Below are 56,548 nucleotides of genomic sequence, written 5' to 3' on the forward strand. Positions count from 1 at the left end.
CGATTAACGTCGCACGACGGGTTCGGGAGGAGGCCGCTGGGAAAAGGACCAAGCCCACGGGCTGGTACCTCGCCCGGCGGCCCACCTCACGTGCGCCTCGGACCAGATGGCGACCGGCGACGTGCGGCTGTCCGTGCTGGTGCGGGCTGCGCACACCGATGCCCTCGCCCGGGAACGGTCGCCCGCGGCATAGCCGTACGGCTGCTGCGCGACGCCCCGTGACCGTCCGCGCGCCCGACGGCCTTCGAAGACTCCACCCGGTCCCCTGGGAAATCGGACCGGGTGGACCACGGCGCCAGTCGCCACGCCCCCCACGGCCGGCTGGCGCCACCCAAAGTCTTCCCGCCGGAACCCCGGCGGGAGTTCCCCCAAGTAGAAGGGAAGAAGCACATGGTGCAGAACACCCCGGCGGCTCCGGCCGCTGACGGTGGTCTCCTGGTCGCTGCCAGGAAGATCACCGCTGCTCGTACCCGTGCCGAGCAGCCGTCCGACAACACCGGCGGCAAGTCCGACCAGAACGACACCTGAGTCGGAAGCCCACGATGCTTGATGCTGCTTCGTGGGCGGTGCGTCTGGGCGGGGAGTCCTTCCTCGCCCAGACGCTCCACCGCTCCTATGCCGTCTTCCCGGGCAAGGCCGCCGATGTCGCCGGCCTTCTGTCCTGGGACGACCTGAACAGGCTCCTCGCCAATCAGCGGCTGGAGCCACCGCGGCTTCGTCTGTCCCTGGACGGTGAGGCTGTGCCTCACGGCCGCTACACGGTGCCGATGACCAACCGGCGGGCCGTGACCTGGCATCGAACCCAACCGGCCGACCTGCACGCCCAGTTGTCCAAGGGCGCCTCGCTCGTCGTGGACTCCATCGACACGATGCACCCGCCGATCGGGGCCGCCGCTGAGGGGCTGGAACGCTTCACTGGCACGCCGGTCCAGGTGAACGCCTACGCGTCGTGGACCGAGCGGGAGGGCTTCGGTACCCACTGGGACGACCACGACGTGGTGGTGGTCCAGTTGTACGGGTCGAAGCGCTGGAAGCTGTACGGGCTCACTCGGACCGCTCCGACCTTCCGCGACGTGGAGTCGCCGGAAGAACCGCAGGGCGATCCTGTGGCTGACGTAGTCCTGACCGCTGGGGATGTTCTCTACCTGCCGCGCGGCTGGTGGCACGCAGTCAGTGCGGACCAGGGAACGGAGTCCCTCCACCTGACCTTCGGCATGGTCACCCACACCGGGGCGGAGCTGCTGACCTGGGTCGTGGATCAGCTTCGTTCCCGCCTCGCGCTGCGGCTGGACATTCCGCGTCACGGCTCACCACGTGAACAGGTGGCGTTCGTTCGGGAGTTGCGTGAGGTGGTGGCGGTCGAGCTGGCGGATCCGGACCTGGTCATCCGTTGGGCTGATTCGGTGGACACCACCCACTTCGGCCGCGCGGTGCCCTCGCTGCCTTACGTCTCCGGCCTGCCTGCTCGCCCGGAGGTGTCGGTTCGCCTGACCGCTCCTCGGGCACGGCTGACGGAGAACAGGAACGAGGGCACGGTGACGCTTGCAGCGGCGGGGACCGAGTGGGATTTCGCGAGTCAGGCCGGCCCGCTGCTGCGGGTGCTGCTGACCGGGCAGCCGGTCACGCTTGGCTCGCTGGCTGCGACGGCCGACCTGGAGGTCAAGGATGTGGCCTCGCTGGTGTCCGTCCTGATCGAGGGACAGGCGGTCTCTGTGGTGGGGACAGCGCTGTGACCGCCGTTCTCGCGTTGGGAACGTACCGTGTGCGCGCCGTTGAGCAGGCGGCGCGCACCGCCCTCGCCTCCGTGGCTGCGTGGGTGGACACGGCCCCCAACTACGCCCACGGCCAGGCACACCAGGAACTGGCGCCGGTCCTGGCTGACCACCCGGAAGCCGGGGTCAGCACGAAGACGGGGTTCTACACGGCCGCGCAGGGGCGTGCGGCGGTCGCGGCCGGGGTGCTCGGCCAGGAACAGGCGGCCATCGGGCATTGCCTCGACCCCGCGTTCGTCCGCTGGCAGACCGAGCAATCCCTGAACGTGCTGGGCCGCGCCAGCATGGTCTTCGTTCACAACCCCGAACGAGCCATACGGGGCCGCGACCGGGCCCAACTGCACGGTGAGCTACGGACGGCGTTCGCCGTTCTGGAGGACTTCGCCCATGCCGGCCGGATCGGCGGGTATGGCGTCGCCACCTGGTCGGGCCTGGAATCGGGTGTGTTCACGGTGCCCGAACCCGACCGCCTCGCAGGGGAGGCCGCTGGCTCTGACACGCACAACTTCACCGGGCTGCAACTGCCGGTGAGCCTGGTGATGGCCGAGCCGTTCGCCCAAGGGCTCGTGCGCGATGGACCGCTCATGGAGACGCGGCATTTGGGAGTGACCACCTTTGGCTCGGCACCGCTGCACGGCGGTGAGTTGCCCGAGCTGATGACACCCGAACTGGTGGAGTTGATCCGCCCCGGCCGGTCGGCCCCGGCCGCTGCGGTGCTGGTGGCGGCCTCCTGCCCCGCGCTGGACGTGGTCCTGCTTTCGGCCAGCAGCCCGGAGCACTGGGACGATGCTGCCAAGGCGCTGGCCGAACCACTGGACGTTGACCGACTCGGGAGGGTGATTGATGTACTCGCCACCGGATGAAGCGATCAGGCTGCGGATGGAGGCCGCACACCGGGACGCGGCCTGCCGGTTGGGGGTGCACTGTGACGGCTCCCCGGTCTGGGGAGTCCTCGGTCTCACCCTGAGCCAGCGGGCCGGAGACCGGTGGCTCCGCGTCTTCTCGACCAAGAGGACCGAAGGCGCCCGGCCTGGGGGTGAGGGGATCGTGGGTGCGGAAGCGCTGGTGCCCGACGACGTGCCGCGCCCCCGGCTGCACGGCTCCCTCGACTGGGTCACGGACGGCTTCGGCTACGGGGCAGACCTCTTCGACTTCGTGCCCCACCCGGTCATCTCGCCCCACCGCCCCGACCTGGACCATGACCCCGACCTGCCCGACGAATGGTGGAGCACCCTGCGCCGTGCTGCCGCGAGCCTCGGTCAGGCTCAGGGCGTGCGCACTACGGTGCGAGACAGCTGGATCGAGAAGGCGTTCCCCCAGTTCCTCGGCATCCCCGCACCGGACAAGGTCGAGCGTGCCACCGGCCACGGTGACCTGCACTGGGGCAACCTCACCGCACCGCTGAACATCCTCGACTGGGAACGCTGGGGCATGCTCCCCGTCGGCTACGACGCGGGCAACCTGTACGTGAACAGCCTCCTGGTCCCCGAGGTGGCCGCTCGCATCCGGTCAGAGTTCACCGATGTGCTCGACACCCCCGCCGGCCGAATCGGCGAACTCGTCGCCCTGGCCGAGATGCTGCAAGCCGTCGCGCGCGGCTACTACCCCGAACTGGCCCCGCTCCTCGTGGCCCGTGCCACCGAGCTCACGGGCGTTCAGCCACCCGTCCCGGTGAGTTCGGAGATCCCGGCCTGACGGCTCAGCGAACCTCTGTCTGTCAGTTATGCCCCGCGCCCTCCCGGTGTCGGGGCACTTGGCGTTTCCGGCTTCGGCGCCACCCAGGGCGGGGAGCCCGACCGAACGGCGCTCAGCCATCGGCCGTGACCTGTCCCCCGGGGCCGGCTGAACCTGTCCGGACTTCTACCGGCCCCGCGCTGCCTTCCAAATCGTTCTTGCGCCGCCAGCGGGGCCGTCCATAGCGGGGCGCGAGACAGGAGCGGCGGGCGGCAACGCGGCGGCGCGCGGCCCGCCGCCGGCGGGCCGTCCCTTGATCCAGTAATGAAACTCTGAACACGGCCTCCGGCTTCACGCCTGTCCTGCTCCGGCCGCGCACCTCCGCCGTTGTATCCCAGCGCAGCGCCTCTGTGCATTAGGATATTCAAGGGAAATATGGACCTTATATAGAGGAGTCAAGCATGAGCGTGACGACGATCGACTTGGACGATGACGCCCTCGCGAAGGCCCTGCGCGTCTCCGGTGGTGCGACCAAGAAGGACGTGGTCAACGCAGCCCTCCGTGAGTACGCCGAGCGCCACGAGCGGGCCGCCCAGCGCGCCCGGCACATGCAGGCCGCCCAGCAGTGGGACTACGAGGGATGGCAGCAGCTCCGTGACGCCGAGAAGCGGGGCGAGGAGTGATCCAGTACCTCGCGGACTCCACCGCCGTGTGGCGGCTGGCACGCGAACCGCACCTGAACGACGCATGGGGAGAGGACATCGACCTTCGCGTCATCGGATCCTGTGCTCCGCAACGCACCGAGTTCCGTCGCTCCGCCCGCCACCTCGTCCACTACGAGCAGATGGGCGAGATGTTTGCGGACCTGTACCCGGACGTGCCCCTGCCGAAGAACATCTGGGGCTGGATCGAGTCCGCGCAGTTCCAGCTCGCCCGGGCCGGGGGAGCCGTCCGGGCGCTGTCCACTGTCGACCTGATGATCTGCGCGACCGCGGCTCACCACGGGCTGATCGTGCTGCACGACGACAACGACTTCGTCACCGCGTCGGGCATCCTGCCCGACGTCCACCAGCGCAGCGTCCGCGACATTCCGGCACAGGCGGGTAGCGGCACGCCGTGAGGTGGTGCTCTTACTGATGTTCTGCTCGACGAAGATCTCGCAAGAGATCCGGTACGTCGCCCTGGCGGAAGCCCTCGGCGGCCGGTGTCAACGCGGTTGAGATTCACCTGCCGGGCGCGGAAGGCTGGGGGCGTTGGGCACGGGCGGCAGGGTGGGGAGAATCGTGACAGGCGGGTGGGGCGGGGAGCTGGTGCTGGCCGGGGTGGTGCTGGTGGGGGCCTCGGTGCAGCGGATGGCGGGGATCGGGTTCGCGTTGGTGGCGGCGCCGGTGCTGGTGGTGCTGCTGGGGGCGGGGCAGGGGGTAGGGCTGGCGAACTGTGCGGCGGGGGTGATCAGCGCGGTCGGGCTGGTCGGCGGGTGGCGGCAGGTGCGGCTGGGCGCGATGGTTCCGATGGTGGTGGCGGCGGGCTGCACGGTGCCGGTCGGGGTCTGGGTGGCCGCGCGGCTGTCGGGCCCGGCGCTGCTGGTGGGCATGGGGGTGCTGGTGACCGCCGCTGTCCTGCTGGTGATGAGTGGGGCCCGGGTGCCCGCACTGCGCGGGGTGCCCGGGGCGTTCGCGGCGGGGGCGGCGAGCGGGTTCATGAACTCGGCGGCGGGGGTGGGCGGTCCGGCGGTCTCGCTGTACGCGGTGAACGCGGGGTGGACCGCGCGGGAGTTCGTGCCCAGCGCGCAGTTCTACGGGGTGCTGGTGAACGCCTTCTCCATCGCCGCCAAGGGGACTCCGCACCTGAGCACCGCGGCCTGGCTGCTGGTGGCGGCGGGGATCGCGGCGGGCGCGGTGATCGGGAAGTGGCTGGCGGAGCGGGTGCCGGAGGGCCCGGCGCGTCGGATCGTGCTGCTGCTGGCGCTGGCCGGCGGGGTCAGCACGCTGCTGAAGGGCCTGCTCGGCGCCTAGGGCCTGCTCGGCGCCTAGGGCGTGTTCGACGCCAGGTCCTGGGGCGGGTCGCCGGACACGCCCTAGGCTGGGCGCATGTCAGATGTGAAGCTCACGCCCCGCCGGATCGCCGATGCCTATGTCGAGCAGGTGGCCGCTCAGGACCCCTCGATCGCTGCGGAGTTGGGGGAGCGGGTCGGGATGGACCGGCAGCCGGACCTGTCGCCGGAGGGCTTCGCGGCCAAGGCCGAGCTGGACCGCACCACGCTGGCGCTGCTGGACGCGGCGCCCGCCGGTGACGGACCCGTCGACGAGGCGTGCGGGCGGCTGCTGCGTGAGCGGCTGACGGCGGAGCTGGCCTGCCACGACGCGGGCGACCACTTCTTCGGGCTGCGGTCGCTCAACTCGCCGCTGCACTCGCTGCGGCGGATCTTCACGCTCATGAGCACCGAGACCGAGGACGACTGGGCGAACGTGACGAGCCGGCTGCGCGCGCTGCCCGGCGCGTTGGACGGCTACCGGTCCACCCTGCGCGAGGGCATCTCGCGGGGCATGGTGTCGGCGCCTCGGCAGGTCGCGGCGGTGACAGGGCAGTTGACCGCCTGGACCGGTGAAGAGGGCGGCACGGCGAGCTGGTTCAGCGGCTTCGTGGCGGAGGGTCCCGAGCGGCAGCGCGCCGAACTGGACGACGCGGCGCTGCGGGCCACCGCCGCCATCGCGGAGTTCCGCGACTGGCTGCGATCCGACTACGCCCCGGCGGCGGTCGGGGTGCCGGACGCGGTCGGCCCGGAGCGCTACCTGCGCTTCGCCCGGCGGTCGACCGGGGCCGACGTGGACGTCACCGAGGCGTACGCGTGGGGCTGGAGCGAGTTCCACCGGACGCTGGCCGAGATGACGGACGCGGCCCGCCGGGTGCTGCCCGGGGCGAGCCTGGCCGAGGCCGTGACCCACCTGAACGAGCACGGCCACCGGATCGAGGGCGAGGAGGGGATCCGCTCCTGGCTCCAGGAGTTGATCGAGGAGGCGATCGAGGCGCTGGACGGCACCCACTTCGACATCGCGGGCCCGTTGCGCCGGGTGGAGACCCTGATCGCACCGCCGGGCAGCTCGGTGGCGCCGCACTACTCCAGCCCGAGCCTGGACTTCAGCCGTCCGGGCCGCACCTTCCTTCCGACGCTGGGCCAGCACTCCTTCCCGACCTGGCGGCTGGTCAGCACCTGGTACCACGAGGGCGTGCCGGGCCATCACCTCCAGCTCGCCCAGTGGGTGACCCGGCAGGACGAACTCAGCCGCTACCAGGTCACCCTGGGCAAGGTCAGCGCCAACGTGGAGGGCTGGGCCCTGTACGCCGAGCGGCTGATGCAGGAGCTGGGCTTCCTCACCGATCCGGGCCGCTACCTCGGTTACCTGGGCAAGCAGATGCTGCGGATCATCCGGGTGATCATCGACATCGGCATGCACCTGCGGCTGACGATCCCGGCCGACTCGCCCTTCCACCCGGGCGAGCGCTGGACGCCGGAGCTGGGCCTGGAGTTCATGGCCGCCTACGAGGGCAGCACGCCCGCCCGCCAGTTGGGCGAGGTCACCCGCTACCTCGGCCTGCCGGGCCAGGCGATCGGCTACAAGCTGGGCGAGCGCGCCTGGCTGGCCGGGCGGGCGGCCGCCCAGCACAAGCGCGGCGCGGCGTTCGACCTCAAGTCCTGGCACATGGCGGCCATTTCGCAGGGGTCGTTCGGCCTGGACGACCTGGCGGACAACCTCGCGGGGCTGTAGCTCCCGGTGCCCTCCGCCGCGGCGCGTCAGCGCAGCGCGTCCTCGGTCTGCGCGAGGTAGTGCTCCAGCCGCTGCTGGTTCTCCACCACCCGCAGGCACAGGTGGCGCAGCTGGGTGAGGTCGGCGGGGGTGAAGCCGCGGAACACCCCCGCCATGGCGCGCTGGACCGGTTCGCGGAAGGTGTCCAGCCAGCCGCGCCCGGCCGGGGTGATCCGGGTGAGCACCGAGCGGCGGTCGTGCGGGTCGGGCACCCGCTCGGCCAGGCCCTCGCGCTCCAGGGTGTCGACCAGCCCGGTGACGTTGCGCGAGCTGACGTCGGCGGACCGGGCCAGGTCGCCGATGCTCAGCGCCTCGCCGCTGGTGGCGCCGAGCCGGATCAGGATGTCCAGCGCGCCGGAGCTCAGGCCCCGGCCCTGGGCGCCGCGGCTGCGCAGCCGCTCCACGGAGTGCGAGGCGGCCCGCACGGCGGCCGCGGCCTCCAGGGTCAGGGTGTCGTTGCCGAGGGTGAACTCGGAGAGAACGGTCCGGATCCGGGGATCGTAGAGGCAGTCGTCGGCGTCCTGGGCCAGGCCGTGGGTGGGCTGCTCGGTTGCGTTGTGTACCTGCTTCATAATGAATCAGTACTCTATCCGGCCGATATGACGATCAGTCAAACCCGCAGGCTGTCGGCCTGGCAACCGGTGCCACCAGGAGGTTGACGGACCGTCAGCCTGCCGCGCCGGGCAGACTGAACGCAGTGCGCCCCGTGCACTCCAGCGCCAGCTTCAGCCGCTCGCGGTTGGAGGCGTCCAGCTCGGGCAGCGCGTCCTGCGCGAACCAGGCCACCTCCAGCGACTCCTCGTCGTTGACCCGGGCCTCGCCGCCCACCGCGCGGCAGCGGAAGGTGATCTCCAGGTACTGGGTCCGGTCGCCGTTGGGGTAGGTGACCTGCGGTGACACGGTGACCGAGGTGAGCAGCTCGGGGACCACGTGCACGCCGGTCTCCTCGTAGCACTCGCGCACCGCCGCGTCGGCGGGCTGCTCACCCGGGTCGATGATGCCGCCGACCAGCGCCCAGGCGCCGCTGTCCGCGCGCCGGCCGAGCAGTACCTGGTCCTGGTCGTCCAGGACGACGGTGCAGACGGAGGAGAGCCAGAGCGGACCGGTGCCGACCAGGGCACGCAGCTCCGCGAGGAAGGGAGGAATAGCCATGCCGCGAGCCTAACGGGGAGGTCAGGCCGGACGGTGGGCCCGGCGACGTGGAGACGGAGCGGCCTGCCCTCCCGTGCGGCCGGCTCGGCCCCTGCCGTCAACGTGCGGGCGAAATGGTCTCCAACGGGTGAGTTGCCGTCAATTGAAGGCAAGTGCGGCCAAATCTGCGCAATGCTGGCACCGTTGCTTCGCGATCGAAGCGCCGCGTATCCACGTCAGCCGCCCCCCGAGCCGCTCAGGCGGGGCGGCTCCATGCTGCCCGAGGAGTGCAGATGTCCCTGTCCCGTGCCGTGTCCCGATCCCGGTCCCGCGTGCTGGCCCTGTTGAGCGCCGCTGCGGTCGCGAGCGGGCTGGCGGTCGCCGCTCCGGCGGTGCCCGCCTCCGCCGCCGGGTCCTTCGTGGTCAGCGAGGCGCAGTTCAACCAGATGTTCCCGGGCCGGAACTCCTTCTACACCTACCAGGGCCTGGTCAACGCGCTGAGCGCCTACCCGGGTTTCACCACCACCGGCAGCGATGCGGTGCGCAAGCGCGAGGCGGCGGCCTTCCTGGCCAACGTGGGCCACGAGACCGTCGGGCTGAAGTACGTCGTCGAGCAGAACAAGGCCAACTACAGCCACTACTGCGACCAGAGCCGGCCCTACGGATGTCCGGCCGGCAACGACAAGTACTACGGGCGCGGCCCGCTCCAGCTGAGCTGGAACTTCAACTACAAGGCAGCCGGTGACGCCCTGGGCATCGACCTGCTGCACAACCCGTACCAGGTGGAGAAGGACGCCGCCGTGTCCTGGAAGACCGGCCTGTGGTTCTGGAACAGCCAGCGGGGCGCCGGGTCGATGACCGGGCACGACGCGATGGTCAACGGCAAGGGCTTCGGCGAGACGATCCGCAGCATCAACGGCGATCTGGAGTGCAACGGCAAGAACCCGGACGAGCGCAACGACCGGATCAACCTCTACAAGAAGTTCGTCGGCGTGCTCGGCACCGACGTCGGCGGCGGCAACATCTCCTGCTGATCCGCGCCTGACGCGGGCGGCCCGGGCCGATGTGCTGCTCATCGGCCCGGGCCTTGGCGTCACACCCCGCGATGATGCCCGCGGCACCAGGACGATCTTCATCGCAGGGCGGGAAGAAAACGAGCGGACCGGTGTCCGAGCGCTCTGTTACGGTCGACCCGACGGTCCGGCCGCGGGACTCCGGTGCGACTTCCGGAACCCGCCTTTACCGCGACGACTCGCAGCTCGTGCCCCCATTCCCCGGCCGGCCGTCGCTCAACAGGCAGCGGGGGAGGCACAGATGGAGCAGCTGGACGAGTACGGCGACCTGATCGCCGCCGACGACGTGCTGCTCTTCGTCAACGCCGCGATCACCGCCACCGGCCAGCGCGAGTTCCACTCCGGCGCGGCCGAGCAGCGGCTCTCGCTGGACTTCCTGCACGAGTACCTGCGCGTCAACTACCGCGAGCTGTACGCCGCCACCCTCGCGCTGGGCATCAACGACCACAACGCGGCGCTGATCGTCCGCGAGCTGCTGGTCCACGCCGGCGAGGCGACGGCCGAGGAGCGCCGCACCGAGGGCCGGCTGATCGCCCGGCGTCTGCGCCTGCTGCCGCCACAGCGGGTCTACCGCCTGTTCGGGCAGCTGCGCCGGGCCAAGGTGAACAACCGTCGCACCCGCGCGATCATGCGCGACTGGCTGGCCGCCCGGCCCGATCCGGCCTTCGACGCGGTCAAGTACCGCAGCGGCCTCAAGGCGGCCATGCGGCACGGCCGCTTCGCACCGCCGGGCGATGAGCTGGGCGACTTCCTGTTCGCCCCGCGCCGCCGCGGCCACTACCGGGCCCCGCTGCTGGACGCCTGGCGCCGGGCGCACTACGAGCAGTCGGCGCTCTACGAGCTGCCGTTCACCGTCGCCGAGGGCTTCGCGGTCAAGCACGGCATACCGCGCGGCGCCTTCCTGGAGCGGATCCGGCCCCGGCTCACCGAGCTGGAGCAGCTGCGCCTGGCGGCCTCCGCGCAGCGCCACGGCGTGGCGCTGGTCCGCGGTGACCAGCGCCGGCTGACGCTGACCCGCCGGGTGACCGCCGTGCTGGCCACCCCGGTGGCGGAGCGCCGCGAGCAGCGCGCCGCGCTGACCGAGGAGCTGACGGCCGCCGCCGCGCGGGCCGCCGGTGCCCAGCGCGGCAGTTGGGGCCGGGTCGCGGCCGTGCTGGACGACAGCTTCTCCAGCTTCACCTCGCCCACCAAGCGCCAGCGCTCGCTGGCCACCGCGCTGGCCTGCCACTTCCTGCTGGCCGAGCTGGCCGGGAGCTACACCGCCTGCTGGACCTCAGGCCGCACCGACGCGCTGCTCGCCCGCCCCACCGGACCGACCCCGCTCGGCCACCGGATCCTGGACGCCCTGGAGGGCGAGCCCGACCGGCTGGTCATCGTCTCCGACGGCTGGGACAACGCCCCGCCCGGGCTGGCCGGCGAGGTGCTCAGGGTCTACCGCACCCGGCTGGACCCGGAGCACCGCACCAGCATCGTCCACCTCAACCCGGTCTATGACGCGGCCGACTTCGACGTGCGCCGGCTCGCCCCCGGCGTGCCGACCGCCGGCCTGCGCGACGCCGAGGACCTGCCCGCGCTGGTGGAGCTCGCGCAGTTCGCCGAGGGCCGCACCGGCGTGGCCGAGCTGCGCGCGCACCTGGCCGAGCGGGTGGCGGCGTTCCTGAGCGAGGAGCACCCGTGAACCACCCCGACCCGAGCAGCCCCGACCCGAGCAGCCCCGCCCCCACCGTGCCCGCCCCCACCGTGCCCGACCCCACCGCGCTCGACCTCACCGGTCTGACCACCCGCCCCGCGCAGAGCTGGGGTGCGATCAGGCTGGTCCCGCTGGTGCGCGAGCAGCCGATCACCGACCTGCGCCTGCACCGCCGGATCTACGAGTGCGCCGAAGCCGAGCCCGCCCCCGCGGTGGTGCGGCTCGGCGGCCGCACGGACTACCTCTCGTACATCCCGCACGGCCTGGTGGCCGACTGGAGCCGCGACGGCACCCCGGTGGCCGCCTACGGCACCCAGCTCGGTGCGGACACCCCGCGGGCGATGCCGCTGCAGCCGCGGGTGCACCACCGGATGGCCCGCCGCGAGGACCGCACCCGGCTGCGCTTCCTGCCGCTGCACCTGGCGCTGGAGGGCTATCTCGCGCTGCACTTCGGCGGCCCGCTGATCGCCTGGCAGGAGTGGTCGCAGCGGGCGATCCGGCACGGCCTGTCGCCGCGCGCCGAGGAGGCCTACCTGGGCCGCCAGGTTCAGGGCCTGGCGGACGCGCTGCGGCTGTTCGAGATCCACCCGGGCCAGTGCGGCCTGCTGCTGTACGCGGCCGACGCGCTCGCGGCCGCCTTCGTCGTGCCGCACCCCGAGGACTACCGCGCGCTGCACCCCAGCCTGCTGCACGACCTGTTCGGCGAACTGGTGCACCACTACACGGCCCTGATGCTCCCGCTGCCCGCCTTCGCGGCCTCGATCCCGGGCCCGGGCATCCGTACGCTGGCCGACCTGCGGGCCGCGGCCGAGCAGCAGGAGCGCGACTGGGCGGCCTTCCACGACGGCACCATGGCCGCGGGCCTGTTCGGCGCCGAGTACACGGCGCAGCGGGCCTACCGGATGGGCCGCTACGAACTGCGCCGTCTGCTGCCCGCCTTCCGGCTCAAGCAGGAGAACCACCTGGCGGAGGCGATCACCGACGAGCACGGCCGGCTCGCCTACCTCAAGTCCTTCCGGCTCTCCGAGAACCAGACCAGGCGCGGCCACCTGCTCGGCCGGCTGGCCGCCCACGACTGGCACCTGCCGACGGCGGCGCGGGCGCTCGGCCTGACCGAGGCGGCGCTCGGACTGCGGCTGGAGGCGGCCGGTTTCGGGCTGCTGCTGCGCCAGGACGTGCTCGATGGCTACCGCAGCCGGGCGCGTGCGTAGGCTGGTGTGCCATGGAGTTGATCGTCTGTGATGTGGCGCCCGGTCAGGTGGAGCTGGAGCGCGATGTCGCGCCGCTGATCCGGATGCTGCGGCCGGGCCTGGGGCGCGGCGAGTTCGCCGCCTTCGCCGCCGAGGCGCACGCCCAGGGCCTGGTCTTCACGGCCGCCTACGACCCGCGCGGGCGCTGTCTGGCGGTGGCGGCGCACCGGGTGCTGGCCACCAGCCGGGGCCGGCTGCTCTTCGTGGACGACCTGGTCACCGACCCGGACGCGCGCTCCAGCGGCGTCGGTTCGCACCTGCTGGAGCAGCTGGCCGAACGCGCCCGCCAGGTCGGCTGCGTGCGCCTGGAGCTGGACTCGGGTGTCGCCAACCACGGCGCGCACCGCTTCTACCACGGGCGCCGGATGTCGATCGTGGCCTTCCACTTCGCCCACGAGCTCTGACCGCGGGCCACCGGCGGTCAGGCCCTGGTGCGGCCCCCCGGTTGTGCGCAGGCAGCTGCCCACCCCGGTACGGGCCGCCAACGAGACCCTGGCGGTGGTGGCGGGCCGGCCGTGGGGCCTGGCCTTCGTCCTGCTCGCGCTGGCGAACACGGCGCCGGCCACGGCCGACCGGCGCGGCTGCGACTGGATCGGGAAGCTGGGCGGGGGGAACTGAAACGGGGTCAGTCGACCGGCAGGCGGGCCACCAGCAGCCGGCCCTCCATGGTCACCCCGCCGTCCATCGCCACGGCCAGCTCGTCCGCGTAGATGTAGGGCCCGGGCACGTACGGCCGCTCGCCGCTGTCCGAGTTCGCCTCGCCGGTCAGGTACGGGATCGGACTGTGCCCGTGCACCACCCGGTGGCCGCCGTAGGTGCCCAGCAGCTCGCCGGCCGCCATCGGGCCGTCCGGCCCGCGGAAGGCGAACCGCTTGGTGAACCGGCGGAAGGCGTCCCACCACTCGTCCGCGCCCTCGTCCGCGAGCAGGTCGTGGACGGCGTCGTTCACCTCGTCGATCGAGTTGCCGAACTCCAGGTACGCGGTGGTGTCCGAGTGCAGCAGCAGGTGGCCGTCCTCCAGCGCGATCGCCGGCAGCCGGGAGAGCCAGCTGATGTGGTGGCCCTCCAGCCGCTCCAGGTCGTGCTGCTGGCCGCCGTTGAGCAGCCAGGCGGCGCGGAAGGAGGCGGTGCCGGCGGTGGACTGCACCGGCTCGTCGCCGTACCGGTGGGCGCCCAGGAAGAGCAGTTCGTGATTGCCCATCAGGGCCCGGCAGTAGCCGCCGGCCGCGGCCGCCTCGGCGGCCAGCTGCATCACCAGGTCGATCACGCCGATGCCGTCGGGGCCGCGGTCGGTGAAGTCGCCCAGGAACCAGACCCGCGAGCGTCCGGCCGACCAGTGGCCCTCGGCGTCCACCAGGCCCTGCTGGTGCAGCGCGGCGAGCAGCTCGTCCAGGTAGCCGTGTACGTCGCCGACCACGTAGAGCGGGCCGATCGGGCCCGGGTCGGCGGCCGGGGGCTGGTACGGCGTCGCGTACGGGTTCTCCTCGGTGATCGGCGGACCCAGCTCGATGGTCGGCGGGTCGTCCTGGGCGGGCGCCTGCCCCGCGGCGGGGTCGCGCTCGGCGGCCATGAAGGCGGCGTAGGCCGGCCCCTGCCCGCCGCTGTGGCCCGACACCGGCCAGTGCTGCTCCAGGTAGCGGGCGCCGCCGTACCCGCTGTAGGTGGCGTCCGGCCCGTCCGCGGTCGGTTCGCCGGGCGAATCCTGGTGCTCCGCAGGGGGATTGGGCTCGTAGTACGAGCCGTATGGCAGCACGTCGAGGTCCTGCTGCGGGTGGGGGCCTGACTGGGGCAGCTCAGGCCCGGGGTAGCGGTCCTCGGGTGTCATCCGCCCATCATAGGAAGAGCCCTCTCCCGTCGTCCTCACCCGGTCGGTATCCAATCCTCGCGCAGGCGGGTGCCGTCGCCGCCATCGGGGTGCCGGGACCGCTCGCGCGCGGTCCGGGGCCCCGAGGCTCACACCTCGCCGGGAGTGCGCGGCGCGCTGACGGTGGTTCGGGGACTGCGCCGCTGCGAGGAGGCCCGCACGATCAACTCGGTGGGCATCAGGGTGCCGGGCGGCGGGCCGGTGCCGGCGGTGCGGTAGCGGGGCGGGAAGAGCCGGGCGATGTCCACCCCGGTGCCCGAGTCGACCCCCTCGATCGCGTCGATCAGCAGGTTGACGACGGTGGTGCCGATCCGGCGCGGCTTGAGCGACAGGGTGGTGATCGGCGGTTCGGTGCCCGCGTAGACGTCGCTCTCGCTGCAGCAGACCAGCAGCAGGTCCTCGGGCACCCGCAGGCCGTAGCGGCGGGCGGCGGCCAGCAGGTCGGTGCCGTTGGGGTCGAAGAGCCCGTAGACGGCGTCCGGGCGGTCCGGGCGGGCCAGCAGCCGGTCGGCGGCCACCGCCCCGGCGGCCGGGTCGTGCGCGGGGTAGGCCTCGTAGACCGGCTCCTGGCCGACCCGGTCGCACCAGCCGAGGTAGGCGTCGGTGGAGAGCCGGGTGTAGGTGTCGGTGCTGGTGCCGGTGAGCAGGCCGATCCGGCGCGCGCCGGCCTCGCTGAGGTGGTCGAGGATGCCCAGCACGGCGGCCTCGTGGTCGTTGTCCACCCAGGCGGTGACCGGGCAGTTGCCCGGCTTGCCGTCGCTGACCACCGGGACGCCGGACCGGTAGAGCTCGCTGACCAGTGGGTCCTGGTCGGCGGGGTCGATCACCACGGTGCCGTCCAGCGCCACGTTGCTCCACACGTCGTGGCGCGAGGAGGCGGGCAGCACGACCAGCGCGTAGCCGCGGCCCAGGGCGGCGCTGGTGGCGGCTCTGGCCATCTCGGCGAAGTAGGCGAACTCGGTGAAGGTGAAGGGTTCCTCGCCGTAGGTGGTGACGGTCAGGCCGATCAGGCCGGACCGGCCGGTGCGCAGCGTGCGGGCGGCGGCGGACGGCCGGTAGCCGAGGCGCTCGGCGACCTCGCGCACCCGGCTGCGGGTTTCGTCGGGCAGACGGCCCTTTCCGTTCAGGGCGTCCGAGACGGTGGTGATCGACACTCCGGCGGCTGCTGCCACATCCCGGATGCCGGCCCGTTCCAGACGTCGTGAGGTAGGGGGTCGCCGACCGCTCTGATTGGCTGCTGCTGTCATGGCGGACCGATCGTATGGTGCGTCAGCTCGTTGCTGAACCACGGCGAAAAGCCGCACGGGAGCGGTCAGAAGATACGTTTCTCCACGTCCGCCGCTCGTCTCACTCCTTGGATCAGTGGTCTGATTTCGGCCGATTACCTCTGACATGTGCCATAGGAACGAGGCACAATGGCTGATCCGCAGTGGTGACCTGGCCGGACATCTCACCCGCACGGGTGAGCGCGCTCGGTATCGTTCTGGGCACCCGACCGGGGACAGGAGTCCGCGCACGCGACCGGCGCGCAACCGAGCGCCGGGGCGCGCGGACGGCGACGGGCGTGCCCCACCAGGCAGTCCCGGACAGTGACGAAGGAGAGCACCACCGTGAGCGGTACGGCAGCGCAGGGCCCGCGGCTTCGGCCGAGCCTCGACGGTATCCCGACCTACAAGCCCGGCAAGCCCGCCGGCGCCGACGCGTTCAAGCTGTCCTCCAACGAGAACCCCTACGAGCCGCTGCCCGGCGTGCTGGAGGCCGCGCTGGCCGCCGCCGGCTCGTTCAACCGCTACCCCGACATGGCCGTCACCGAGCTGACCGCCGAGCTGGCGCAGCGCTTCGGCGTGCCCGCCGAGCACATCTCGACCGGTCCCGGCTCGGTCGGCGTGGCCCAGTCGCTGGTCAGCGCCACGGCCGGCCCGGGCGACGAGGTGATCTTCGCCTGGCGCTCCTTCGAGGCCTACCCGATCATCGTCCAGGTGGCCGGGGCCACCCCGGTGCCGGTCCCGCTGACCGCCACCGAGGAGCACGACCTCGACGCGATGCTCGCCGCGATCACCCCGCGCACCCGGCTGATCTTCGTCTGCAACCCGAACAACCCGACCGGCGCCGCGATCCACCGCGCCGAGCTGGAGCGGTTCCTGGACGCGGTGCCGAGCGACATCCTGGTCGTGGTCGACGAGGCCTACCGCGAGTTCATCCGCGACGAGCGGGTGCCGGACGGCGTCGAGCTCTACCGGGAGCGGCCCAACGTCGCCGTGCTGCGCACCTTCTCCAAGGCCTACGGCCTGGCCGGCCTGCGGGTCGGCTTCGCCATCGCGCACGAGGAGGTGGCCACCGCGCTGCGCAAGACCGCGCTGCCGTTCGGCGTCAGCCAGCTCGCCCAGGACGCGGCGGTCGCCTCGCTGCGCGCCGAGGACGCGCTGATGGTGCGGGTGGAGGCGCTGGTCACCGAGCGCACCCGGGTGCTGGCGGCGCTCGGGGCCCAGGGCTGGACGGTGGTGGACTCGCAGGCCAACTTCGTCTGGCTGCGCCTGGGCGAGCGGACGCTGGACTTCGCGGCGGTCTGTGCGGCGGCCGGTGTGATCGTGCGGCCGTTCGCGGGCGAGGGCGTGCGGGTGTCGATCGGCGAGGTGGCGGGCAACGACCTGTTCCTCGCGGCGGCGGAGTCGTTCCGCAAGGAGCTGCTCGCGGGCTGAGGCGTCCCACTGCGGGCCCGGCCGGGGCGGCCGGGCCCGCCAGGCCCTCAGCGTTCGGTGGCCGCCCGCTCGGCCGCGCTGCGTTCGACGCACAGCTCGTTGCCCTCGGGGTCGCCCAGCACCACCCAACCGGTGCCGTCGGGGCGGCGCTGGTCGTCGAGCAGGGTGGCGCCGAGGGCGAGCAGCCGGGCGACCTCCTCGTCGCGGCTGCGGTCGGTGGGCTGCAGGTCCAGGTGGATCCGGTTCTTCACGCTCTTGCCCTCGGGGACGGGGAGGAAGAGCAGGTTGGCCGCGCCCGTCCCCTCGCCGGGTGCCAGCAGGTACTCCGGCTCGCTCTCGGTGCCGTCGTTGACCACCGTCCGCCCGGTCACCTGCTGCCAGAAACCGGCCAGGGACGCGGGGTCGGCACAGTCGAAAGTGATGCTGCGGACGAGAGATGACAACGCGGGGCTCCTGTTCGCTCGCTGGACCGGCTGCCCGTCATCATGGCAGACCGTCAACTCGCCGCACGGGCCACGGACGTTCGAGGTCTGCTAGCGTCCTGTCATCGGTCCGCTGCGGACCGCAGTGGGCCGGGTCCGGATCGCAGTGGTCAGGGGTCGGACCGCAGTGGTCAGGGGTCGGACCGCAGTGGTCGGGGTTGGATTGCCGGGCCGGGGTTTGGACCAGAGCCGGCGTGAACGCGCAGCCCGAGATGACTGGGAAGATCCTGGGGATTGCGTTGAGGGTGATCTGAGAGAGCCCTGCGTTATGCCCTTTTTGTCGCTGTTTGACGTGGTCACCGGGGGCAGCTGCCCCAGCGTTCCCCCAGGTGGCGCCCAGTCCTTCGCAAGAGCACCCGGCAACTCTTGTGCGCCATGAAGGTCCTCCCGCGACGGCGTGGCGCCGTCCTCGTCAACTCAGTGCTCGGCGTGGCCCTCCTGGCGGGGGGCGCCCTGGCGTACACCACCGTGAACAGCTCCAGCAGTGCCGCGGCCGGCAAGCCCGCCGCCAGGACGGCCACCGTGACCAAGGGGACGGTCCTGGCCACGGTGTCCGGATCCGGCAGCCTCTCCTCACCCACCGACGCCGGCGAGAACTTCGTCACCGGGGGCAAGCTGACCGCGGTCAAGGTCTCGGTCGGTGACACGGTGACCGCGGGCGAGGTGCTGGCCACCGTCGACACCACGGCCGCCCAGCAGGCGGTGGCCGCCGCGAACGGCGCGCTGACCGAGGCGCAGGCCTCGCTGACCTCGGCCCAGGCCAACCTGACGAAGGCTCAGGCGGGGACGACCACGACCACCACCGTGCCGGTCGGCAGCTCCGGCGCCGTCCAGTCGGCCTGGATCCAGTCGGTCCCGAGCCCCTCGGCCTCCGGCACCCCGACGGCGACCGCGTCCCCCGGCACCGCGCCCAGCACCGGCGCCTCGCACGGCAGCGGCCACAGCGGCGGCGGCTCGACCGCGGTCCCGGCCTCGCCGATCAGCAGCACGGACAACTCCGGCTCGGGCAGCACGGACAGCTCCGGCAGCACCGGCTCCGGCAGCTCCGGGAGCACCGGCTCCGGCTCCGGCAGCTCCGGCAGCACCGGCTCCGACACCAGCGGCGGCAACGCCCGCTCCCAGGTCCCGGCCCCGCAGACCACCACCATCACCACCACCAAGGTCGACCCGGCCGCGGTCGCCCAGGCCCAGCAGCAGGTCACCCAGGCCCAGCAGCAGGTGGACACCGCGCAGACCAACGTCACCAACGCGCAGACGGCGCTGTCCGGCACCACGCTGACCGCCTCGGTCGGCGGCACGGTCGCCTCGATCTCCAACAAGGTCGGCGACACCGTCTCGGGCACCGGGTCGAGCACCGACGCCAGCGGCGGCGGCGCGTCGAGCGCCGGATCGAGCAGCAGCAGCAAGACCAGCTCCTCCTCGACCTCCACCACGCCCAGCGGCTTCATCGTCATCACCAACCCGACCGGCATGCAGGTCACCGCCGACTTCTCGGAGCTCGACTCGCTGAAGCTGAAGAAGGGCGAGGGGGCCACGGTCACGCTCAACGCGCAGTCCTCCACCACGCTCAACGCCTCGGTGCTGTCGGTCAGTTCGCTCCCGGTGTCGAGCGGCAGCAGCTCCGGCGCGGCCGGCAGCGCGGTCCAGTACGCCGCGGTGCTGCAGATCGCCGGCGACACCAGCACGCTGCGCACCGGCATGAGCGCCACCGTCGCGGTGGTCACCGGTGAGGCCGACAACGCGCTCTCGGTGCCGGCGACGGCGCTCTCCGGCACCGGCACCTCGCGCACCGCGACGGTGGTCAAGCCGGACGGCACCACCTCGCGGGTGACCGTGACGGTCGGCGTGGTCGGTGACGCCACCGTGCAGGTGGTGTCCGGCCTCAACGAGGGTGACAAGGTCCAGCTGGCCTCCGCGACCAGCGGCGGCAGCAACGGCTTCCCGAGCGGCTCCTTCCCGGGCGGCTTCGGTGGCGGCGGCGCCGGTGGCACCCGCGGTGGCGGTGGCGGTGCCGGTGGTGGCTTCGGCGGCGGCGGTGGCGGCGGCGCCCGGGGCGGTGCCTGATGGCCCGCGGTTCCCGTGCCCGCTCGGCCGCAGAGGCACCGGCCGGGCCGGAGGCCGACGCGGCCCAGCAGGCGCCGCCCCCGGTCATCCAGGTCCGTCACCTCACCAAGTCCTACGGCCACGGTGACGCGACGGTGCACGCCCTGCGTGGCCCCGACGACCCGCAGACCGGGCAGCCGGCCGGGGTCAGCCTGGACATCGAGCAGGGTGACTTCGTCGCGGTGATGGGCAGTTCGGGCTCCGGCAAGTCGACCCTGATGAACATCCTCGGCTGCCTGGACGTGCCGACCGCCGGCCGCTACCTGCTGGACGGCACCGACGTCGGTCACCTGGACGAGAACCAGCTCTCGCTGGTCCGCAACCGCAAGATCGGCTTCATCTTCCAGTCGTTCAACCTGGTGCCGCGCACCACCGCACTGGCTCAGGTCGAGCTCCCGCTCGCCTACGCGGGTGTGAAGGCCTCCGAGCGCCGCAAGCGGGCGCTGGCCGCACTGGCCCTGGTGGGTCTGTCCGGCCGGGCCGACCACAAGCCCAACCAGCTGTCCGGTGGCCAGCAGCAGCGTGTGGCCGTGGCCCGCGCGCTGGTCACCGCGCCGGCGATGCTGCTGGCCGACGAGCCCACCGGCAACCTGGACAGCCGCTCCACCGAAGAGGTACTGACCATCATCGACGGACTGAACACCACCGGACGAACGGTCGTGCTGATCACCCACGAGGACGAGGTGGCCGCACACGCCAAGCGCGTCCTGCGCCTGGTGGACGGCCAGATCATCTCCGACGTGCGGCAGGGCCCGGTGGCCGGCCCGCCGCCGGTGCTGGCCCGCCAGCTCGCCGCGCGCTCCGGTGCGGGGCACCCCGGCGGCGGGCACCCCGGCGCGGGGCACTCCGGCGCGGCCGCGCTGATCGGAGGCCGGCCGTGATCCTCTGGCAGATGATCCGCTTCGCCTGCGCGGGCCTGGCCGCCAACAAGGTGCGCTCCGCGCTCACCATGCTCGGCGTGCTGATCGGTGTCGCCTCGGTGATCCTGCTGCTGGCGGTCGGCAACGGCTCCTCGGCCGCGGTGAAGAACTCGATCACCTCGCTCGGCACCAACTCGCTGACCGTCACCTCGGGCACCAGCGGCGGCGCGCGCACCGCGGGCACCGTCAAGAAGCTCACCGTGGACGACGCCCGCGCGCTGGCCGACCCGAGCGCGGCCCCCGACATCAAGTCGGTCGCCCCGGTGGTCACCACCACCGCCGCCGCGGACTACGGCGACATCTCGTACACCCCGGGCTCGGTGATCGGCACCTACCCGGCGTACTTCGAGACCGCCAACGAGAAGATCGCCTCCGGCGACTACTTCAGCAACGACGACGTGCTCAATTCGAGCAAGGTCGCGGTGATCGGCTCGACCACCGCGCAGCAGCTGTTCGACAACGTGAACCCGGTCGGCAAGACGATCACCCTGGGCGGCACCCCGCTGACCGTGGTCGGCGTGCTGCAGACCAAGGGCGCCACCGGGTTCACCGACCCGGACGACGTGGTGATCGCGCCGCTGCCGACCGTGCAGAACGCCTTCACCGGCTTCAGCTCGGTCAGCCAGATCCTGGTGCAGGCCACCTCGGCCGACACCACCACACAGGCGCAGAGCGAGATCACCCAGATCCTGATGGGGACGCACTCGCTGACCGACCCCACCAAGCTCGACTTCCGGGTGAGCAACCAGACCTCGCTGCTCACCGCCCGGGAGAGCACCAGCCAGACCTTCACCGTGCTGCTCGGTGCGGTGGCCGCGATCTCGCTGCTGGTCGGCGGGATCGGGATCACCAACATCATGCTGGTCACGGTGACCGAGCGGACCCGGGAGATCGGGATCCGCAAGGCCCTGGGCGCGCCCAAGGCCGTGATCCTGGGCCAGTTCCTTGCCGAGTCGACCCTGCTCTCGGTGCTGGGTGCCGGGCTCGGGGTGGCGGTGGGCCTGTTCGGCTCGCACTTCAGCGTGGTCGGGATCAAGCCGGTGGTGATCCCCTCCTCGGTGCTGGGCGCCTTCGGCATCGCCGTCGCGATCGGCCTGTTCTTCGGCAGCTACCCGGCCAACCGGGCCGCCTCGCTGCGTCCCATCGACGCCCTGCGGCACGAGTGAGCCCGCGATGGACATCGGTCCAGGCGGATCCGTCATGATCACCCAGCGACACGACCGGGAGCAGTCAGAGCCCATGCCTACCAACAACAGTGACCTGGTCCGGGCCACCGGCCCGGGTGCCGCAGATACCGTCCGGCTGCCCGCGGCGGTGGCCCCCGCCGGCCCGGCCCCCTCGGCCGGTGGCGCCCTCGCGGGCGAGGCCGCGGCGCACGCCGAGCTGCTCGCCACCGCGCCCGACGCGCGCGACATCACGGCGGAGCTGGCGGCCCCGCCGCGGCGCAAGCTGCCCTGGGTGACCCTGCTGCTGGCCGGCGGGGTGCTCGCGGCGGCGGCCTTCACCGGTGGCGCCTGGTACCAGAAGAACCACGGCAACAACACCACCAGCGCCAGCCGCGCGATCAGCGCGGCCATCCAGAAGGCCGGCCAGAACGGTGCGGCCGGCCGCCGGGGCGGTGGCGCGGGCGGCGCGGGCGGGGCGAGTGGCGGCGGGGCCGGTGGCGGCGGTGCGGCCGGTGGGGCCGGCTTCACCCGGGGCACGGTCAAGCTGGTGGACGGCAGCACCGTCTACCTGACCGACGCCGGCGGCAACATCGTGAAGGTCACCACCGGCAGCTCCACCAAGGTCTCGGTGACCCAGGACGGCCAGGTCGGCCAGCTGCAGCCGGGCCAGAGCGTGACCGTGGTCGGCACCCCGGACGGCAGCGGCGGCTACGCGGCCACCCAGCTGACCGAGGGCGGCGCGGCGGGCGGTGGCGGCTTCGGTGGCGGCGGCGCGGGTGGCGCGGGTGGCGGCACCGGCGGCGGTGCGGCCCAGGGCGGGTGAGCTGCGCGCGGGTGACCTGCGCGGCTGAGCTGCGCGCGGCTGACCACAGCGGCGAACGGTCCGGCCGGGAGAGTGCTCCCGGCCGGGCCGTCGGCGTCCCGGCGCCCGCTGGGGGATAGGCACGGACCCCGGTGATCAGCCAGAATGTCCGACGGTCCGGATGTTGATCATCGGGCCGTCTCAGCTCGTATCCCGGGGGAACACACGTGTCCAGTACCACTTCGCCGCCCGCCCCTGCCCGGAAGCGGAAGGCCGCGGCCATCGGCTGGCTGCTCAGCATCGGCCTCAACGTCGTGGCGCCGATCCTCATCTACAACCAGGCGCACGCCCACGGCGCCAGTGACTTCACCGCGATCCTGCTCTCCGGCCTGGGCCCGGTCCTCGACATCGCCGTCTACCTCGCCTGGCACCGCCGGGCCGACGAGTTCGCGATCGTCTCGCTGATCTTCCTGGCGCTCAGTGGCATCGCCGCCCTGGTCGGCCCGCACGACGCCAAGCTGCTGCTGGCCAAGGACTCGCTGGTGACCGGCCTGTTCGGCCTGGTCTGCCTGGCCTCGCTGGCCGCCGCCCGGCCGCTGATGTTCTACTTCGGCCGCAAGTTCGCCACCGACGGCACCAAGGAGCAGGTGGCCTGGTGGAACGGCCTGTGGCAGTTCGAGGGCTTCCGCCGGGTGCAGCGCAACCTGACCATCGGCTGGGGCACCGGCTACCTGGTCGAGGCCGCGCTGCGGGTGGTCTGCGTCTACTCGCTCTCCAACGGGCAGGCCGTCACCGTCAACAACATCCTTCCGTACGCGTTCACCGGCGGGCTGATCTTCTGGACGATGACCTACGCCCGCCGCGCCCAGGCCCGCGGCCGCGCGGCCGGGGCGCCCGGTGCTCCGGAGGCCGCCGGGGCGGTCTGAGGCTGCTTGCATCACTGCCTCACAGAGCCGTGTGCCCTGCGAATGCGGGGGGCACACGGCCTTCATACGTCTCTCATCTAGCGCGCGTAGCCTCCCGGGACCATCATCTGATCGGCCGACAAACCCAGAACCCGGGAGGCGGACCCCGTGACGATTACAGGGACTGTGACCACAGGCGCGGTGCCCAGCTCGATGGCCCCTTCGATGGCTCCCCCGACGGCTCCGCCCGGCGCCGGCGCGATGACCCAGCTCAGCGGCGCCGGCTCCATGCCGGTCGGCCGCACCTCCGGTGAGGCCTTCCTGCTCGTCGTGGACGACGAGCCCAACATCCGCGAGCTGCTCTCCGCCTCGCTGCGCTTCTCCGGCTTCCGGGTGGAGTCGGCGGCCACCGGCGAGGAGGCACTGGCCGCGATCGCCGTCGAGTGCCCCGACCTGGTGGTGCTCGACGTGATGCTCCCGGACCTGGACGGCTTCACCGTGGTCGAGCGGCTGCGCGAGCAGACCCGCCGCCAGCAGATCGCCAACCCCGCGGGCCTGGCCGCCCGCCCGGGCCGCCCGCGCCCCGCCGACCACCTGCCGGTGCTCTTCCTCACCGCCAAGGACGGCACCGAGGACAAGGTGCACGGCCTGGCCTCCGGCGCCGACGACTACGTGACCAAGCCCTTCAGCCTGGAGGAGCTGATCGCCCGGATCCGGGCGATCCTGCGCCGGGCCGGCGGTCCGGCCGAGGACGGCCGGCTCACCGTGGCCGACCTCACCCTCGACCCGCTGGCCCACGAGGTCACCCGGGACGGCCGCCCGATCTCGCTCTCGCCGACCGAGTTCAAGCTGCTGCACTACCTGATGGCCAACGTCGGCCGGGTGGTCTCCAAGGCGCAGATCCTGGACCACGTCTGGGCCTACGACTTCGGCGGCGACCTGAGCATCGTCGAGTCCTACATCTCCTACCTGCGCCGCAAGCTCGACTCCGGCCCCGACCACGGGCCGAAGCTGATCCACACCGTGCGCGGCATCGGCTACGCCCTGCGCCGTCCGCCGCAGCAGTCGCAGGACTGACCGGCGGTGCGGGGCCGGCGGCTGCGGGAAAGGGTGCTGACGAAGCGTCAGTTCCCTTCGCCGCGCCGCCTGCTGGAGCGCGCTCGGGCGCTGCGCCCGCTCGCGCTGCTGCGTGGCACCGGGCGACTCTCGCTGCGGGCGCGGCTGTTGGCGCTCACCCTGGTGCTGGTCACCACGGGGCTGGTGGCCAGCGACCTGATGGTGCTGGGCCTGGTGCGCTCGCAGCTGACCAGCCGACTCGACCAGCAGCTCCAGGAGTTCGGCAACGCTCAGGCGCACCGCAACGGGCAGCGCCGGCCCGGTACCGGCTCCACCTCCGGAACCGGATCCACCTCCGGTACCGGTTCCACCTCCGGTACCGGTTCCAGCTCCGGCACCGGCTCCAGCTCCGACGCTCCCGGCGCGGAGAAGCAGACCCGGCCGCCGAGCCAGTCCGAGCTGCCCAGCATGTACGAGATGCGGATGCTGAACGCCGACGGGAGCGTGCGGCGCACCGTCCGGCAGCCGATCGTGCCCAGCGACCCGGAGCCGGTGCTGCCCTCACTGACCGGTTCGGCGCTGGCCGCCCATCTGAACCGGGCCTTCGTCGTCCCCGGCGCGGAGGGTGGCCGTTGGCTGGTCCGGATCATGCCGATCCAACGCACCGGAGGCCCGGACCAGAACCAGTCCGCGCAGAACCAGCCCGCGCAGAACCAGCCCGCGCAGGGCCAGTCGACCCAGGGCGCCGGTGCGGACCCGAACGCCGGCCCCTCCTCCTACGTCCTGGTCTCCGTCTCGCTCGACGAGGTCGACACCAGCGTCGGCAAGCTCGCGCACGCCTTCCTCGCGATCGGCGGCGCCGTGGTGCTGCTGATCGCCGGTCTGGGCGCCTTCGCGGTGCGGGCCGGGCTGCTGCCGCTGCGCCGGATCGAGCGCGGCACCGAGCTGATCGCGGCCGGCGAACTCTCCTACCGGATGCCCGCCCTGCCGCCGAGCACCGAGGTGGGCCGCCTCTCGCTCGCGCTGAACGGGATGCTGGACCAGATCGAGTCCGCGTTCGCCGCCCAGGCCGCCTCCGAGGCCCGGATGCGCCGCTTCGTCGCGGACGCCTCGCACGAGCTGCGCACGCCGCTGGCCGGCATCCGCGGTTTCGCCGAGCTCTACCGGATGGGCGCGCTGGCCTCCGACTCCGACGTCAAGCGCACCATGGACCGGATAGAGAGCGAGGCCGTGCGGATGGGCGGCCTGGTCGAGGACCTGCTGACACTGGCCCGCCTGGACGAGGAGCGCCCGCTCGACCTGGCCCCGATGGACCTGCGCACGCTGGCCGCCGACGCGCTGCACGACCTCACCGCGCTGGATCCCACCCGCCCCGTCGCACTGACCGGCCCCGGCGGCAGCGGTCCGCCCGGCGCGGCCGCCGTCCTGGGCGACGAGGCCCGGCTGCGCCAGGTGGTGACCAACCTGGTCGGCAACGCCGTCAAGCACACCCCGCCCGGCACCGCCGTGCGGATCGGCGTGGGCACCCGGCCCGACGGCTGCGTTCTCGAAGTCGCCGACTCCGGACCGGGATTGACGGTCGATCAGGCCGAGCGGGTGTTCGAGCGCTTCTACCGCACCGACGCCTCGCGCAGCCGCCACGACGGCGGCGGCGCGGGCCTGGGCCTGGCCATCGCCACCGCGTTCGCCCGCGCCCACGGCGGCACCCTCGCCCTGGACACCGCCCCCGGCAGCGGCGCCACCTTCCGCCTCACCCTCCCGCGTTCGAGCGGCGACTAGGGCTTGTCGGACAATTCGCGCGCCCGGCGGGAGTTGTCGGACAAGTCCTGAGGCCCGTCGGCCGGATTCCGCCGGACGGGCCCGACCCCGTCCTTACGCCGTCTTCACCTGCACTTTCGTACCCACCCCCCGGCTGTCCACCACCGCACAGGTGTGCGGCATACTGTCCTCAGAGCAGAGCTTGTGAAAGTGTTCACGTTCACAAGCTCGCAAGCTTGACCGGCATTGGTGCGGTTCGCGCTGAATAGCACCTTTGTCCGTTAAGTGAGGCAAGATCCTGGGTGAAACCAGGGCAGACCGGACAACGGATCGAAGGAAGAGGGCGAAGTGCAGCTAGCGATCGCTCACGAGACCATCGCGCGATGGCAGTTCGGCGTCACCACCGTCTACCACTTCCTCTTCGTCCCGCTGACGATCAGTCTGGCGGCGATGGTCGCCGGACTGGAGACGGCCTGGGTGCGCACGGGGAAGGACAAGTACTTCCACGCCACCAAGTTCTGGGGCAAGCTCTTCCTGATCAACATCGCCATGGGCGTGGTGACCGGGATCGTCCAGGAGTTCCAGTTCGGGATGAACTGGTCGGACTACTCGCGCTTCGTCGGTGACGTCTTCGGGGCGCCGCTGGCGATGGAGGCGCTGATCGCCTTCTTCTTCGAGTCCACCTTCATCGGGCTGTGGATCTTCGGCTGGGACAAGCTGCCCAAGAAGATCCACTGCGCCTGCATCTGGCTGGTGGCGCTGGGCACCGTGCTCTCCGCGTACTTCATCCTGGCGGCCAACTCCTGGATGCAGCACCCGGCCGGCTACACGATCGACCCGGTGACCCACAAGGCCCAGCTCACCGACATCACCAAGGTGCTCTTCCAGGACACCTCGCTGGTGGTGGCCTTCCACACGCTCACCGCCGCCTTCCTGACCGGCGCCGCCTTCATGGTCGGCATCGCCTCGTACCACCTGTGGAAGGCCAAGCAGTCGGCCGTGGGCGCCCCAGGGAGTACGGATGCCCGCAAGACCGCCTCGATGCGCCTGTCGCTGCGGCTCGGCCTGGTGATGGCGGTGGTCGCGGGCCTGGGCACCGCGATCAGCGGCGACACCCTGGCCAAGGTGATGTTCGAGCAGCAGCCGATGAAGATGGCCTCCGCCGAGGCGCTCTGGGACACCCAGGCGCCCGCACCGTTCTCCATCTTCGCGGTCGGCAACGTCAACGCGGGCCACAACTCGGTGGAGTTGGAGGTCCCGGGGATACTCTCCTTCCTGGCCAAGAGCGACTTCAGCTCGCCGGTGCCCGGCATCAACGACACCGCCGCCGCCGAAGCCGCCAAGTACGGCGGCAAGCCCACCGACTACATCCCCAACATCTTCGTCACCTACTGGGGCTTCCGCCTCATGATGGGCTTCGGGATGACCTCCTTCGTGGCCGGCGCGATCGGGCTCTGGACCACCCGCAAGAAGCTCTTCCTGGTGCCCGAGTTCCGCACCGGCGAGGACGAGCCGCCGCGCCTGATGCTCACGAGGAACCGCGAGCTCGGCCCGCAGCTGACCAAGTGGAGCTGGCGGATCGGCATCCTGACCATGGGCTTCCCGCTCATCGCCAACAGCTTCGGCTGGATCTTCACCGAGATGGGCCGTCAGCCCTGGGCGGTCTTCGGCCTGATGACCACCGCCGACGCGGTCTCCCCCAACGTCAGCGTGACCACCCAGGTGATCGCGTTCAGCACCTTCACCGCGCTCTACGCGGTCCTCGCCGTGATCGAGGTCCGGCTGCTGCACAAGTACGCCAAGGCCGGCCCCGACGTCGACGAGCGCCCGCCCGCCAAGGACCCCACGCTGCGCGGCCCCGCCTCGGACGAGGACGCCGACAAGCCGCTCGCCTTCGCCTACTGAGCCGGGGAGAGAAGAGACCATGCACCTGCACGACGTCTGGTTCGTCCTGATCGCGGTCCTGTGGACCGGCTACTTCTTCCTCGAAGGCTTCGACTTCGGCATCGGCGTGCTGACCCGGCTGCTCGCCCGGGACCGGGCCGAGCGGCGGGTCCTGATCAACACCATCGGCCCGGTCTGGGACGGCAACGAGGTCTGGCTGCTCACCGCGGCCGGCGGCACCTTCGCGGCCTTCCCCGACTGGTACGCCACCCTGTTCAGCGGGTTCTACCTGCCGCTGCTGGCGATCCTGGTCTGCCTGATCGTGCGCGGTGTGGCCTTCGAGTACCGGCACAAGCGCGGCGAGGAGCGCTGGCAGCGCGGCTGGGAGCTGGCGATCTTCTGGACCTCGCTGCTGCCCGCCTTCCTGTGGGGCGTGGTCTTCGCCAACATCGTGCACGGCGTGGCCATCGACCAGCAGAAGAACTACGTCGGTTCGGTCGGCGACCTGTTCAAGCCCTACGCGCTGCTCGGCGGCCTGGTCACCCTGGCGCTGTTCACCTTCCACGGCGCGGTGTTCGCCGCGCTCAAGACGGTCGGCGAGATCCGCGGCCGGGCCCGTGCCATGGCGCTGTGGCTGGGCCTGGCGACGGCGGTGCTGGCGGTGGCCTTCCTGGGCTGGACCCAGGCCCACCAGGGCACCGGCTGGAGCCTGTTGGCCCTCACCGTCGCGGTGCTGGCTCTGGTCGGCGCCCTGGTCGCCAACCAACTGGCCCGCGAGGGCTGGGCGTTCAGCCTCTCCGGGCTGACCGTGGTGGCCGCGGTGGCGATGCTCTTCCTGGCGCTCTTCCCGAACGTGATGCCCTCCACGCTCAACCCGGCCTACAGCCTGACGGTCACCACCGCCTCCTCCTCGGCCTACACCCTCAAGGTGATGAGTGTGGTGGCCGCGGTCTTCACCCCGCTGGTGCTGCTCTACCAGGGCTGGACGTACTGGGTGTTCCGCAAGCGGATCGGCGTCCAGCACATCCCGGCGACCGACCACGCGCTGCCGGCTGCCGAGGCCTGATCATGAAGCCCGTCGACCCCCGGCTGCTCGCCCAGGCCCGTACCACCCGGGCCTTCCTGGCCGGCTCGGTGCTTCTCGGCGGCATCGGCGCGCTGCTGGTGCTCTGCCAGGCCACCCTGATCGCCGAGATCGTCGTCCGCTGCTTCCAACGAGGCCAGGGCCTGGGCCAGTTGGCCACCCCGCTGATCCTGCTGGGCGCCGTCGCGGTGGGCCGGGCACTGGTCGCCTGGCTCACCGAGCTGACCGCCCACCGCTCGGTGGCCCGGGTCAAGTCGCAGCTGCGCGGCCGCCTGCTGGAGCACGCCACCGCGCTGGGCCCCGGTTACCTGGCGGGCCGGCGCACCGGCGAGCTGACCACACTGGCCACCCGGGGCGTCGACGCACTGGACGACTACTTCGCCCGCTACCTGCCGCAGCTCGCCCTGGCCGTCGTGGTGCCGGTGGTGCTGCTGGCCCGGATCGCCGGCGCCGACTGGGAGAGCGCGGCGGTCATCGCCGGCACGCTCCCGCTGATCCCGCTCTTCATGGTGCTGATCGGCTGGGCCACCAAGGACCGGATGGACCGCCAGTGGCGCGCGCTGTCCCGGCTCTCGCACCACTTCCTGGACGTGGTCGGCGGACTGCCCACCCTCAAGATCTTCAACCGGGCCAAGGCCCAGGCCGAGGCGATCCGGCGGATCACCGACGAATACCGCCGGGCCACCCTGCGCACGCTGCGGATCGCCTTCGTCTCCTCCTTCGCGCTGGAGCTGCTGAGCACCATCTCGGTCGCGCTGGTCGCCGTCTCGATCGGCTTCCGGCTGGTGGACGGCAGCCTCGGGCTGGAGACCGGCCTGCTGGTGCTGATCCTGGCCCCCGAGGTCTACCTCCCGCTGCGCCAGGTCGGTGCGCTCTACCACTCCAGCGCCGAGGGCCTGGCGGCGGCCGAGGAGGTTTTCGCCGTGCTGGAGACCCCGCTGCCGGCCGCCGGCGCCCTGCCCGCCCCCGCCCTCGCGGGCGCCACCCTGTCCCTCGGCCCGCTCACCGTCACCCACCCGGGCCGCACCGCGCCCGCACTCGACGGGGCCCGCCTGGACCTCGCCCCCGGCACCACCACCGCGCTCACCGGGCCGAGCGGCGCGGGCAAGAGCACCCTGCTCGCCGTGCTGCTCGGCTTCGTCCGCCCCGATGCGGGCGGTGTCACGGTCACCGCCGCCGACGGACGCTCGTACGACCTGGCGGAGTTGGCGCCCGACTCCTGGCGCGCGCAGATCGCCTGGGTGCCGCAGCACCCGCACCTGTTCGCCGGCACGGTCGCCGAGAACGTCCGCCTGGCCCGACCGGACGCTCCCAAGGACGCGGTCCGGGCCGCCCTTGCCGCCGCACACGCGCTGGACTTCGTGGAGCGGCTGCCCCAGGGCCTGGACACCCCCCTCGGCGAGGGCGGCACCGGCCTGTCCGCCGGGCAGCGGCAGCGGCTGGCCCTGGCCCGCGCACTGCTGACCGACCGTCCGCTGCTGCTGCTCGACGAGCCGACCGCCAACCTGGACGCGGACAGCGAGGCGGCGATCGTAGCCGCCGTCCGGACGCTGGCCGACGACCCGGCGCGCACCGTGCTGCTGGTGGCGCACCGGCCGGCGCTGCTGGCGGTGGCCGACCGGCGGGTGGCGCTGGCGGGGGCGGTGGCCGCGACTGCCACGGTGACCACCGCGGAGCTCACGCCGGCCGCGTCCACCAGCACCGCGCCCGCCCTGGCCGCACCCGCTCCTGTGTCCATCCCCGCCACCGGGACCCCGCTGCGCCGGGTCGCCGCGCTCTTCGCCGCCGCCGAGGCCGGCCGCCCGCGCCGCCGGTTCGCGCTCGCCGTGCTGCTCGGCAGCCTCGCGCTCGGCTGCGCCGTCGCGCTGCTGGCCACCTCGGGGTGGCTGATCTCCAAGGCCTCGCAACAGCCGCCGGTGCTCTACCTGATGATGGCCGTCACCTCGGTGCGCGCCTTCGGCGTCGGCCGCAGCTTCTTCCGCTACTGCGAGCGGCTGGTCTCGCACGACGCCGTGCTGCGCACCCTGGGCAGCCTGCGGGTCACCGTCTACCGCCGCCTGGAGCGGCTGGCGCCCACCGCGCTGCCCGCCTTCCGGCGCGGCGACCTGCTGTCGCGCCTGGTCGCGGACGTCGACGCGGTGCAGGACTGGTACCTGCGCTGGCGGCTGCCCGCCGCCGTCGGGGTCACCGTCTCGCTGCTCGCCTCGGCCGGGCTCGGGCTGCTGCTGCCCGGCGCCGGGCTGGCGCTGGCGCTGGGACTGCTGCTCGCGGGCCTTGCCCTGCCCGTGCTGACGGCCCGGCTCTCCGGCCGTACCGAGCGTCAACAGGCTCCGGCACGTGGCGAGTTGGCCGCCGCCGTGGTCGACACCTGCACCGGCGCCGCCGAGCTGACGGTGGCCGGCGCGCTGCCCGCCCGCCTCGGCGCGGTGCGGGCCGCCGACGCCCGGCTGACCACGCTCGCCGCCCGCTCGGCCGCCACCACCGCGCTCGGCGCCGGGCTGATGGCCCTGCTCACCGGGCTCACCGTGGTCGGCTGCGCGGCGCTGGGCGTGCTCGGGGTGCGCTCCGGCAGCCTCTCGGGCCTCTGCCTCGCGGTCGTCATCCTCACCCCGCTCGCCGCCTTCGAGGCGGTGGTCGGGCTGCCCGGTGCCGTCCAGGTCCGCGAACGCAGCCGGGCCGCGGCCGGGCGGCTCACCGAGGTCTTCGACACCCCGGACCCGGTGCGCGAGCCCGCCGACCCCGCGCCGCTGCCGGCCGTCCCGTTCCCGCTCGCCGTCCGCGGCCTGCGGGCCCGCTGGCCCGGTCAGGAGGCCTACGCGCTGGACGGCCTGGACCTGGACCTGGCGGCCGGGCGGCGCATCGCCGTGGTCGGCCCGTCCGGCTCGGGCAAGACCACGCTGGCGCAGGTGCTGCTGCGGCTGCTCGACCCGTGCGACGGCTCGGTCGTGCTCGGCGCGAGCTGTCCACAGGCTGTGGACAGCCGCGCGCTGGACGGCGACGCGGTGCGTACGGCGATCGGCCTCTGCGCCCAGGACGCCCACGTCTTCGACAGCTCGCTGCGCGAGAACCTGCGCCTGGCACGGCCCGATGCCCTTGAATCCGACCTGCGTGACGCCCTGGCCGCCGCCCGCCTGCTCGACTGGGTGGACACCCTCCCCGAGGGCCTGGACACCATGGTCGGCGAACACGGCGCCCGCCTTTCCGGCGGCCAGCGCCAGCGCCTGGCCCTGGCCCGCGCCTTGCTCGCCGACTTCCCCCTGCTGATCCTCGACGAGCCCGCCGAACACCTCGACCTGCCGACGGCGGACGCCCTCACCGCCGACCTGCTGACCGCCACCTCGGGCCGCGCGACCCTCCTGATCACCCACCGCCTGGCCGGCCTGGCGACGGCGGACGTGGACGAGATCCTGGTCCTGGACGCGGGCCGGGCCGTCGAGCGCGGGAGCTGGGCGGAGCTCGCGGGACGCGAGGGCGGCCGACTGCGCGCCCTGTGGGAGTTGGAGCGTGCGGCGGACGAACTGGTGGGGGCGTAGGCGGGGGCGGATGCGCGGCCCGGTCCGCGATCACTCGGGTGGGGCAACGAGCTCGACTTCGGAATACATTCCGAAGTATCGTCCAGGGTATGTCCACGATGACCGTGTCGTTCTCTGATCTGTCGAAGAACTCCAAGCGGGTCGCTGACACTGTTGAGCGAGCTCAGCGGGTGCACGTCACGCGTCGCGACGGCGAAGATCTCTACCTCACCACGGCCCGGCACGACCAGCAGCGGGAGGAGACCGCGGCGGTCACCGCGCGGCTGTTCGCCGCGCTGCTCCGCAGCGACGCAGGGGTCGGGGCCGTACTCCGGGCATTGCCCGAGGTCTTCCCGTGGGTTCGGCACCTCTCGGGCGAGGAAGCGCGGGAGTTCGTCACCGACCTCATTGACGCCACGCGCGACGTGGTCGAGTTGGATGTCCACACCAATCTGCACCGCGTGATAGTCGAGTGGCGGGCCACGGCCAGAATCCTGGCCGACCCGGAGCTGACCGCACAGCTGACCAGGCCGCTGCCTGACGACGACTTCGGCGAGGTGATCGCGCCGTGAGCCCGAAGCGGGGCGACGACGTGCCGGCTCCGTCGATCGGCACCGAGTGGCGGCTGCGGTTCGCCACGAACGAGGCCGCCAAGGGCTGGGGCGAGTTGTGCAACGAAGCCGCAGGCAACGCCCGGCGGTGCTACGAGGCTTTGCGCTCCGACCCGTTGTCGCCGCGCGAGCCCGACCGGCAGCATCGCCTGCGCGGTCGGCTGGCCACTGCCGTCCTGGGCGGCATCACTTACCCGCAGTGGGAGTACGAAGTGACGGCAGGCGGCCGGGTGCGCTACCTCGTGGACGAGCCACGCCGCACCGTGCACTTCGTCTACGCCGGGACGCGACACCCGAAGGACACGGACGCCTGAACGCGCCCGCGCCGCTCACCCCTCCCCCGAGCCCCCGCGGAAGTAGCTCCCCGGCGTGAGCCCCGTCTCCCGGACGAACGCCGCGACGAAGGCGCTCGGCGTCGCGTAGCCGACCTGCCCCGCCACCCGGCTCACGGACTCGCCCCGGGCCAGCCGGCCCAGTGCCGCGCGCAGCCGGACCGCCGTGCGCCAGCGGGCGAACGGGATGCCGGTGTCGGCGGCGAACGCCCGCGCCAGGGTCCGGGCGCCGGCGCCGACGTGGCGGCCCCACTGGGTGAGGGTGCGCGGGTCGGCCGGGTCGGCGATCAACGCCCGGGCCACGTCGAGGGCTCGGGGGTCCACGGGCATCGGCACGTCGATCGACCGGGCGGTGACGGGGTCGAGATTGTCGATCAGGACGGCCTGCGCCCGGGCCCGGCGTTGCGGATCGAGAGCGGCCTGCGCCAGGTGGTCGATCAGGCCGGCGACCAGCGGGCCGACGGCCACCGGCTGCGGGGCCGTCCACCCGGGCAGACCAGGCCCCGGCGCGACGTTCAGGCTGTGCATGGCGGTGGCGGTGCTGCCCAGGGTCGCGGTCCGGTGCGCGGTGCCCGCCGGGATCCACAGGGCCCGGGTCGGCGGCAGGATCCACTCGCCGTCCCCGGTCGGCCCGCTCTCGGTCGGCCCGTTCTCGGTCGGCCCGTTCTCGGTCGATACGGTCAGGATTCCGCTGCGCGCCCACACCAGTTGGTGGGTCTCGTGCTGGTGGGTGTCGAAGTAACTGCCGGGCGCCAGGCTGTAGGCGCGCACCACGATGGCGGCCGCGCCGTCCGCACTCTGTCCGTTTCGCGACATGATGTGGAAGCGTACGTGCTGGCGGCCGCTCCTCGCCCTTCCTAGCCTCGAAGACATGAACTCTCACCACGCGAAGGTGTGCACCAGCCCCGAATGGGCCGAGCAGTTGCAGACCCTGGTCCTGCCCAAGGTGACCGCGGGAATCGAGTTGGGCGAGGTGATGCTGGAGATCGGCCCGGGCCCCGGCGCGGCCACCGACTGGCTCCGGCACCGCGTCGCCCGACTCGTGGCGATCGAACACGAGCAGGCCGCCGCCGAGGCGCTCGCGCTCCGCTACGCCGACAGCAATGTCGAGGCCGTCCACGGCGACGCCACCGAACTCCCCTTTGCCGACGCCACGTTCGACTCGGTCGCCTCCTTCACGATGCTGCACCACGTCCCCACGGCGGCGCTGCAGAACAGGCTGCTCGCCGAGGCCCTGCGGGTGCTGCGCCCGGGCGGCGCCCTCGTGGGGTCGGACAGCCTGCCCGGGGATGCGCTGCACCATTTCCACGAGGACGACACCTACAACCCGGTGGAGCCGTCGGCCTTTCTGGTGCGCCTGCAGACGTTGGGCTTCGAGGAGATCACCCTCGGCGTGGGACGGGTGCTGACCTTCGTCGCCCACAAGCCCTCACCCGAATAGCCGAATGCGCGCGAACCCGAGCTTCGGGCCTCGGGATTCGAGCGCTCTCTCTGAGGAACGGTGGGCAACTCAATCCCACCCACCCACCCAATGTCCTTACCGGTCAATGAATATGACTTATCGTCACGACTTGACCACGCCGGGCGATTGCGGTGTACGGTTCGCGCAAAGAAACAACCCCCGCTGGTGCTGAGAACACCGAACGGGGGTCTGACCAACGTTGATCGAGATCGAGGTCGATCCAGTGGCTATCTGTCACCCTACCGCCGCGCCCGGATACGGCAAGCGCTCCGCGCCGTCCCAAGACCCGAGCAGCTCCCAGGACTTCGCTCACTTGCCCGAACGCGAGGCCTATCTCGCCGCCTACATCGACCGTCTGCCCGACGGCGCGGCGATCGACACCAAGACCCTCGCCCGCGAGCAGCCCCGCTACGGCCAGCAGGCCGTCCGCTCCGCCCTGCGCAAACTCGCCGACCTCGGCCACCTGCTCCGCATCCGCGAGAAGGCCGGCGAAGGCCTCACCCGCTGGGTCTCCCGCACCTACTTCTCCCGCACACCACGCCCCACCGCCTGGTGGAGCCTCTTCCTCGCCGACCGCCGCACCAGCGGTAGCGCGGACTCCACCCCCACGCCCCCCACGCACTCCATCGCCTACCGCGCCCTTGCCTCCCTCGGCGCGGCGGACAAGCGGATGATGCTCTCCGCCCGCGAGTGCGAGGAGCTGGAGCCATTGGCCGCTGCCTGGTTCGCCCGCAACGTGACGGTCGAACAGTTCCGCTACGCGATGACGAACGGCCTCCCCACCACCATCCAGTGCCCGGGCGCGTTCGCCCGCAAGCGATTGATCGACCGCATCCCCCCAGAACCCGCCCCCGTTCCGGAATGCCGGGATTGCCGAACTTCCCTTGCTGACAAGGGCAGCTGCACATGCCGAGAACCGGCCAGAGTCCCCACCACACGCACCAGCTACTGGGCCGGCCGGGCCCGCACTCTCGTCCGCGAGACCAAAGAACGCATTCGCTGAATACGGCGTGTTCTTCCCATAAAGTCTGGCCGTGCCTCACGACCCGGCTTCGAGCAATCGCGTGACGCGTCCGGGTCGCGCACGATGGCCTTCAGCTCGGCCTCGATCGCCACTTGATCTCCTCGCACCGGCTGGCCTGTGCCGGGCGGCTACTGGCCACGGCTACTCACTGGCCGACGGTGCGAAGTAGTCGCGGAGCATGACCGTGGTCCAGTCGGCCTGGCGGTGGTCTCCTCGCGGGGCCATCTCGGCGAACCACGGCTTCACGTCCAGGACCGGGGTGCCGTCCACGGCGTCCAGGTCCTCGACGTGAAGGTCCAGGCCGTCGACTTTGAGCAGGCGGCAGCGTGACACCCCGAGCCAGTTCAGGCGGCGCATGTTGCGGTGCCCGAAGATCCCGACCTCGGGCCAGTCGGGGTTGTCCCGGGGGCGGCGGGCGCCAAGGTTCAGGTCGGTCGGGTCGGTGAGGTGGAACCGGAAGACGATCTCCAGGTGTGAGAAGTCCTCCAGTCCCTTGGTCGCATCGGGCGTGAAGAGGGATCCGTCCAGCCGGATGATCGCCCGGGTGCCGCCCCAGAAGTCGTCCGTGGGCTCGACCCGCCCGCCGACCACGTGGCCAAGGGCCTCGACCTCGAACGTTTCGCGCTCTGCCATGAGTGACTCCTCGTCAGACTGTTTCGGACAGGTACGCGGCGGCACGTGCGTCGATCTCGCCGACAGCCGAGCTGCCGCGTCGCCGGTAGGGGGAGAGCAGGGTGCGCATGCTGGTGGCGGCCTGCCGGGTGCGGCCCGACCGGACTCCGTCCATGGCATCGAGCGCCTGCGACCAACTGGCACAGGCCTGGTCGATGTTGTTCATCTGCGCGTACACGGAACCGAGGTACCCCAGGGTCACCGCGTGGGTGCGGGTGAAACTCGTTGCCCTGCGGGTGCGGACGCTGTGGTGGAACTCGCGCACGGAGCCGTCCAGATCCCCTATGTCGCGCAGAGCACATGCGGTCTCGTGAGCCAGGCTGGCCTCGCCGAAGAAGAACACCCGGTCCGGTTCCATGATGCCTTCGTCGGCGGCGGACAGGTCGGCCTCTGCCCTCAGCAGCGCTTTGGTGGCGGCGTTCTTGCGCCCGGCTGCGGCCAGGCTCCGGGCGTGGACGACACCAAGGAGGGCACGCTCACGAGGCGAGGCGAGCGTGTACCGGTCGCCGTCGACGGACGCGGCGGCCAGATCCAGGGCTTGCCGGTGATGCCCGAGGTCGATCGCCTGGTGCGCCATCGCGCGCAGCACGTGGCCGGCCATTGGTGGATCACCGGCCTCGGCCGCGAGTTTCAGGGCCTCGGTGAAGTACCGTTGTGCGGTCGCGTGCCGACCACTGTCGAAAGCCATCCAGCCGGCCAGGTAGGTGAGTTCGCCGGCCGATGAGAAGAGGGCACGCCGCAGCCGTTCATCAGTGAAGCTGCCCCGCAGGTAGGCGGTGACATCGGTCGACAGGTACTGCACCACGGACGTCCAGGCGTGGTCACCGCCACGGCGCTGGTCGACCTGGGAGAACAGGGTGGTCATGTCACGGACGGCTGCGAGGTCGCCTGGGCCGATCCGTACCGACGAGGCTGAGCCGCGTGTGCTGCCCCGTTCGGACATCCGACGCCACCAGTCATCGCCAGGTAGCGAGAGGGCGGCCACCGAGTAGACCGCCGTCCCCAGCGCCCGCCTGCGTTCCACGTCCACGTCGGCTCTCCCGAGTTCGGCCAGCGCGCTCAGCGTATCGGCGTCCCAGACGGGAGTTCGGGTTGAGGTGGCGACCAGTCCGATCTCTTCCGGCGTGACGACCCGGCCTCCCAGTGCGCGGCCCAGCGCTTCGGCCAGGAAGAGGCCGACGTTCCCGGCCGGCTGGCCACCGTTCTTCCAATGGGTGATGCTCGACTTGTTCGTTTCCGGGAACTCGCCGTGCTCGGCGGCCACGCGCTTGATCAGACGCGCGATCGCATCGCCGGAGAGCCTGGTCTCGTCAATGACCGCGCGCAGCTTCTCGTTCGGTTCTCTCGCCGACGCCAACGCCCACCTGCCTGACTGGCCGTTAAACCGCTTAAACCGCATTGCGTGGCCAATACGGTACTCCTGGTAGCCGTCGGGCGGTTCACTATCTGACATGCCCACTCGGCGCGTGTGGGAGCCGGCGCAGGGTCATCCAGATTGTGAAGCGGCCGGCTGCGGGGGACCGCGTCAATTCGTGAAGCCGGAGAGACCGATGACCACTGCCGATCGAACCCCGCACCCGTGGAGCCGCAACGGCGCCTCCACACTGCGGGAACCCGAGCCGCCCGTGCCGCAGCCCGCCGCTGGGCCGATGCCCGTGAACTCCCACCTCTCCTATGCACAGCTCCATGAGCGTGCCTGTGTCCGGTGCGGCTCCGCTGAGCCGCCCCTGCTGTCGGCCGGGCACTTGGCGGTCGACGGTCTGGTGTGGGCTGTGTCGGCGTGCCCTGAGCATGTCGGGGGGCTGGCCTGATGGGGACCGATGCCCGCCACACCGACCTCTACGTCTCAGCCGCCACTTTCCTCACGCAGTACGGCCTCCATCCCGACCCGGCTGGCTACCTCGCGCACGGGTACGTTGACCTCTGCCTGGCCGGGTGGCCGACCGCCTCCGGGGCCGAGCTGGACCTCGCTACCCGGTGGGCGTTGTGGACGTGGATCGTCGACGATGCCTTCGATGGGGAGCTGCTGGACGAATCCCCGCAGGTGGTGGGTGAGTTCACGCTCACCCTGCTCCTGGTCGCCGGTGGCAGTGCCCGGCCCGGGGCTGGCGATCACCCCGCTGTGCATGCGCTCGCCGATCTGGCGGCGGACACCCGCGCGGTGATGCCCGCCCTCTGGTGGCAGCGGTATCTGACGCACCTGGAGGAGTGGGTCCACGCGGCCTCCGCCAAGCTGCTCGATTTCGTCCAGCCGCACCGCACGCCCACCCTGCGCCAGTACCTGACGATCCGTCCGACCGACGGCGGGATGCTGCTCGCCGCCATGTGGTGCGAACTCGCCGGGCGGTGCGTCACGCCCGACTGGAACGATGCCCTGGTGCAGTCCCTGCTGCACAGCTTCTCGACCATCGGCTGCCTGGCCAACGACCTCGCCGCCGACAGCACCGACACCTTCACCGCCGTCGACGCCCTGCGCGCCAGCCACCCACTGCCCCCGACCCAGGCCCACGAACACGTACGGGCGCTGCTCGACGCCGAGGAGCGCCGCTTCTGGTGGCTCTGCACCGCCGTCCGCGACGACGAACTCGCCACCGCCACCCGCCACTTCGCCCGCGCCCTCGACCGCTTCCGCCACGCCCTGACCACCTGGACCACCACCAGCACCCGCTACGCGCTCGCCGCCCCGCAGGCCCTGCAGGCCCTGGGATGAACACGCCGCTCACCCAGCCCGACACGCCGCACGCCGAGCTGCGCACCCTCGGCCGACGGCTCGACCCGGCAGCCGGCTTCGGCGCTTCGCTCAGTCGCCGACGTACATCCAACCAATGAAGATCCAGAGTCCCGAGACCCCGAGCAGCACGGCGCCTGCCAGTAGGGCGCCGAGGGCGGCCGCGGCTGCCCAGAGGGCCGTTCGCCCGACGGGCAGCCACCAGCGAGGCGGGAGCGACAGGTGTGAGGCCGCGGTCGTCATGCGGGCTCGGCGGCCGGCGAGGGTGCCCTGGCCCCAGGGGTGGTTGTCCATGGGTCAAGGGTGCTCGCGAATCGGGCGGCGGGCCTGAGTACTCCTACTCAACTCCGGGCGGCAGCAGTGGGGTGATCACGGAGGGGCCGGTGAAGTCGGCGGGCAGGGCGTCCATGACGACCTCGTCGCAGATCTGGCCGAGCCAGTAGCCGGCCTCGCGGAGGGTGCCGGCGGCGCGAAAGCCGGCGTTCTGGTAGGCGCGGATGGCGGGCCTGTTCGGGGCGAGGACCTTGAGCCAGACCATGCGCAGGTTGGTGATGTGGAAGGCGTAGTCGAGGGTGAGGCGGGTGGCCTGGGTGCCGAGGCCGTGGCCGCGGGCTTCGGGGGCGAGCATGACCACGTACTCGGCGGTCCGCACGGCGTGGTCGGGCAGCAGGGTGGTGACGCCGACGGGGACGGGCTCGCCGGTGCTCAGGTCGTAGACGGTGAAGCGGAGGTTCCCGCCCCGGAGTTGGTGCGCCATGCCCTCGGTGCGCGCCTCCAGGGATTCCGGGCTCTGGCGGCCGTAGCCGACCAGTAGGGCCGGGTCCTGCTCCCAGCGCCAGTAGGTCTCGACGAGGTCGGCGCGGTAGGGGCCGAGCGCGCAGGTGTCGGTGCCGATCCAGAGGACCGGGTCAGGGCTGCTGATGACGGGCTCCGATGGTGAGGGCAATGGTGAGGGCAATGGTGAGGGCAATGGTGAGGGCAATGGTGAAGGCGAGCCATGACGCGTGGTCGTGGCTCGCCGGTGCGAGGGGCCCTTCGAGCGGTGGCGCCTACGCGGTCACCACCGATCGATGCCCATGGCCTTCGCGGCGGAGTGGACGGCGTTGTAGTGCGGGATCGACATGTCGGACTTCTTGTCCTTGGCCGGCAGGCCCCGGTCGGCCTGGCGGAACTCGTCGCGGGCCGCGGTGAGCAGGTTCGTTCCGTAGTTGACCGGTACGTCGTCCTTGCCGTGGACGGGGTGTGACTTGGCTGCCGTCTGGCTTCCGGCGTTGGCCAGGATGCTCCGGGCCTGGTTGTAGTCGGCGGGCTTGATCGTCTTCGGGTTCCGGGTCTCTGCCAGGGCGCGGGTGCCGGCGGTGGCCGCCGGGGTCGAGCCGGCCACCGCGGCGTAGCCGGCCGTGGGTACGGCCGCCGAGAGGAGGGCGGCGCCGACCAGGGTGGCCAGGGCGGTCGTGATGCGTCGAGTGTTCATGATCTGCTTAACGGCACCGGGAGGGGCGAGTCACGCTCTGTGGTGGCCCGTGGTGACGCTGAGTTCCTCCCGTCGCTTCCGCTGCCCACCGCCTACGCTCGAAGCATGCCGAGCACCCCCGAGCCCGACGCCACCGCCGTCCCCGTCACCGAAGCGACCCCCCATCGCGTGCCCGAGATCTCCTCGCTCGGCCTGGATGCGCTGGTGACCGAGGTGGCCGAGCGGTTGCAGGTGGCGGCGGACCGGATGCAGCGGCTGCTGGAGGCGGTGGTCTCGGTCGGGGCGGGCCTGGATCTGCATGCGACGCTGGAGCGGATCGCGGCGGGGGCCGCCGAGCTGGTGGACGCGCGGTATGCGGCGCTCGGCGTGATCTCGCCGCTCGGGCAGGGGCTGAGCGACTTCATCCACGTGGGCATCGACGACGCGACGGCTGCCGAGATCGGTGACCTGCCGCAGGGGCGGGGGATCCTCGGGGTGCTGATCGACCATCCCGAGCCGCTGCTGCTCGACGATCTGAGCCAGGACCCGCGGTCGGCCGGGTTTCCGCCGCACCATCCGCCGATGCGCTCCTTCCTGGGGGAGCCGATCCGGGTGCGTGGCGAGCTGTTCGGCAATCTCTATCTGACCGAGAAGCGCGACGGTGGCGGGTTCACGTCCGAGGACGCCCAGGTGGTGCGCGCGCTGGCGGTGGCCGCCGGGGTGGCGATCGAGAACGCCCGACTGTACGAGGCGGGCCGGCGCCGGGAGCGGTGGATCGCGGGGGCCGCGGCCGTGACCACCGCGCTGCTCTCCACCGACGAGGCGCACTCGGCGCTGTCGGTGGCGGCCGAGCAGGTGCGCGAGCTGGCCGACGCCGAACTCGGGATGATCATGCTGCCGACCAGTGACGGCAGCATGCGGGTCTCGCACGCCTCCGGCGCGGACGCCGAGTACGTGGTCGGCGAGCTGGTGCCGGGGTCGGGGTATGCGGCCAGGCTGCGTGACGGGGAGAGCATCTTCATCGACGACATGTCGAAGGATCCGAAGCTGGTGATGCGCCTGGCCCGCGGCTACGGCCCCTCGATGGCGCTGCCGATGGTCGCGGCAGGGCGGGTGCTGGGCGGGCTGGTGGTCTGGCGCGGGCGTGGTGCGCGGTCGTTCAGCCAGAGCGAGAAGGAGCTCGCGGCCACCTTCGCCTCCCAGGCCGCGCTCGCGCTGCGCCTCGCGGAGGGGCAGCGGGACCAGCAGCGGCTGGCGGTCTTCCAGGATCGCGACCGGATCGCCCGGGACCTGCACGATCTGGTGATCCAGCGGCTCTTCGCCACCGGGATGATGCTGGAGAGCGCGGCCCGCAAGGCGCAGGTGCCCGAGGTGGTGGACCGGCTCGGGCATGCGGTGGACGAACTGGACGCCACCATCCAGGAGGTCCGCACCACCATTTACGCCCTCCAGCACGACGACCACGGCGAGGAGCCGGACACCCTGCGCACCCGGGTGCTGCGCGAGGGCAGCCAGGCTGCGGCCGCGCTCGGCTTCAAGCCGTCGATCACCTTCACGGGGCCGGTGGAGAACCTGGTCAGTGATGCGACCGCGCGCCAACTCCTGGCCGCGCTGAGGGAGATGCTCTCCAACACGGCACGCCACGCGCGCGCCTCGCGGGTCGGCGTCGAGCTGGACGCCACCGTCCACCTGGACGACCAGGGCCACCCCGTCTCCGGCGACCCCGAGGTCCCGGACCGCGCGGGCCGCCCGGGCGTGCTGCTGACCGTCACCGACGACGGCGTCGGGATCCCCGAGGGCGGGCGGCGCAGCGGCCTGGCCAATCTGCGCCGCCGTGCCGAGCACCTGGGCGGCGACGCCTGGCACGAGCCGGGCCCGAACCGCCGTGGCACCCGGGCGCGTTGGTCGGCCAGGTTGTGAGCCCCCGGCGGCCGGTTGTGTGCCCGGTGCTGGGCCCGGCGGTGAGGACGGTTGTGAACCCGGCTGTGGGCACGGTTGTGAGCCTGCGGGAGCGGTGCGAGGGTGAGTCGGATCGATGGTCGATCAACTCACGGAGGTGCGCGTGGTGTTCACCGATACCGCAGCCGATGGCCCCGCCGCGATCGCGGCCGGGGACCGCTATCCCACCCCTGACGAGGTGCTCGGTGCGGCGCGCGGCCTGGCCGCCCGGCACCCGGGCCTGTGCGGGCTCCGTATCGTCGGCACCTCGCGGGCCGGCCGCCCCCTGCACCTGCTGTCGATCGGCCGGGCGGCGCGCGGCCTGCTGATCGTCGCCGGGGCGCACGCCAACGAGGCGGTCGGCGGGGCCACCGTGCTCGAACTCGCCCGCCGGGCACTGGCGGAGCCCGCACTGCGGACCGCCGTCTCCTGGCACTTCCTGCTCTGCCTGGATCCGGACAGCGCCGCCCTGGCAGCCGGGGCCGAAGGGGATCCGCGCTCGCAGCGCGACTACTTCCGCCGCTACTACCGGCCGGCCGCCGACGAGCAGCCGGAGTGGGCCGCCCAGCTCACGCCGGAGCTGCCCGAGAGCCGGGCACTGCTCCAACTGATCGCCGAGCTGAGGCCGTTCCTGCAGTTCTCGCTGCACGGCACCGACGTCGGCGGCACCTTCGTCGAGAGCACGGCCGAACTGCCCGGCCTCGCCCAGGCGTTCGGAGCGGCAGCGCGCGACCTGGGGATTCCGGTGGAGACCGGACCTTACGACGCCTACTACTGGCCCAGCCCCGCCCCCGGCGTGTTCCTCATGCCGCCGGGCAGCGACGTCGATGTGGCCGTGGCCAGCAGCAAGGAGCTGCGCACCACCACTTGGCACGCGCCGCAGCGTTACGGCGGTGCCACCGTGATCCTGGAGGTGCCGACCTGGGCCTGCGAGCGCCTGGCCGACACCACACCGCTGCCGGACCCGAGTGCCCGCCTGGCCGTGGCAGCGGACCAACTGCGGTCGCGTGGCGCACTGGTGGCGGAGCGCCTGGCCGAGGTGGTGGCGCGGGGCGGGCTCGACGGCAGCCCCTTCGTCCGCGCCGCGCGCAGCACGCTGTCCTGCTGCTCGGAGCTGGCCGACGAGTGGGATCCACGGGTCGCCGGCCTGTCGGCGCCGCTGCCGGCGATGACCCACGGGCGGCTGGCCGCCGTGGAGTTGTGGGCGCACCGGATCCCGTTGCGGGCCGCGTCCCTGGTGCGCCGCGCCCTTGGGACCGCTGGTGGCGCCGGCCCCGACAGCGTCGCCCCCGACAGTGCCGCCCCCGGGCTGCCCGCGGTGGCGGCGCGGCTGGACGGCCTGCTCGACGACTGGTGCGCGGAGTACCAGCGGGTGTTCCCGAGCACCTGGGTCCCGGTCGCCCGTCAGGTGGAGCAGCAGGTGCGCACCGTGCTGGCGATGGTGATGCTCGACGGGCAGCACCCACAAGGTACTTAGGTCACGGCTGCTGCTAGGCCCAGGCGAACGGGACCAGCTGCTCGTCCAGTTCGGCGTCGGTGAGCCGGTTGGCGAAGGTGGAGAGGGTGTAGGTGCCGATGCCGAGCACCACCTCCAGGGCGTTGCGTGCGGTGTAGCCGTGGGCGAGGAAGGCCTCCAGTGCCTCGGGGGAGGCGGCGCCCGAGGTGGCCAGGATCTCCAGGGTGAAGAGCCGGACCGCCTCCAGCCGGGGCTCCTCCAGCGGGGCGCCCGCGCGCAGGGCGGTGATCAGTGCCTGGTCGGCGCCCATGCCGGTCAGTCGGCCGGTGTGCATGGCGACGCAGACGTGGCAGGCGTTGCGGGTGGCGATGGTGAGGACGAGTACCTCGCGGGCGAGCGGGTCCAGGGTGCTGGTCTCGAAGCGCTTGTTGAGCTCCAGGAAGCCGGTGAGCACCTCGGGGGACTCGGCCATCTTGCGGACCGGGGCGGGCAGGTAGCCGAGGTGGCTGGTGGTCGCGGCCATGGCGGGCCGGGCGGCGGCCGGGGCGGTCTCCGGGGTGTGGGCGGGGAAGAAGTGCTCTCGGGACATGATGGATCGGTCTCCTCGTTCGTGCGCCGTAAAATGGACAACGTGGTTGACTAAAAACGTAAACCAGGTTGTCTATCTTGGCAAGGGCGGAGTGAGAAGCGATGGCTGAGCACGCAAACGGCGGGGCGGACGGTGGCGCGGGCAGCGCGGGCGGCGCGGGCGGCGCCGGTGGTGCGGGCGGCGATGCGACCGAGCGGGCCGGCTACGGCTTCGAGCTGCCGCTGCTGCTCTTCGCCGGCTTCCGTTCGATCATCGACGAGCTGCACGCCGAACTGGCCCGCCAGGGCCACCCGCAGGTGCGTCCGGCGCACGGCTTCGCGCTGCAGGCCATCGGCGTGCGGGGTGCGAGCGCGAGCGAGGTGGGGCGGCGGCTGGGCGTCTCCAAGCAGGCGGCCGGCAAGACCATCGACCGGCTGGAGGCGCTCGGCTACGCGGAGCGCGTCGACGACCCGGCCGACGCCCGGCGCAAGCTGGTCCGGCTCACCCCGGGCGGCCTGGACGTGCTGGCCCGCTCGGCCGCCGTCTTCGAGGACCTGCGCGGCCGCTGGGCGGCCGAGCTGGGCGAGGGCCGGGTGCGCGCCCTGGAGCAGGACCTGCGGACCATGGCGTCGCCGGAGTTCTTCCGGCTGGACGTGGCGGGCTGGTTCGGCTCCTGACCGGCCGGGGCGCCGGTCGTCGCCGTGGTGCCGGCCGTGGTCCTGGCGCTGCTCCGGCCCGGCCCGGCCCGGCCCGGCCCGGCCCGGAGCAGGGCGCCTCAGGCGGTGATCAGCGGCAGCCCGACCGCGAGCGCGACGGTCAGTGCGAGGAAGAGGATCCCGTACGGGCTGCCCAGGTTGAGCGTCCAGCCGATGCCGAAGCGCCTGGGCACGAAGGCGGCGGAGTCCGCGCGGTTGACGTAGAAGAGGCCGCCGAGGCGCCAGTACCGGTCGTCGTCCCGGTGCACCACCACCGGCGCCTTGCCAGCTGAACCCGCGGAACCTGCGACACCCGCCGGATCGGCGACCGGGATCCGGCTGCCGTGCTGGCCGCTGCTGAGCGCCACCACCAGGAGCACGGCCAGCCCGAGCACCATCGGCAGCATCAGCAGCAGCGGCGACAGGGTGCGCGCGCCGTCCCAGATCCGCCAGGCGCCCAGGGCGATGGTCAGGTCTGCGCCGAAGGTCAGCACCATCAGGCTGCGGGCCATCCGCGCCAGGAAGCGCCGGTGCTGGTCGGCCGTCACCTTCACCCGCGCCGGGTCCAGGTCGGGCCGGGCCCGGAAGGTGCCCCAGCAGACCAGCAGCAGGATCAGGGTCAGCACCAGCTGCGCGATGACCAGCGCGAAGGCGCTGCCCACCGACTTGGCCACCAGCCGGTCCGCCCGTCCCGAACCGTTGAAGTGCATGGCCAGTTGGGCGGGCATCGACGGGTAGCGCAGCGCGCCGGCCACCGCCGTGCCGAGGGTCAGCAGGACGGCGGGCAGCGACCAGAGCCAGGGGAAGTGCGCGGGGTCGGTGCGCAGCGAGGTGTCGGCGGCCACGCCCTGGCGCAGCCCGTCGAACCACCCCTCGCGCCGCTTGACCGCGGCGATCGCCCCGTGTGCGCGCAGGTAGCCGGCCAGTTGGACGGCGAGCAGCGCGACCAGCGTCACCGGCAGGGCCGCCGCCGCGCCGCCGGCCAGCCCCCAGGTGGTCCCGGCCACCAGCACCGCGCCGCCCGCCAGGGCCACCCACCACCGGTAGGCCCGCCGCTGTTCGCCGACCACCGGTGCCTCGGCCCGCTCGCTCGGGACGCGCACGCCGAACGGCAGCGTCGTCAGGGTCAACGAGGGCATCAGCCAGGCTCCGCCCAGGAGCAGCAGCCCGACGGCGGCCAGCAACAGGACAACGGTGGTGCTCATACCGAATCTCCCAACTCTGGTACGGGTGTGCCTGCGACAGGTGCGGGCGGGACCGGCAGGACGGACGGGACGGGTGGGACGGCCAGGCCGAAGTCGCGCAGCGTCGTCGCGCAGGCGGCCAGCGCGGCGGGGCCGTCCAGGCCCTGTGCCACCGCCTCGGCGAGCAGTGTGTGCAGCCGCAGCCGCCACTGCTCGGTGAACTCGGCGGACGGCGGGCCGGAGCCGGGATCGCGGTGGACGACCGCGCCGGTCCTGCGGTTGAGGATCAGCAGGCCCTCCTGGCGCAGCAGGTCATAGGCCTTGTTGACGGTGTGGAAGTTGATCCCCAGATCGGCTGCGAGCTGGCGGGTGGCGGGCAGCGGGCTGCCCGCCACCAGGGTGCCGGTGGCGATGGCCGCCACCACCTGGTCCCGGATCTGCTGGTAGATCGGGACCTCGCCGGTCAGGTCGAGGGTGAGGATCACGGTGTCTCCCGTTCCTGTCTGTCTGCTCTATTACTTATAGAACAATGGGCGCGCGCCCGCAACGCCCTACGAGCAATGGACCGACGAGCGGCGGACCGACGGGCGGCGGACCTACGACTCGGCCTGTGCCCGGGCCCGGTAGCGGCCCGGGGTGGTGCCGAAGGTCCGGGTGAAGGCGTGCGAGAGGGCATAGGGGGAGCCGTAGCCGACCTGGCGGGCGATGGTCTCGATCGGCGCCCGGGTGTCGCGCAGCAGGGCGGCCGCCCTGGTCATCCGCCACCAGCCCAGGTAGGCCATCGGCGGCCGGCCCACCAGGGCGGTGAACCGGCGGGCCAGGGTGGCTCGGGAGACCCCGGCGCTGGCCGCGAGCTGCTCATTGCTCCAGGGGCGGTCGGGGGCCTCGTGCAGGGCGTGCAGGGCCGCGGCCACCACCGGGTCGGCCAGCGCGGCGGGCCAGCCGGGGAGCGGTTTCCCCGTGCCGTCCGCCGGATCCGGGGCCGCCTCCCGCTGGTCGGCCAGGTGGGCCCGGACCAGGTAGGCCAGCAGTAGGTCCAGCAGCGCCGGTACGGTGACCCCGGCGCCGGGTGCGCCGGTGCCCACCTCGCGGGCCAACAGCTCGATGGCGGCGCGGAGTTCGGGATGCCGGCCGGGCCGGTCGGGCAGCCGGACCACCGAGGGCAGTTCGGCCAGCAGCGGATGCGGATTGCTGTGGTCCAGGCGGTACTTGCCGCACAGCAGCTCGACCGCCCCCGGCGCGTCGGAGGCCGGCGGGTTGGGGGCCGGTGCGTCGGGAGCCGTCAGCGCCGGCGGGTCGGCGAGCAAATCGTCGAACAGGACGGCCCGTTCCAGCGCGTGGCGCCCGGCCGGCGCATCGGCCAGCACATGGCCGGTGCCGTGCGGCAGCAGGACGGTGTCGCCCGGGCCGAGGACCACCGGCGCGCTGCCGTCGTCCGGCAGCAGCCAGCAGCTGCCGCGCAGCACGGTGTGGAACCCGGCGCCCTCGTACCCCGCCAGCCGGCCGCACCAGGTGCCGCCCAGGGTGACCCGCCGGGCGATGGGCCGGCCGACCCGGACGGCCGAGATCGCGTCGCTGAGCACATCCATGCGGGCCAGGGTAGCCACTGCGGGGTGGTCGTGGTGAGTCGATCGCGTATCCAGATGAGCTGATTGAGCATTGAGACGCTCACCCGATGATCTCTAGGCTGGTCCCGCAGGCGACGGGGACAAGCGAGGAGCGACGAGATCATGCAGCAGAGCACGCAGCGGATCACCCTGGGCGAGGTCGGGATGAGCCGGGTGATCGAGCGTCAGGCCGGCTTCGGCGCGCCCGGCGATCTGCTGCCCACCGGTCCGCGCGAGCTCTGGCAGGAGAACCGGGACTGGCTGGCCCCCGACTTCTGGCGGCCGGAGCAGGACGTCTGGGTGGGCGCCGTGCAGACCTGGGTGCTGCGCAGCGAGGGTCGCACGATCCTGGTCGACACCGGGGTGGGCAACGGTCGCCACCGCCCCTCCGCGCCGCACTTCGAGAACTGGGACACCGACTTCCTGGACCGGCTCGCGCTCGCCGGGGTGCGGCCCGAGGAGGTCGACGTGGTGGTCAACACCCACCTGCACACCGACCACGTCGGCTGGAACACCGTTGAGCAGGACGGACGTTGGGTGCCCGCCTTCCCCAACGCCCGCTACCTCTTCCCGGCTGCCGATTTCGCCCACCTCGACCCGGCCCGGCAGCACGAGCGGCCGGCGCCGCACGGCGAGCGCGAGCGGCTGCGCCGGGCGAACGAGGCACAGCTCTTCGCCGACAGCATCGCCCCGGTGTACGAGGCCGGGCTCGCGGAGCTCTGGACGGACGGCTACCGGATCGACGGGAACCTGACCCTGGAGCCGGCCCCCGGCCACACCCCGGGCTCCTCGGTGCTGCGGCTGGCCTCCGGCGGCGACCGCGCGGTCTTCGTCGGCGACCTGGTGCACAGCCCGGTGCAGATCCTGGCGCCCGAGCACAGCAGCGGGTTCTGCCTGGAGCCCGAGCAGTCGGCGGTCACCCGGCGGCAGGTGCTCAGCCGCGCCGCCGACCAGCGGGAGCTGGTGATCCCGGCGCACTTCGGCGGCTCGGGGATCTGCGAAGTGCAGCGCGAGGGCAGCGGTTTCGGGATCGCTAGCTGGCGGTGAGCGAGTCCTGGGGCAGGTAGCGGGCGGCGAGCGCGGCCACCTCCGCGGCCAGCGCCGCCCGCAGCTCCGGCGGGCCCACCACCTCGGCCTCCGAGCCGAAGTGGAGCAGGTCGCCGACCGCGATGGCCGGCGACTCCACCGGGAGGGTGAGCCGGATCCAGCCGTCCGGCCCGGGCGCCGCGGCCTGTGCCAGCGCCCGCGCGCCGACGGCACCGAAGCGGGCCGGCAGCAACTGGGCCGCGCGCGGGGAGAGTCGCAGCTCGGCCGTCCCCTGGTGGAGCATGGCGGTCAGCCGGTCGGCGGCGGCCGTCCAGTACGCGGCCAGCTCGAAGCCCGCCGGGCGCTCGAAGCCCCGGCCGGTCGGCTCCACGGCCAGGAAGCGCGACACCCGGTAGGTGCGCGGGCCGCGCCGCTCGCCACCGTCCGCCGCCTCCGCTCCCTCCGCCTGGTCCGCTCCCTCCGCCCCGTCCGGCTCCGCGAGCGCGACCAGGTACCAGATCCCGCCCTTGAGCACGAGCCCCAGCGCCCGCAGCTCGCGCCGCACCTCCCCGCCCCAGCGCCGGTAGTGGCAGCGCACCACCTGCTGCTCCCAGACCGCCTGGGCGAGATCCCCCAGCCACGGCACCTGCTCGGCGTCCCGGAACCAGCCCGGGGCATCCAGGTGGAACCGGTCCTGGATCCGCCGGGCCCGCGCCGCCGCCGGCTCCGGCAGGGCCGCCTGGAGCTTGAGCTGGGCGGCGGTGAGCGCGGCCCCGAGCCCCAGGTCACGGGCGGGTCCGGGGGCGCCGGCCAGGAAGAGCGAGCCGGCCTCGGCGTCGGTCAGCCCGGTCAGCCGGGTGCGGTAGCCCTCCAGCAGGCGGTAGCCGCCGGCCGGGCCGCGCTCGGTGATCACCGGGACGCCGGCCGCGCCGAGAGCCTCGACGTCGCGGTAGACGGTCCGGACCGACACCTCCAGCTCGGCGGCCAGTGTCGCGGCGGTCAGCCGGCCGCGGTTCTGCAGCAGGAGCAACAGGGCGAGAAGGCGGTCGGCGCGCATCCGGCCATCCTGCCGGAACCTGGCGGGCATACCTGACAGAAGGTGGCAGGTATGCCCGCCAGGGTGGTGCGGGCAACCCCACCGAGAGGACCGTCATGACCGACAGCACCACCACCACCACTCCCACCACTTCCACCACTCCCACCACGATCACGATCACCACCGGCCGTTTCACCTCCGCCGACTGGCAGGAGCACCCCAGCGGCGCCGCCGACGCGAGCCCGCGGCTGGCCCGGGCGCGGGTCACCAACGAGTTCACCGGCGGCATCGAGGCGGCCGCCACCGTCTGCGAGTACACCCTCTGCTACGCCACCGAGAAGACCGGCGCCTTCAACGGCCTCGAACTGCTGACGGGCCGGCTCGACGGCCGCACCGGCGCTTTCGTGGTCGAGCAGCGCGGCACCTTTCATGAGGACGGCAGCGTGCGCTGCGCCTTCGAGGTGGTGCCGGATTCGGGTACCGGCGCGCTGGCCGGGCTGCGGGGGAGCGGCTCCTTCGTCACCGTGCCCGGGGAGTCGGCGGTCTCCTACACTTTCGAGTACCACGGCCTCGGCTGACGATCCACCGCACACGGGCTCAGTTCGCCTGACCCATAGGGAAGTTGTCCCACTCCCGGCAGTTCCCGTGCGGCTCCCGCACGGTCCTGGGCGCGGCGAAGATTAACGGGGGAGAACTTCCCGGCCAATAGAGCTGCCGAACAGGCATCCGCTCTATCCGTGTCCAGTTCCGCACACATACGGTTGCGCCGATCGGGTGCCGAGCACGGGATCTCTACGTGACGCCCACGTGTCCTCGCCATCGCGCGGGGCCGCGGGGCGCCAGGGACGGGGCGGGTGGGCCGGGTGGGCCAAGCTGGTGGCGGGCGGTCCGGGTCGGACGCGGTCCGGGGCGGATTGCAGATCGAGCGTGCGGCGAACGGCCGTTACCAGTGGCAGCTGAAGGCGCCGAACGGCCGGATCGTGGCCGTCTCCGCCATGGTGCACGAGTCGCCGCAGGAGGCGGACCGGGCCTTTGCCGCGTTACGGGGGGACGCGGCGGAGCTGACCGCCCGGATCACCCATGTCCGCGACGGGATCGGCTGGATCTGGGTGGTCCCGGGCCCGCGCGGGGTGCCGGAGGCGCGCTCCAGCCGGGCCTACGAGCGCTACGCGACCTGCCAGAACGCGTTCCGCCGGTTCACCGCGCTGCTGGAACGCCAGGTGCCGGGCCACCCGCCGGGCCCGCCGGCCGTGGCGCGGGAGCGCTCCCCCCACGCCGGCGCCGACCAGCCCGGACCGCTGAGACCGCCGAGATCCGGCGGCGATGCCTGAACGCCCCGCCGGACGCGGCCCGCGCCTGCTCGCCGTGCAGGGCGCGGGCCGACTCGTCGGCTGGACCCTCGCCGCGGGCAACGGACGGCAGCTTGCCAGATCCGCCCGCCTCTACCGCTCCGAGTCCGAACTCGCGGCCGCGCTGCGCGAGTTGCTGATCGAGCGGGCCTCGCTGCGGTACGCCTTCGTGCAGGACCGCTCGCGCGCCTGGTGCTGGTCGGCCTACCTCCCGCCGCGTACCACCCGCCCCGGCCCGGTCGCCGAGGAGCCGATCGCCCGCAGCGCCCGCGGCTATCTGCGGCGTGACCAGTGCCGTCAGGGCGTGGAGAGCTTCCGGGCCGGACTGAACGCGCTGGAACGCGAGTTGCGCACCGTGGGCAGCGAGGGCCGGTGGCCCTGGTGACCGCCAGGTTGCCAGTTGCGACCCGAATCGCCACCGCGAGAAGAACGTCGGACCGTCTCGGCCCGCACCGCCCCCGGGTGACCGTCTCCGGGTCACGCTCGGGGCCTGCGGTTAAACCACCAAGTCGACAAAACCCAGAAGTTTACCGGCACTTGAGCGGCACAGGACGACGCTTCCGGCGCCGCTGCCGACTGGACAGGATCGGTCCCGCCGAGAGGGGCCAATGCGACAGCGGCCCCTGGCAACCGGGTCCGACCCCGGACCCGGACACGTCATGCCTGCCTCTCCCACCGGAGGAAAGCACCATGCGTCACACTGCCGCCAAGCTCTTCGCCGCCGCCGCGATCGCCACCTCCCTGGCCACCGTCGCCGCCGGCCAGGCCAGCGCCGACCCGACCGTCACCCCGGCCGCCCAGGACATCGTGGGCGTGGGCTCGGACACCATCCAGGCCGTGCTTGGCCAGTTCTCGACCGACTACAACGCCTCGCTGACCGCCGCCGGTGACACCACCTCGCCGCGCCTGTACAGCTACGACGCCACGCCGGCCGGCAACATCACCACCAAGACCGGTGCCACCAGCATCGCCCGCCCGAACGGCTCCGGCGCCGGCATCACCGCGCTGAACAACAACACCAGCGCCACGGTGAACTTCGCCCGTTCCTCCCGCGCCCCGCAGTCGACCGACCCGAGCACCGACGACTTCGTGGCCTTCGCCCGTGACGCCGTCTCCTGGGCGGGCAAGACCGGCGGCAACGCGCCGGCCAACCTGAGCACGGCCGACCTGAACGGCATCTACACCTGCTCCATCACCAACTGGAACCAGATCACCGACGTCTCCGGCTACACCGGCCCGAACGCCGCGATCGACGCCTACATCCCGCAGGTCAACTCCGGCACCCGGGCGTTCTTCCTGCAGGCCATCGGCGGCGGCACCGCGGTCACCCCCGGCTCCTGCGTGAAGGCCTACACCCCGGAGGAGAACGAGGGCACCGACGCGGTGTTCAACGACGTCAACGCCGTCTTCCCGTACTCCGCCGCGCACTACATCGGCCAGACCGTGGGCGGCCACACCACCACCACCGACGCCCCCGGCTACCTGTCCCTGCGCAGCGTGGACGGCACCAACCCGATCGCCAGCAACGCGCTGAACCCGGCCTTCACGGCCACCAACTACGGCCGCACCGTCTACAACGTGCTGCGTGACTCGGAGCTCAACGGCACCGGCACCCTCTCCACCGCGCTGCAGAACATCTTCGGCGGCACCGGCTGGATCTGCTCCAGCTCGACCGCCGCGGCCGACATCGCCAGCTACGGCTTCCAGGCCCTGCCGCTGTTCGCCTGCGGCGCCGTGACCCACTCCTGATCCATCCGCTCGACTGATCCATCCGCTCGACCGGTAGTCGTACCGCGCCACACCCGGCGGCCAGGGGAACCTCCCCTGGCCGCCGGTCCGCTCCCGGCCCAACGCCCGTGCACGAAGGAGATCACCGATGCGCCGCACCAGTGTCAGAATCGCCGCCGCCGCCGTCCTCACCGCCGCCCTGGCCGTCACCGGTCTGAGCGGCAGCGCGCTGGCCGCCGACGAGGCCGCCGCGGCCCCGGCCGTCAGCGCCCCGTCGGGCAGCCTGGCGGTCCAGGAGGACAACACCTTCCTGCAGAACGCCGCCTCGAACGGCATCATCGCCATCGCGCTGCCGAACGCGACCCCCGGCTTCAGCACCACCACCGGTTTCTCCGCCACCTTCCCGGTGACCGGCGGCGCGGCGAACTTCAACGGGTTCTACGGCACCGTCCAGCTCGGCGGCGGGCTGCTGCTGGTGAACGTCACCAACGGCCACACCGTCATCTTCAACAACCTGACCTTCAACGCGGGCCAGTGGGCGGTCACCGGCGTGCCGCTGGGCCAGACCACCCCGGTCAAGCTGCTCGACCCGGCCCGCCCGGTCATCACGGCCGCGGGCGGCACCCAGACCCTGACCTCCAGCGACCTGGAGATCGACGCCCAGGGCGCGAGCTACGCGGACAGCAACCTCGGCACCACCTTCTTCACCGCCCGCCAGCACGCGGGCACCGGCGTGCTCACCTTCACCGCGGGCAGCTGACTGCCGCGAACCCCTGCCATCGGGGCCCGGTTGGGGCCTCGTACACCTGACGGGCCATCAAGCGTCATATGCCCATGGGCGAATGGACTCACGGGAATCCGTGGGTCCATTCGCATGCCAGTACCCATCGCATGCCAGTACCCATCGCAGGCCCCGTACTCGTCGCACGCCCGCACCGTGCACTGCCGGAGGTTCCCTCATGAGAGTCCGAGACCGAAGCCCGAGAGGGCTCGGGTGGTGGGCCAGAGCCTGGCTGTCCACCACCGTCGCCTGGGCGGTCCTCGCCCTGCTCGCGGTGCTGCCGCTGAGCCTGGGCACCGTCCAGTCGGCTCAGGCGGACTCGGGCCCGGTGACCGTGCAGGGCCCGGCGCTCTGGCAGCCGGCCAAGGGGACCTACGGGCCGAACGGCAGCGTGACCGTGGCCACGGCCGGCAATCTGACCGACCAGGTCGTCCACGTGTCCTGGAAGGGGTTCACCCCCAGCGTCTACACCGCCAACGGCGCGCCGGCCACCACCGTCCAGCCGCGCAGCAGCACGGTGCGCTACGCGGTGCGCGTCTACGAGTGCCGCGGGACCGACCCGCAGGTGACGGACTGCTACGGCTCGACCCTCTACGGCAGCCCGACGCAGGGCTTCCAGCAGCCCGGACGCCCGGCCGGCACGACCACGCCCGACCTGCCCACGAACATGGTGATGGGGGTGACCGGGGCGGACGGCACGGGGGCGGCGGACATCGAGACCTGGACCTCGCAGCAGAGCCCCTCGCTCGGCTGCGACGCCGGCCACCCCTGCTCGATCGTGGTGGAGCCCAACTACGGCGGTGACAGCCGTGGTTTCACCGCCTACCTGGGCCACGACAAGACCGGCGCGCTCCACTGCGACGTGCACACCTACGACACGGTGAGCGGCCTCGACCTGGCCACCGACTCGGAACTGTTCAGCCAGAACTACGTGAACAAGAACGCCTCGGGCGAGGGGTGCGCCTGGAACGAGCGGACCGTCGTGCCGCTCTCCTTCGCGCCGACCGCCGACAGCTGCAAGGCCGCGAGCGCGGACTTCGCCACCGCCGGCCTGCCGATGGCCGAGCGCGCGATCCAGCAGTGGCGGGCGGGTGCCTGCCTGGCCGCGTCACCGATCTACGCGGGCTACACCTCCCAGGGCGAGCCGCAGGCGCGGCAGACCTTCCTCGGTGGTGGCGGCGCCGAAGTGGCGCTGACCTCCCGCCCCGACACCGCCGCGGCGCCCCGGCCCTACGTCTACGTGCCGCTCGCCAACTCCGCCCTCTCGGTGGTCTTCGAGGTGGACGACCCGTCCACCGGCCGGCAGATCAGACAACTACGGCTGAACGCACGGTTGTTGGCCAAGGAGCTGACCCAGTCCTACTCGCAGTCCCCGGCCGGCTTCGCGCCGGCCTCGGTGACCGGCAACCCGCGCTGCATCTTCGAGGACCCGGAGTTCCTGGCGCTCAACCCGGCGAGCTCGATCGCCCCGCTCCAGTGGCCCGCCTGTGACACCAGCAACCCGCAGAGCCTGCCGATCGTGGTCGGCAACTCGACCGACATGGTCTACCAGCTCACCAGCTGGATCGCCGCCGACCCCGACGCGGCCGCCTTCCTGCAGGGCTCGCCCGACCCGTGGGGCATGCACGTCGACCCCTACTACCAGCGTTCCGCCTTCTCCGGTTACCCGGTCGACACGCTGATCCCGCAGGACAGTACCGGCTACGTCACCCCGCCGCCGGCCAGTGCGGACAACCACATGAAGCAGTACGAGTGGTCGCCGGTGCTCAGCGGGCTCACGGACACCGTGCGGCACCTCCTGTCGGACCAGCCGACCTGTCTGCTGGTCCTCAAGGACGGCACCGGCTCGAACCCGCACTGCCCGGCCCCGTTCGTCGGCCAGCGCCAGCTGATCGGCATCATCGACAGCGCCGACGCCGAGTCCTACAGCCTCCCCGAGGCCCAACTGCTCAACCCGAAGGGCTCCTTCGTGGCGCCCTCGATCGGTTCCCTGCAGGCGGCCGTCAACGACATGCCGGTGGACCCGAAGACCTACACCCAGCAACTGCCGTACGGCGTCCCGGGAACGGGCTACGCGGGCGACGCGAACGCCTACCCGCTGACCATGGTGCAGTACGCGATGGCCCCGACCTCCGGCCTGAGCACCGCCAAGGCGACCGCGGTCTCGCAGTTCCTCCAGCAGGTCACGGACCTCGGCGGCGGCCAGCTCTACGGCAGCGCGCCGGGTCGGCTCGGCCCCGGCTACGCGGATCTGACACCCGCTCAGG

At 72.3% G+C, this 56,548-nt stretch carries 54 protein-coding genes (1 of these 54 cut by a window edge); 39 read left to right on the plus strand and 15 right to left on the minus strand.

From position 1 onward, the window contains the following. Nucleotides 1-390 precede the first annotated feature (390 nt). From ACFZB9_RS29390 to ACFZB9_RS29425, 8 genes are all read left to right on the plus strand, one after another. Nucleotides 391-528, plus strand: coding sequence for a hypothetical protein (locus ACFZB9_RS29390; protein ID WP_391452133.1), 138 nt, complete (start codon nt 391-393; stop codon nt 526-528). Between the two features lie 14 nt (nt 529-542). Then, on the plus strand, nt 543-1,733 hold the full coding sequence (locus ACFZB9_RS29395) for a cupin domain-containing protein (protein WP_391452135.1): 1,191 nt from the start codon (nt 543-545) through the stop codon (nt 1,731-1,733). Beyond that, complete coding sequence (locus tag ACFZB9_RS29400) at nt 1,730-2,635, plus strand: aldo/keto reductase (protein ID WP_391452136.1); 906 nt, start codon at nt 1,730-1,732, stop codon at nt 2,633-2,635. The genes ACFZB9_RS29395 and ACFZB9_RS29400 overlap by 4 nt, the downstream gene beginning before the upstream one ends. A 184-nt stretch (nt 2,636-2,819) precedes the next feature. Further along, nucleotides 2,820-3,467, plus strand: coding sequence for a hypothetical protein (locus ACFZB9_RS29405; RefSeq protein ID WP_391452138.1), 648 nt, complete (start codon nt 2,820-2,822; stop codon nt 3,465-3,467). 440 nt (nt 3,468-3,907) lie between these two features. Then, nucleotides 3,908-4,129, plus strand: a complete 222-nt coding sequence (locus ACFZB9_RS29410) for a type II toxin-antitoxin system VapB family antitoxin (RefSeq protein ID WP_391452140.1) — start codon at nt 3,908-3,910, stop codon at nt 4,127-4,129. Further along, the gene (locus tag ACFZB9_RS29415; RefSeq protein WP_391452141.1) at nt 4,126-4,566 is read left to right on the plus strand and encodes a PIN domain-containing protein; all 441 of its coding nucleotides are present in this window, start codon (nt 4,126-4,128) and stop codon (nt 4,564-4,566) included. Before ACFZB9_RS29410 ends, ACFZB9_RS29415 begins: the two co-directional genes overlap by 4 nt. 160 nt (nt 4,567-4,726) lie before the next feature. Next, nucleotides 4,727-5,461: a TSUP family transporter gene (locus tag ACFZB9_RS29420; RefSeq protein WP_391452454.1), complete on the plus strand. Its 735-nt coding sequence runs from the start codon at nt 4,727-4,729 to the stop codon at nt 5,459-5,461. Between the two features lie 75 nt (nt 5,462-5,536). Then, nucleotides 5,537-7,213 (plus strand): DUF885 domain-containing protein, encoded by a 1,677-nt coding sequence (locus ACFZB9_RS29425; protein ID WP_391452143.1) that lies wholly within the window; start codon nt 5,537-5,539, stop codon nt 7,211-7,213. Nucleotides 7,214-7,239: 26 nt separating this feature from the next. On the opposite strand, the gene ACFZB9_RS29430 is transcribed toward ACFZB9_RS29425, so the two are convergent. Together ACFZB9_RS29430 and ACFZB9_RS29435 are read right to left on the minus strand one after the other, a co-directional pair. Beyond that, complete coding sequence (locus tag ACFZB9_RS29430; protein WP_391452145.1) at nt 7,240-7,824, minus strand: MarR family winged helix-turn-helix transcriptional regulator; 585 nt, start codon at nt 7,822-7,824, stop codon at nt 7,240-7,242. A 94-nt stretch (nt 7,825-7,918) separates the two neighbouring features. Further along, complete coding sequence (locus ACFZB9_RS29435; protein WP_391452147.1) at nt 7,919-8,404, minus strand: NUDIX domain-containing protein; 486 nt, start codon at nt 8,402-8,404, stop codon at nt 7,919-7,921. A 272-nt stretch (nt 8,405-8,676) separates the two neighbouring features. On the opposite strand from ACFZB9_RS29435, the gene ACFZB9_RS29440 reads away from it, so the two are divergent. The 5 genes from ACFZB9_RS29440 (at nt 8,677) to ACFZB9_RS29460 (ending at nt 13,014) form a co-directional block, all read left to right on the plus strand. Then, nucleotides 8,677-9,417, plus strand: coding sequence for a chitinase (locus ACFZB9_RS29440; RefSeq protein ID WP_391452149.1), 741 nt, complete (start codon nt 8,677-8,679; stop codon nt 9,415-9,417). Between the two features lie 280 nt (nt 9,418-9,697). Next, complete coding sequence (locus ACFZB9_RS29445; RefSeq protein ID WP_391452151.1) at nt 9,698-11,134, plus strand: hypothetical protein; 1,437 nt, start codon at nt 9,698-9,700, stop codon at nt 11,132-11,134. A 62-nt stretch (nt 11,135-11,196) separates the two neighbouring features. Next, the gene (locus tag ACFZB9_RS29450) at nt 11,197-12,357 is read left to right on the plus strand and encodes a hypothetical protein (protein ID WP_391452456.1); all 1,161 of its coding nucleotides are present in this window, start codon (nt 11,197-11,199) and stop codon (nt 12,355-12,357) included. An 11-nt stretch (nt 12,358-12,368) separates the two neighbouring features. Further along, nucleotides 12,369-12,800: a GNAT family N-acetyltransferase gene (locus tag ACFZB9_RS29455; protein WP_391452153.1), complete on the plus strand. Its 432-nt coding sequence runs from the start codon at nt 12,369-12,371 to the stop codon at nt 12,798-12,800. Nucleotides 12,801-12,843: 43 nt separating this feature from the next. Next, a complete protein-coding gene (locus tag ACFZB9_RS29460) occupies nt 12,844-13,014 on the plus strand; it encodes a hypothetical protein (RefSeq protein ID WP_391452155.1) in 171 nt (56 codons plus the stop codon). Nucleotides 13,015-13,021: 7 nt separating this feature from the next. Here the strand turns inward: ACFZB9_RS29460 and ACFZB9_RS29465 are convergent, their stop codons facing one another. Both ACFZB9_RS29465 and ACFZB9_RS29470 read right to left on the minus strand, forming a co-directional pair. Beyond that, nucleotides 13,022-14,221 (minus strand): metallophosphoesterase, encoded by a 1,200-nt coding sequence (locus ACFZB9_RS29465; RefSeq protein ID WP_391452157.1) that lies wholly within the window; start codon nt 14,219-14,221, stop codon nt 13,022-13,024. A 128-nt stretch (nt 14,222-14,349) separates the two neighbouring features. After that, a complete protein-coding gene (locus tag ACFZB9_RS29470; protein WP_391452159.1) occupies nt 14,350-15,507 on the minus strand; it encodes a LacI family DNA-binding transcriptional regulator in 1,158 nt (385 codons plus the stop codon). Between the two features lie 363 nt (nt 15,508-15,870). Here ACFZB9_RS29470 and hisC point away from each other — a divergent pair, with 363 nt between their 5' ends. Continuing rightward, nucleotides 15,871-16,959 carry a histidinol-phosphate transaminase gene (gene hisC / locus ACFZB9_RS29475; protein ID WP_391452161.1) on the plus strand — a complete coding sequence of 363 codons (1,089 nt, stop codon included), beginning with the start codon at nt 15,871-15,873 and terminating at the stop codon, nt 16,957-16,959. A 47-nt stretch (nt 16,960-17,006) separates the two neighbouring features. Here the strand turns inward: hisC and ACFZB9_RS29480 are convergent, their stop codons facing one another. Further along, complete coding sequence (locus ACFZB9_RS29480; protein WP_391452163.1) at nt 17,007-17,402, minus strand: VOC family protein; 396 nt, start codon at nt 17,400-17,402, stop codon at nt 17,007-17,009. A gap of 414 nt (nt 17,403-17,816) precedes the next feature. Here ACFZB9_RS29480 and ACFZB9_RS29485 point away from each other — a divergent pair, with 414 nt between their 5' ends. From ACFZB9_RS29485 to ACFZB9_RS29540, 12 genes are all read left to right on the plus strand, one after another. Then, on the plus strand, nt 17,817-19,505 hold the full coding sequence (locus ACFZB9_RS29485) for a biotin/lipoyl-binding protein (RefSeq protein WP_391452165.1): 1,689 nt from the start codon (nt 17,817-17,819) through the stop codon (nt 19,503-19,505). Beyond that, a complete protein-coding gene (locus ACFZB9_RS29490; RefSeq protein WP_391452167.1) occupies nt 19,505-20,425 on the plus strand; it encodes an ABC transporter ATP-binding protein in 921 nt (306 codons plus the stop codon). Before ACFZB9_RS29485 ends, ACFZB9_RS29490 begins: the two co-directional genes overlap by 1 nt. Then, complete coding sequence (locus ACFZB9_RS29495; RefSeq protein ID WP_391452169.1) at nt 20,422-21,630, plus strand: ABC transporter permease; 1,209 nt, start codon at nt 20,422-20,424, stop codon at nt 21,628-21,630. The genes ACFZB9_RS29490 and ACFZB9_RS29495 overlap by 4 nt, the downstream gene beginning before the upstream one ends. A 73-nt stretch (nt 21,631-21,703) precedes the next feature. After that, a complete protein-coding gene (locus ACFZB9_RS29500) occupies nt 21,704-22,453 on the plus strand; it encodes a hypothetical protein (RefSeq protein ID WP_391452171.1) in 750 nt (249 codons plus the stop codon). Between the two features lie 206 nt (nt 22,454-22,659). Continuing rightward, on the plus strand, nt 22,660-23,358 hold the full coding sequence (locus ACFZB9_RS29505) for a VC0807 family protein (protein WP_391452173.1): 699 nt from the start codon (nt 22,660-22,662) through the stop codon (nt 23,356-23,358). Between the two features lie 240 nt (nt 23,359-23,598). Continuing rightward, a complete protein-coding gene (locus tag ACFZB9_RS29510) occupies nt 23,599-24,414 on the plus strand; it encodes a response regulator transcription factor (protein ID WP_391452458.1) in 816 nt (271 codons plus the stop codon). A 33-nt stretch (nt 24,415-24,447) separates the two neighbouring features. Next, nucleotides 24,448-26,172: a sensor histidine kinase gene (locus ACFZB9_RS29515; protein ID WP_391452175.1), complete on the plus strand. Its 1,725-nt coding sequence runs from the start codon at nt 24,448-24,450 to the stop codon at nt 26,170-26,172. A gap of 327 nt (nt 26,173-26,499) precedes the next feature. Next, nucleotides 26,500-28,056, plus strand: coding sequence for a cytochrome ubiquinol oxidase subunit I (locus tag ACFZB9_RS29520; RefSeq protein WP_391452177.1), 1,557 nt, complete (start codon nt 26,500-26,502; stop codon nt 28,054-28,056). A gap of 19 nt (nt 28,057-28,075) precedes the next feature. After that, entirely contained in the window at nt 28,076-29,101 is a 1,026-nt protein-coding gene (cydB, locus tag ACFZB9_RS29525; RefSeq protein ID WP_391452179.1) for a cytochrome d ubiquinol oxidase subunit II, read from the plus strand. Between the two features lie 2 nt (nt 29,102-29,103). Beyond that, on the plus strand, nt 29,104-32,652 hold the full coding sequence (cydD, locus tag ACFZB9_RS29530; RefSeq protein ID WP_391452181.1) for a thiol reductant ABC exporter subunit CydD: 3,549 nt from the start codon (nt 29,104-29,106) through the stop codon (nt 32,650-32,652). Nucleotides 32,653-32,741: 89 nt separating this feature from the next. Next, complete coding sequence (locus tag ACFZB9_RS29535; RefSeq protein ID WP_391452183.1) at nt 32,742-33,203, plus strand: prevent-host-death family protein; 462 nt, start codon at nt 32,742-32,744, stop codon at nt 33,201-33,203. Next, nucleotides 33,200-33,556 carry a hypothetical protein gene (locus ACFZB9_RS29540; protein ID WP_391452185.1) on the plus strand — a complete coding sequence of 119 codons (357 nt, stop codon included), beginning with the start codon at nt 33,200-33,202 and terminating at the stop codon, nt 33,554-33,556. Before ACFZB9_RS29535 ends, ACFZB9_RS29540 begins: the two co-directional genes overlap by 4 nt. Nucleotides 33,557-33,571: 15 nt before the next feature. On the opposite strand, the gene ACFZB9_RS29545 is transcribed toward ACFZB9_RS29540, so the two are convergent. Continuing rightward, nucleotides 33,572-34,390 (minus strand): AraC family transcriptional regulator, encoded by an 819-nt coding sequence (locus ACFZB9_RS29545; protein WP_391452187.1) that lies wholly within the window; start codon nt 34,388-34,390, stop codon nt 33,572-33,574. 55 nt (nt 34,391-34,445) lie between these two features. On the opposite strand from ACFZB9_RS29545, the gene ACFZB9_RS29550 reads away from it, so the two are divergent. Beyond that, entirely contained in the window at nt 34,446-35,015 is a 570-nt protein-coding gene (locus tag ACFZB9_RS29550) for a class I SAM-dependent methyltransferase (protein WP_391452189.1), read from the plus strand. Between the two features lie 334 nt (nt 35,016-35,349). Continuing rightward, complete coding sequence (locus ACFZB9_RS29555; RefSeq protein WP_391452191.1) at nt 35,350-36,039, plus strand: hypothetical protein; 690 nt, start codon at nt 35,350-35,352, stop codon at nt 36,037-36,039. Nucleotides 36,040-36,201: 162 nt separating this feature from the next. On the opposite strand, the gene ACFZB9_RS29560 is transcribed toward ACFZB9_RS29555, so the two are convergent. Together ACFZB9_RS29560 and ACFZB9_RS29565 are read right to left on the minus strand one after the other, a co-directional pair. Next, complete coding sequence (locus ACFZB9_RS29560; RefSeq protein ID WP_391452193.1) at nt 36,202-36,693, minus strand: TrmO family methyltransferase; 492 nt, start codon at nt 36,691-36,693, stop codon at nt 36,202-36,204. A 13-nt stretch (nt 36,694-36,706) separates the two neighbouring features. After that, nucleotides 36,707-38,089 (minus strand): Tat pathway signal protein, encoded by a 1,383-nt coding sequence (locus ACFZB9_RS29565; RefSeq protein ID WP_391452195.1) that lies wholly within the window; start codon nt 38,087-38,089, stop codon nt 36,707-36,709. 453 nt (nt 38,090-38,542) lie between these two features. Here ACFZB9_RS29565 and ACFZB9_RS29570 point away from each other — a divergent pair, with 453 nt between their 5' ends. Then, nucleotides 38,543-39,442 (plus strand): terpene synthase family protein, encoded by a 900-nt coding sequence (locus tag ACFZB9_RS29570; protein WP_391452198.1) that lies wholly within the window; start codon nt 38,543-38,545, stop codon nt 39,440-39,442. A 355-nt stretch (nt 39,443-39,797) separates the two neighbouring features. On the opposite strand, the gene ACFZB9_RS29575 is transcribed toward ACFZB9_RS29570, so the two are convergent. Beyond that, complete coding sequence (locus ACFZB9_RS29575) at nt 39,798-40,355, minus strand: GNAT family N-acetyltransferase (RefSeq protein WP_391452460.1); 558 nt, start codon at nt 40,353-40,355, stop codon at nt 39,798-39,800. Nucleotides 40,356-40,517: 162 nt separating this feature from the next. Next, a complete protein-coding gene (locus ACFZB9_RS29580) occupies nt 40,518-40,934 on the minus strand; it encodes a hypothetical protein (RefSeq protein ID WP_391452200.1) in 417 nt (138 codons plus the stop codon). A 105-nt stretch (nt 40,935-41,039) separates the two neighbouring features. Here ACFZB9_RS29580 and ACFZB9_RS29585 point away from each other — a divergent pair, with 105 nt between their 5' ends. Beyond that, on the plus strand, nt 41,040-42,833 hold the full coding sequence (locus ACFZB9_RS29585; RefSeq protein WP_391452202.1) for a GAF domain-containing protein: 1,794 nt from the start codon (nt 41,040-41,042) through the stop codon (nt 42,831-42,833). Between the two features lie 142 nt (nt 42,834-42,975). Further along, nucleotides 42,976-44,328, plus strand: a complete 1,353-nt coding sequence (locus tag ACFZB9_RS29590) for a M14 family zinc carboxypeptidase (RefSeq protein WP_391452204.1) — start codon at nt 42,976-42,978, stop codon at nt 44,326-44,328. Nucleotides 44,329-44,341: 13 nt separating this feature from the next. On the opposite strand, the gene ACFZB9_RS29595 is transcribed toward ACFZB9_RS29590, so the two are convergent. Further along, nucleotides 44,342-44,896: a carboxymuconolactone decarboxylase family protein gene (locus ACFZB9_RS29595; protein WP_391452206.1), complete on the minus strand. Its 555-nt coding sequence runs from the start codon at nt 44,894-44,896 to the stop codon at nt 44,342-44,344. Nucleotides 44,897-44,997: 101 nt separating this feature from the next. Here ACFZB9_RS29595 and ACFZB9_RS29600 point away from each other — a divergent pair, with 101 nt between their 5' ends. Then, complete coding sequence (locus ACFZB9_RS29600; RefSeq protein WP_391452208.1) at nt 44,998-45,552, plus strand: MarR family winged helix-turn-helix transcriptional regulator; 555 nt, start codon at nt 44,998-45,000, stop codon at nt 45,550-45,552. Between the two features lie 98 nt (nt 45,553-45,650). On the opposite strand, the gene ACFZB9_RS29605 is transcribed toward ACFZB9_RS29600, so the two are convergent. The 3 genes from ACFZB9_RS29605 to ACFZB9_RS29615 form a co-directional block, all read right to left on the minus strand. Further along, the gene (locus ACFZB9_RS29605) at nt 45,651-46,775 is read right to left on the minus strand and encodes a DUF1648 domain-containing protein (RefSeq protein WP_391452210.1); all 1,125 of its coding nucleotides are present in this window, start codon (nt 46,773-46,775) and stop codon (nt 45,651-45,653) included. Beyond that, on the minus strand, nt 46,772-47,239 hold the full coding sequence (locus ACFZB9_RS29610; protein ID WP_391452212.1) for a GntR family transcriptional regulator: 468 nt from the start codon (nt 47,237-47,239) through the stop codon (nt 46,772-46,774). The genes ACFZB9_RS29605 and ACFZB9_RS29610 overlap by 4 nt, the downstream gene beginning before the upstream one ends. A 111-nt stretch (nt 47,240-47,350) precedes the next feature. Then, a complete protein-coding gene (locus tag ACFZB9_RS29615; protein WP_391452214.1) occupies nt 47,351-48,343 on the minus strand; it encodes an AraC family transcriptional regulator in 993 nt (330 codons plus the stop codon). 141 nt (nt 48,344-48,484) lie between these two features. Between ACFZB9_RS29615 and ACFZB9_RS29620 the strand changes: the two genes are divergently transcribed. Beyond that, nucleotides 48,485-49,408: an MBL fold metallo-hydrolase gene (locus tag ACFZB9_RS29620; protein ID WP_391452216.1), complete on the plus strand. Its 924-nt coding sequence runs from the start codon at nt 48,485-48,487 to the stop codon at nt 49,406-49,408. On the opposite strand, the gene ACFZB9_RS29625 is transcribed toward ACFZB9_RS29620, so the two are convergent. Next, complete coding sequence (locus ACFZB9_RS29625) at nt 49,395-50,444, minus strand: helix-turn-helix transcriptional regulator (RefSeq protein WP_391452218.1); 1,050 nt, start codon at nt 50,442-50,444, stop codon at nt 49,395-49,397. The two genes, ACFZB9_RS29620 and ACFZB9_RS29625, sit on opposite strands and share 14 nt — an antisense overlap. Before the next feature lie 95 nt (nt 50,445-50,539). Here ACFZB9_RS29625 and ACFZB9_RS29630 point away from each other — a divergent pair, with 95 nt between their 5' ends. The 6 genes from ACFZB9_RS29630 to ACFZB9_RS29655 form a co-directional block, all read left to right on the plus strand. After that, nucleotides 50,540-51,001, plus strand: coding sequence for a DUF3224 domain-containing protein (locus ACFZB9_RS29630; protein WP_391452220.1), 462 nt, complete (start codon nt 50,540-50,542; stop codon nt 50,999-51,001). Nucleotides 51,002-51,337: 336 nt separating this feature from the next. Then, nucleotides 51,338-51,754 (plus strand): YegP family protein, encoded by a 417-nt coding sequence (locus ACFZB9_RS29635; RefSeq protein WP_391452222.1) that lies wholly within the window; start codon nt 51,338-51,340, stop codon nt 51,752-51,754. Beyond that, a complete protein-coding gene (locus tag ACFZB9_RS29640) occupies nt 51,747-52,157 on the plus strand; it encodes a hypothetical protein (RefSeq protein ID WP_391452224.1) in 411 nt (136 codons plus the stop codon). The genes ACFZB9_RS29635 and ACFZB9_RS29640 overlap by 8 nt, the downstream gene beginning before the upstream one ends. A 305-nt stretch (nt 52,158-52,462) precedes the next feature. Further along, a complete protein-coding gene (locus ACFZB9_RS29645) occupies nt 52,463-53,521 on the plus strand; it encodes a substrate-binding domain-containing protein (RefSeq protein WP_391452226.1) in 1,059 nt (352 codons plus the stop codon). A 127-nt stretch (nt 53,522-53,648) separates the two neighbouring features. Next, on the plus strand, nt 53,649-54,260 hold the full coding sequence (locus tag ACFZB9_RS29650) for a hypothetical protein (protein WP_391452227.1): 612 nt from the start codon (nt 53,649-53,651) through the stop codon (nt 54,258-54,260). A 199-nt stretch (nt 54,261-54,459) separates the two neighbouring features. Next, on the plus strand, nt 54,460-56,548 hold the 5' portion of the coding sequence (locus ACFZB9_RS29655) for a hypothetical protein (protein WP_391452229.1). It continues 632 nt past the right edge of the window; only the first 2,089 of its 2,721 coding nucleotides appear in the window; the start codon lies at nt 54,460-54,462; the stop codon falls past the right edge of the window.

The sequence above is a fragment of the Kitasatospora sp. NPDC008050 genome (genome assembly GCF_042957465.1).
GTDB lineage: Bacteria > Actinomycetota > Actinomycetes > Streptomycetales > Streptomycetaceae > Kitasatospora.

Coding starts and splice junctions, on each gene's coding strand:
- ACFZB9_RS29390 (WP_391452133.1), top strand. CDS start 391: ATGGTGCAGAACACCCCGGCGGCTCCGGCCGCTGACGGTGGTCTCCTG.
- ACFZB9_RS29395 (WP_391452135.1), top strand. CDS start 543: ATGCTTGATGCTGCTTCGTGGGCGGTGCGTCTGGGCGGGGAGTCCTTC.
- ACFZB9_RS29410 (WP_391452140.1), top strand. CDS start 3,908: ATGAGCGTGACGACGATCGACTTGGACGATGACGCCCTCGCGAAGGCC.
- ACFZB9_RS29425 (WP_391452143.1), top strand. CDS start 5,537: ATGTCAGATGTGAAGCTCACGCCCCGCCGGATCGCCGATGCCTATGTC.
- ACFZB9_RS29430 (WP_391452145.1), bottom strand. CDS start 7,824: ATGAAGCAGGTACACAACGCAACCGAGCAGCCCACCCACGGCCTGGCC.
- ACFZB9_RS29435 (WP_391452147.1), bottom strand. CDS start 8,404: ATGGCTATTCCTCCCTTCCTCGCGGAGCTGCGTGCCCTGGTCGGCACC.
- ACFZB9_RS29440 (WP_391452149.1), top strand. CDS start 8,677: ATGTCCCTGTCCCGTGCCGTGTCCCGATCCCGGTCCCGCGTGCTGGCC.
- ACFZB9_RS29445 (WP_391452151.1), top strand. CDS start 9,698: ATGGAGCAGCTGGACGAGTACGGCGACCTGATCGCCGCCGACGACGTG.
- ACFZB9_RS29455 (WP_391452153.1), top strand. CDS start 12,369: ATGGAGTTGATCGTCTGTGATGTGGCGCCCGGTCAGGTGGAGCTGGAG.
- ACFZB9_RS29465 (WP_391452157.1), bottom strand. CDS start 14,221: ATGACACCCGAGGACCGCTACCCCGGGCCTGAGCTGCCCCAGTCAGGC.
- ACFZB9_RS29470 (WP_391452159.1), bottom strand. CDS start 15,507: ATGACAGCAGCAGCCAATCAGAGCGGTCGGCGACCCCCTACCTCACGA.
- ACFZB9_RS29485 (WP_391452165.1), top strand. CDS start 17,817: ATGAAGGTCCTCCCGCGACGGCGTGGCGCCGTCCTCGTCAACTCAGTG.
- ACFZB9_RS29490 (WP_391452167.1), top strand. CDS start 19,505: ATGGCCCGCGGTTCCCGTGCCCGCTCGGCCGCAGAGGCACCGGCCGGG.
- ACFZB9_RS29500 (WP_391452171.1), top strand. CDS start 21,704: ATGCCTACCAACAACAGTGACCTGGTCCGGGCCACCGGCCCGGGTGCC.
- ACFZB9_RS29510 (WP_391452458.1), top strand. CDS start 23,599: ATGACCCAGCTCAGCGGCGCCGGCTCCATGCCGGTCGGCCGCACCTCC.
- cydB (WP_391452179.1), top strand. CDS start 28,076: ATGCACCTGCACGACGTCTGGTTCGTCCTGATCGCGGTCCTGTGGACC.
- cydD (WP_391452181.1), top strand. CDS start 29,104: ATGAAGCCCGTCGACCCCCGGCTGCTCGCCCAGGCCCGTACCACCCGG.
- ACFZB9_RS29535 (WP_391452183.1), top strand. CDS start 32,742: ATGTCCACGATGACCGTGTCGTTCTCTGATCTGTCGAAGAACTCCAAG.
- ACFZB9_RS29545 (WP_391452187.1), bottom strand. CDS start 34,390: ATGTCGCGAAACGGACAGAGTGCGGACGGCGCGGCCGCCATCGTGGTG.
- ACFZB9_RS29550 (WP_391452189.1), top strand. CDS start 34,446: ATGAACTCTCACCACGCGAAGGTGTGCACCAGCCCCGAATGGGCCGAG.
- ACFZB9_RS29560 (WP_391452193.1), bottom strand. CDS start 36,693: ATGGCAGAGCGCGAAACGTTCGAGGTCGAGGCCCTTGGCCACGTGGTC.
- ACFZB9_RS29570 (WP_391452198.1), top strand. CDS start 38,543: ATGGGGACCGATGCCCGCCACACCGACCTCTACGTCTCAGCCGCCACT.
- ACFZB9_RS29580 (WP_391452200.1), bottom strand. CDS start 40,934: ATGAACACTCGACGCATCACGACCGCCCTGGCCACCCTGGTCGGCGCC.
- ACFZB9_RS29585 (WP_391452202.1), top strand. CDS start 41,040: ATGCCGAGCACCCCCGAGCCCGACGCCACCGCCGTCCCCGTCACCGAA.
- ACFZB9_RS29595 (WP_391452206.1), bottom strand. CDS start 44,896: ATGTCCCGAGAGCACTTCTTCCCCGCCCACACCCCGGAGACCGCCCCG.
- ACFZB9_RS29600 (WP_391452208.1), top strand. CDS start 44,998: ATGGCTGAGCACGCAAACGGCGGGGCGGACGGTGGCGCGGGCAGCGCG.
- ACFZB9_RS29605 (WP_391452210.1), bottom strand. CDS start 46,775: ATGAGCACCACCGTTGTCCTGTTGCTGGCCGCCGTCGGGCTGCTGCTC.
- ACFZB9_RS29615 (WP_391452214.1), bottom strand. CDS start 48,343: ATGGATGTGCTCAGCGACGCGATCTCGGCCGTCCGGGTCGGCCGGCCC.
- ACFZB9_RS29620 (WP_391452216.1), top strand. CDS start 48,485: ATGCAGCAGAGCACGCAGCGGATCACCCTGGGCGAGGTCGGGATGAGC.
- ACFZB9_RS29625 (WP_391452218.1), bottom strand. CDS start 50,444: ATGCGCGCCGACCGCCTTCTCGCCCTGTTGCTCCTGCTGCAGAACCGC.
- ACFZB9_RS29630 (WP_391452220.1), top strand. CDS start 50,540: ATGACCGACAGCACCACCACCACCACTCCCACCACTTCCACCACTCCC.
- ACFZB9_RS29640 (WP_391452224.1), top strand. CDS start 51,747: ATGCCTGAACGCCCCGCCGGACGCGGCCCGCGCCTGCTCGCCGTGCAG.
- ACFZB9_RS29645 (WP_391452226.1), top strand. CDS start 52,463: ATGCGTCACACTGCCGCCAAGCTCTTCGCCGCCGCCGCGATCGCCACC.
- ACFZB9_RS29650 (WP_391452227.1), top strand. CDS start 53,649: ATGCGCCGCACCAGTGTCAGAATCGCCGCCGCCGCCGTCCTCACCGCC.